The organism is Streptomyces sp. NPDC034111 (assembly GCF_055575375.1).
In genome coordinates, this window is the sequence record NZ_JBVIST010000010.1 from 1 (window position 1) to 56,999 (window position 56,999).

The window sequence follows — 56,999 nt, forward strand, 5'->3', positions numbered from 1 at the left end:
ACATCCACACCCAAACCAACCGCAGCCAACAACACCAACACCGACGAACCACCCACCCAAGCCTGGGGTCGGCAGGACGCCGGGTAAGGCGCGGGGCCCTCACCAGCCTCGGTGCCATGACCGGCGAAGAGTTCCGGCAAGCGGCCATCGAACGCGACCGAAGCAGCCAACAGCCCCTCCACCAAAGACACAGCGGTGAGCTGGTTCAGCCGTGGCTAGGCCATTGACGCACGGCATGGACTCGCCATACATCATCAAGCTCAAGTCGTGACCCCGAGGATGGCCGCGAGAGCCAAGAGGCTGATCCCGGCAAGCATGGAGTCAACTGCCGCCCGAATAAGCCGGAACTTCCGGGTGGCGAGTGCGGCCATGAACCTCAGGTGGTCCGGTTGGTAGCCGGACGCGAGCTGATCACGCAATTGCTCGGCGCTCAACTGGGGCCAGCTCGTCCAGCCGGTCCCTCCGAGTTGTGGACGGACCGCGAGTAACAGAAGAAAAGTCGCGGCCAGCAGTGCAGCGGCACCGAGCGCCCCGACCACAGCGGCCGGAAGGGGCGGATGGAGGTTCGTGGCAGTCGTGACAAGCGCCACAAGCACGGCTCCGGACAAGGCCAGTAGCAGGCTCGCTTTACCTTCGGAGCGGGCCAGGTCCCCTTGAAGGGCAGTCACCGTCGCGGCCAGTCGGTCCTGCGCCCTGTCTTGCCGCGGGTCAGGTGCAGTGGTTGACATCAGCGTTGCCTTCTCCCGCTTCATCGGTCGAATTCAAAAATCACCGTGCGCAGGGCCCACTCCAGCAGCCCCGACAGGGACTCCGCGGAGTCCGTTGAGGTCCAAGTGTCGACGTACTCCTGTGACTGCTCCACCGAGTACGGAGATATCTGCACAGCGTGAGGGCGGGACGGTCGGCGTCATCTCGTAGGCATGGCGAGGGTGGGGAGGTGAACCTCCAGCACGACTGCGGTGCCGGCCACGGTCCGGTCCTCGTGCATGTTGATCTGCTGGCCGGTTTTGACGTGCGTCCAGTGAGTGGGAGTGAGGGGAACGAGGCGGACGGTGGCCCGGCCGCCGGGCTCCAAAAAAGGCATGTCCTCGACCCAGAGCCCTGCGATGCTCACCGCAACACCCCCGGTCGGCGAGAGGTTCCCGATGTCCCACATGGGTCGCAGAACACCGTGACCGGAGATTGGTGTCCTGCGTCGGGCCTCCGTGGGTGGACGAAGCGTCAGATCCGCCCGGATCATTCCGTTTCGGATCTCGGAACACCGCCAGTGGCACCAAGCCACGCTCCGCTCAAGGCCGAGTTGCTCAGCCGCCTCGGCAAGCTGCTCCCAGAACGTCAAGGGCAGCGGTTGCCCGTCTCCGAGCTCCTCCAGCAGGCTCAGAGCGATCTGCCATTCGTCGTGGGCGAGGTAGTCCCAGACGTCTTGCACCGAGATGTCGTTCTCGGTAGCGACCTCTTCCGGGACGAGGAGGGAAGCCGATTCGAGCAGCTCAGTGACATCCATGCGGTCATTGTCGACCACGTTGTCAGGCTGCGTCGTCCCGCTCGTGCTCGATGGCGGCCGGGCGGTTCTTGAGCCGGTAACTGGGACCGTTGATGGAGATCACTCCGCAGTGGTGGAGGAGGCGGTCGAGGATGGCGGTGGCCAGCACCTCGTCGCCGAACACCTCTCCCCATTCGCTGAAGGTCTTGTTCGAGGTCAGGATGATCGAGCCCTTTTCGTAGCGCTTGGAGATGACCTGGAAGACCAGGTTGGCCTCCGCGCGGGCGAGTTGACGCAGAGTTTGCCCGCTATCAGCGCCCAGCGGGGGGGCTCGCCGGCGCGACCGTCGGCGCCGGGGCGGGCAAGCTGGCAACGGCCCTGGGTCGCGGCGACTTCGTCAGCGGTGCGGTCGGCGGGGTCGGCGGCGACGCCCTGGATGCGGCCTGGAAGGGTTAAGTCCATGGACATGCGACAGACCGCGATCACCGCCGTCACCGGTGGCGCGGCCGGCGGCGTCGGAGGCGCGTTCCGCGGCTTCGACAGGGAAATGGACCGGCTTGCGGTGGATATCAAGATGCAGGATCGCACGGCGGCGAACCATGAGGCCAACAAGGACACCGCATGGGGCACCGTCGTCCCCATCGCCGGAGGCGTAGCGGGAAACGAAGGCAAGGACGGCTGGGAAGACGTCGACAAGAGCAACAAAGAAGGCCAGGACGCCGCGAAGCAGGGCGCCAAGGGCCGGAACCACACCGCGACTGACGAGGTACAAGATGTCTTCGGCTGACCATGCCGCAACCGGTGCCGCGCCTGCCCTTCACCGGGTGGGCGCTGCACCCCGCCGGGCCGGGGCGTGTTTCGGCGCACTGGGATTGGCGGCCGCCACCTCCGTCCTGCCGCTGTGGCTCTTCTGGCCGGATCCGGAGCCGCGCCGGACGGCGATTCTTGTCGCACTGGGGTGCGCACTGGCGTGTGTCGGCGGCATCGCCGTGTGCCAGCGTGCGGCGGGGGGACGGCAGCCGTACGCCGAGATATCCGTCGCCGAGTTCTCGGGGGCAACGGAGGCGGGCGGACCTGGCGCCGCGGAACCGGACGGACCGCCCCGGGTGCTGCCCTCGCGCCGGGGCATGCAGGGGCGTTCCCTCGCCTGGTACCTCGGGGTCTGCACGGTGCTGGTGACCCTTTTCGCCCTGGTGATAGGGGCGCCCCAGCGGCCGGAACGCATGCAGCGGATCGTCGACGCCGGGGCGGAGTTCGCGGCCGTACCGATCGAGGAGGTCAGCGACGTCCAGGTGCACGATCCGAGCAAGGGCCATGACTACTACACCTCGACGGCGGTCGTCCGGCTTGCCCCAGGGGTGCCGGCGACGGCAACCGTCCACCCGGTCACGCCCGACCGTCCGCACACGGGGGGCAAGGTCTCGGTCCTTTACGCCCCGACGCGTCCCGGACTGGGCGCCCTCGCGGGGGACGAGCGCAGCCTCGGTGAGGCGGTGGAAGGCGCCACGATGGGGATCGGTCGCGTCTGGATCGTCGGCGTCGCCTGGGCCGCCGGAATCGTCCTCTCCGTGGTCGTCCTTTCCCTGCGCCGTGGATTCCGTTCTTTCTCCCGCCTGGGTCATGCCGATATGGCCGTACGCGGGAAATGCCTGGGGCCCGATCTCTGGCGGCGGGACTCCGTTGAGGAGCAGTGCCTGAAAATTTTCACCGCGTCATCCCGCACCGCGCACTTCCTGGCCGATGTCACAGAGGAGCACGTCCCCGATTCCCTGAAGGGGCAGCATCTGTGGCTGTGCTGGGACGCCCGGCGCGGCACCGATGGCGGGCGGTTCTCCGCGGGCGCCACACCGGCGGCGCTGGTGTCCGACGACGGGTGGGTGATGCACGGAATGCTCAAGGCCGACGATGCGCGGCTGATGGCCACCGAGGGCGTCTCCGTCGAAAAGGCCGGCGTGGGGAACGGCGACCCGCGCGCTCTGCGGCTCTGGGACCCGCACTCCGCGTGGCTGCTTTACGTGGCACCGTCCGTGCTGGTGCTCGCCGCGGTGCTCATCGGCTGCGCCGCTCTGCTGACCTTCGACGTCACGGGCGTCTGGCGCTGGGTGACCGGCATCGCCGGTGCCGTCGCCGGGCTGGCTCTCGGCCATGCCGCGATGAATGCCCCATACCCATCGAATCTCCGCGCGGCCATGTCCTCGAACGGGACGGATCCGGCCTGAGGTCTCGCCGAGGAACGCGTCCCGGAGGGAAACGAATTGAGGCAGACGAAAGGGCCCGTCCGTGGCATCGCGCCGCGGGCGGGCCCTTCGCCCATTCAGGTCCGCGGATTACTTCGGCATCGCTTCTGGACTACTTCTTGAACCCGTAATCCATCAGCTTCTTCGCGGACGCCGTGCGGGCGGCCACCGAGGAGTCGGCCCGGACTGTGCCGATGACCGTCTTGCCGTTCCGGGTGGCGGCGAAGACCAGGCAGTGCGTGGCCTCCGGGCCCGAGGCGGTCTTGACGCCGATGGTGCCGGCGTAGCTGCCGAGCAGGCGTTGGTGTTGTTCCACTCCGTGTAGCGGTAGCCGCCGTTCTTGGTCGTGACCTTCTGCTTCGTCGACTTCGTCTTCACGACCGTACGGAACGTGGAGTACTTCGTCACGCTGCTGGCGAGCTTCGTCAGACCACGCGACGTCGAGTGGTTCGCGCTTTTCCCGCGACGTCTCCGACCCCCAGACAGTAGATGTGGCTGCTGTCGGGGATATGAGTCTCATTCTCCCCCAGGTCCACGCGGCTGGTGACCATGCGACTTCCTCACACGGCAAGTTGTGCACAGAGCACCTCGAGGGCGCCCGCAAGTCACTCGCGTCGGCTCCGTAAAGTGTGGGCCATGACGGCGGAATCCCCCCTGATCAAGAGCATGCGCACCGCCGTTGCGGCGACGCCCGATGACGTACCCCTACGGTTGCACCTCGCCGAGTTGCTGCTGACCGCGGGGCACGGTGACGCCGCGGTGGGAGAGGTTGCTACGGCGTTGCAGTACGCGCCCGGCGATGTCCAGGCACGCGAGTTGATGGTCCGGGCCCTGGCAGGTACTCCGGCAAGCGCCCCCGGCGAAACAGCGCTTCCCCCGCCGCCACAAGCTCCGGTGCCCGCCCAACCTCCCGCCCCCGCCGCCGTGCCGCAGCAGGCCTCGGTGCTCGAGCCGCCTCCCGCCCCCGCCTCGAGCCCGGGCTTCGACTGGAAGGCGGCCCAGGATCAGGTCGGTGATGCCGTGCCGCCCCGGTTCGTTGAGGCGCCGCTCACCGTCGACGGCGGCGGCGACCCTGGAGACGCCGCTGCCTGGGACGTGGAACGCCCGGGGACCGTCCGCCTCGCCGATGTGGGCGGCATGCAGGAGGTCAAGGAGCGACTGGAGGCGGCCTTTCTGGCGCCGTTGCGCAATCCGGAGCTGCGCCGCCTGTACGGCAAGAGTCTGCGAGGGGGGCTACTGCTGTACGGGCCGCCCGGCTGCGGTAAGACCTTCATCGCGCGGGCGGTCGCCGGTGAGCTCGGGGCGAACTTCCTGTCCGTGTCGGTCAACGATGTGCTCGACATGTGGATCGGCAACTCCGAGCGCAACATGCACGAGCTCTTCCAAACTGCCCGCCGCCAGGCCCCGTGCGTGATCTTTCTGGACGAACTCGACGCGCTCGGCGGAAAGCGCAGCCGCACCCAGAGCAGCGGTATGCGCAACACCGTCAATCAGTTGCTGACCGAGCTGGACGGCGTCGAAGCGGAGGCGAACGAGGGCGTGTTCGTGCTGGCCGCCACCAATGTGCCCTGGGACGTGGACATCGCTCTGCGCCGCCCTGGCCGGCTGGACCGGACCTTGCTGGTGCTGCCGCCCGACGGGCCGGCCCGGGAGGCGATCCTCCGCTATCACCTGCGTGAGCGGCCCATCGAGAACGTCGACCTCGGCAAGCTCGTCAAGGCCACGGACGGCCTGTCCGGCGCCGATCTGGCCCATGTGTGCGAGGCCGCGGCCGAGCACGCGCTGCTGGACTCGGCCCGTACCGGGACCGTACGCCTGATCGGGATGAAGGACCTGCTGGCCGCGGCGGGACAGATCGCGCCCTCGACGGAGCCGTGGTTCGCGTCTGCCCGGAGCGTGGCGATGTACGCGAATGACGGCGGGATGTACGACGACCTGGTGGCCTATCTGAAGAAGAAGCGGAAACTGTGACCCCATTGCACTCAGCCGTCGAACAGGCCCAGGCCCTCATCGATTTCGAACGCTACGACCAGGCCCGTGCCCTGTTGTCGCAGCACCTCGCCGAAGACCCCGGCGACACCCGCGCCTGGATCGAGATCGGCTACTGCCACCTGAAAATGCAGGAGCCGGATCAAGCCCTGGAGGCGGCCGACGAGGCCCTCAAACTCGCCCCCGAGGACTTCTACGTACTCATCCTGCGCGCCAAGGCACTGACCAGCGGGCCCAACAGCTCATGGCGCGCGGCCGAGCCCGTACTGCGCGAAGCGGTGCGAGCCGACCCGCAGCACTGGTACGGCCATACGATGCTCGCCGACGCCGTATGCCGCATGTCGATGGTCCGTTACCTCCAGGCGAACGGCTCCAGGAAGCCGGAGCCCCACGAGGTCGACCTTGTCTACCGCGAGGCGGCCGACCTGGCCGCGGAGGCGCTGCGGCTGGGCCCCGAGGAGATCTACGCTCACGAAATCGCCCACCAGATCGCCACCTTCTCGGGCAACACCACCCGCGCCGACCAGCTCGAACGCGCCATCCTCCGGCTCGACCCCACCCACGCCGAGGCCCTGGCCGCGCAGACCCGGAAGGCTGCCCAGGCCCCGGGCGTCAAGGCCGCCCGGGCCGCCGACCTCTACGCCACCGGGCTTGCCGCCGCACCGGACTCGGCCGAGTTGCAACGCGGCCTCGACCAGGCCACGTACCGCATGCTGCGCGGCGTGCGGTGGCTCGCTCTGCTCTGCGTCGGCCTCGCCGGCGCGGGCATGGACCTGTTCGCCGTCGAGGGCGAGGTGCAGCGGGAGTTGCCGCTGCCACTCGGCCAGCGCCTGTGGGACCTCGTGCCGATGACCGCCATCTGGCTCGTCGGCGCCGTCCTGCGCTACCGACGGCGGCGCGCCGGCGTCCAGCTCAACGTGCAGTCACTGATACGGCGCCGCCGGTGGCCCCGCATCGTGGTGGCCCAGGCGGCCTGGGCCATGCTGTGCGCCCTGCTGATCACCCAAGTCCCGTGGGCGGACCGGCCGTTGCCGCAGGTGCTGTTCTGGGCAGGACTCGCGCCGACATTCGCCACGATCTGGTTCGACCGGAACAAGGCCCACTGAAGAACGGCCCCGAGCCGTATGGGCAGAGCCCTGCCGCTGGTCGCTCCTCACCACCCATCGGTAGCGGGCTTCACCTGCCGGCGGCTGCCACTACGGGACGCTCGCCGCCGGAGTGCCCGCATCCGGACGTCACCCGAGTGGCGATCGAGGCGGTCCGCGCGCAGGGCCTTGTCGACAGTGACAGGGCCGGTGGAATCGCTCACCGGGTTCGGGGCGGACGTGCCGATGCCCAGGTGCCGATGCCCACGATGAGGGCACCGCTGCTCCAACAGAGGCCCGCCCCGATCAGGCCGATCCATTCTGTTGAGACTTCTGCGTCCGCAAAGACCGCCCTCGCGGTCAGCTCGGTCATACGCCGACTCGTACTCGCCGGACCGGCGCGCTGAGCGGACGGGGACCGTCGCCGGCGGGGCTGAGCCAGGAGTGGGCGGCGGGCCAGGAGTGGGCGGCGGCCCGCACAGGCGGGCCGCCCATTGAACCGGTAGAGAAACTCCGAACAGCTCACCCGCTGCCGTCAATTGCCTGGCAGGCACAAGACGGTCAGCCCTTCTCCACTCGCTCAAGCACGAGATCGATCTGAGAATCGATCTCTTGATCCGCTGTGAGATGAATATGAGAACCTTCATGAACACCTTGCTGGGCAAGGGTCAACAGGTGACGTGCCAGTGAAGTCAATCCGGCGCGATTCGCCTTGATGACCACCTCCGTCGACCCGACCTCCAGTTCAATCTCAAAATCGTCATCCCAGGCGAATTGCAGCCCTTCCCCGACCCGATATTCCGGAACACTGATCACAAGATCCATTACTGCTGTCGCTTCCTTTTGGTGACGTAGCAGGGAGCCGCTGATGCACCATCAAACGGCTCCCCACCCGCAGGTTCTATTCGAGATAGATGTGACGATTTTCGACAATCATGAACTTGCCAGGCTTCTTGGGGTTCGGCGCCAATCGCTCAAAATTCATGTGCGGACCACCGCCGTGCTGGCCTGTGATATCCCGTTCACCCAGCCTGGCAACACGCGTGCCGCCCTTGGACACATATCGCCCACTACCCATCACGGATTCAGAATAGCCGGGGCCGATCCACCGCTGCGCCGCCTCGAGTGCTTCATTCGTTGGAATCTGAGTTCCATCCACCGGATGGCCATCGTTATCGAACTTCCGGTAAGAAGTCCAAGGGCAGTTGCTGTTGTGAACGAGGACCGGCGTCTCACCAGCGAGTACATAGTACGTGTGCAGGTTGTCGACCGTCAGGTTGTACGTCCTGGCGCTTTGGTGGAAGGGGCGATTGCCCTTGATCGTGACCGTGCTGCCGTCGACGGTTCGCAGTGTCGTGCCCGGACGCAAGTGTGCGGCTTCGGTCCAGGCGTTCTGTGAGGGTGACCAGAAGGGGTGCTCGTTCGTGGCGGTGAGGTGGCGATTTCCCTGGGGGGGTGGCGAGGGTGAGTTCGTTGAATTTTTTGTCGTGTTCCGTGACGATGATGCCGGTTACCGTGCGCTTCCCCGTGCGGCCGCTGACCGGGTCGGTGGCGAGTACCTGGTCCCCGACCCGCACCGACTCGATGTTCTTCGTCGAGTGGTCTGCCATGAGCACTTTGGTGCCGGCAAGGAAGCACTTGAAGCACTTCGCCTTCTTCGCAACCCTTGACCCTTCAGCAATGTCTTCGATGCCCTCGCCGAGCTTCTTGAGGAGCCTGACCTTGCCGACCGGGAGGACGGAAATGGCGAAGGCGGTGCATGCTCCGAAGGCGGGGTTCTTGATGCACTCCCTGAGGTCGTTGAGGCCGGTGATTTCCCATACCACGGCGGTAAGGGTGGGGTCGATGACGGGAGTGACGTCGCCACCGGAGAGGACGCAGGGCAGGAGCGCACGATCGACTCTCTGATGAACCCCCGCCGCAATGCCCGCGATTACGAGCGTCTGCCCCAATACTCGGAAGCCCCCGGCCTAGGCATTCGTCATCGTGACGGCGAAGCGCCTGCCTCGCGCAGGCCCCCGCCCCGACAACCGGACGAAAACCAAGCCCACCAGCCGACGCTGACCGCTGACGGGACCGGAGCACTACTGGAGTGTGAAGGACGCTCGGTCGTGCCACTTCCTACCGTCGTGAACCATGAGTTCGACCGACGATACGTGCGCTGTGATGGGGAGGCAGCCCAGGAGGTCGTCCTCAGCCTTCTCCAGGACGGCGTTTTCCTGGCCCTGGGCAATGGTCAAATGCGGGATGACGTCGGTGAATTGTCCGCCGAACGGCGGGGTTTCCGGCCATCGATCGGCGATCGCCTGAGTGAGCTGCCGGAACTGCGTGTCCGGCTCGGGGACGAGATACAGCACCCCCGGGAATCGCCCGCACCTCTCGAACCGAACCTCGAAGGGCGGGTGCCCTTCGAGCACCTCGCTGACAGCAGCGGACATGACAGTGTCGATGCGGCGCTCCGCGAGGAACGGGAAGAGCACGGTGACATGCGCTGGAACACCTGCTCGGGCTGATGGGTCAAGGCGTTCGCGCCACGCGCGAACAGCAGGCTCGACCTCAGGGATCTTCACGATGAGTCCCGTCTGACCCGCCTGAAACTGGTTGGAACCGTCGTCAGCCACTGCATCTGTCTACCCATGAGCCTCGGCGACTGCGACTGAATAATCGCCATGGGTGTTGCACCAGCCCAGGACGCGTCAAAAACGCACTCTCAGCGTCGACGATTCAACGTGAGAAAGCGGGCAGCTCTCGGGGCTCGATGCGCTCTTCCACCGTCGAGTCCCGTCGCCCTCACGCATGACCACGTAGGCGCCTTTGCCCGGAACCTCTGTGACCGCCTCGACCAGATCGGTTCCGTGGTAGACAGACCGACCCCATCATCCGTGCAATGAGCCGTCGGCAGGGTTCCGTCTGCGACCAACTGATGGATCAAAAAGGGCGGCGGCCCAGAGCCACTCAGCCAGCCTGGGTTCGCATACTGCTACTTCTGCCTGTGTCGCCAGTCGCTGCAGGCGGGCAAGCAGCGGACACCACCGACAACGCCCTGAGCCGGCCCGCTGGGCGATCTCGTCCGGACGCCGATCCGCGCAGCCGGCGATACATCGAGTTGTGGCAGTGCATTGCCCGGTGCTTGTCCAGTCAGCCAGAGACGAAGGCGAGTTGCTTGGCTACCGTGTCCGGGCTTCGGCGCCGTAGACCCCGGAGACTCCGCGGCCGGTCATCGGCGATCGTCGGGTGTCACTGTCCCTGGTAGGGCGGCTGCTGTGGCGGTTGGGCGCCGTACGGTCCGGGGTTCTGCGGTGGCTGCCCGGGAGGGACGACCGGCGGATACGCCTGCGCGCCCGGCTGCTGCGCCGGCGGGAACCCCTGGCCGGGCTGCTGGGCGGGCGGATACGGCGCCTGGTGCGGCATGCCCGGACCCGCGCCCCAACCCCCAGGAGGGACCTGCGGCTGCGCGCTCCTGCCGCGCTTGCTTATCACCACGGCGACGACGACCACGACCGCGGCCAGCACGCCCAAGCCCACCAACAGCAACAACAACAAGAGCATCTGTGCCCCTCCCATGCTTCAGGGCCCGTGCGGACACGCCACAGCGTTGACCCACCACGACCTTACAAGGGCACCACAGCGGCCTCGTGTTCACCACCCGCGGTGGTCGAGCCCATCGAGCCGCGGAACCTGTACCGGTCCTTGCAGCAGGTCTCGTCGTCAGCGGGTCCCGCCGCCGGCTCGACGGCTCTAGCGGGCGCGGTTAAGCCGGGGTATCAGCGGGCGAAGTCGGCGGCGAGGTCGCCGTTGAGCACGTACGTGCGTACCGGCAGCAGCAGGTGGGCGCCCCGGGGTGACCAGCGCATCTGCTGCTTCTTGACCATGCGGCGGCTGGTTACCTGGTTTACCGCAATGAGTGGCGCACCATGACCGGCTCCGAAGCCCACGAGGGGCTTGCTGACGCGTGCGCCGGCTGGCTGCTGCGCGGCAGACCTGGGCGACATCGGTGTGACGGCGCCTCCGGATCCTCCTGGCCACGGCCTCCGGGGAACGGAAAGGCCGGCTCGACGCTGTGGGCGCCGAGCCGGCCTTTCCGGTGGTGATGCATCCCCTCGGGGGTGCCGAGCCTGCCGCTCGACGGGGCTGGTCAGTCCGTGCCGAACTCCATCGCGGCGCGGTCCAGCAGCTCGTCGTCCTCCGAGACCTCGCCGCGGGAGGCGATGGCCTCGGCGCCGCCCTCCGGCATCTCCGGCATGGTGCCGATCAGGCCGGTCGCGGCTGCCTGGGCGGCACCGATGGCGGGGCTGCCGGTGCCGATCAGGCCGAGGCCGGCGTACTGCTCCAGCTTGGCGCGCGAGTCGGCGATGTCGAGGTTGCGCATGGTGAGCTGGCCGATCCGGTCCACCGGGCCGAAGGCGGAGTCCTCGGTGCGCTCCATGGACAGCTTGTCCGGGTGGTAGCTGAACGCCGGGCCTGCGGTGTCGAGGATCGAGTAGTCCTCACCGCGCCGCAGCCGCAGCGTCACCGTGCCGGTGACGGCCGCGCCGACCCAGCGCTGCAGCGACTCGCGCACCATCAGTGCCTGCGGGTCCAGCCAGCGGCCCTCGTACATCAGTCGGCCGAGGCGCCGTCCCTCGTTGTGGTACTGGGCGAGGGTGTCCTCGTTGTGGATCGCGTTGACCAGGCGTTCGTACGCGGCGTGCAGCAGGGCCATGCCGGGCGCCTCGTAGATGCCGCGGCTCTTGGCCTCGATGATCCGGTTCTCGATCTGGTCCGACATGCCCATGCCGTGGCGGCCGCCGATGGCGTTGGCCTCCATCACCAGGTCGACGGGGGAGGCGAACTCCTTGCCGTTGATCGTCACCGGGCGGCCCTGGTCGAAGCCGATCGTGACGTCCTCGGTGGCGATCTCGACTTCAGGGTCCCAGAACCGCACGCCCATGATCGGCTCCACGGTCTCCACGCCGGTGTCCAGCTGCTCCAGGGTCTTGGCCTCGTGGGTAGCGCCCCAGATGTTGGCGTCGGTGGAGTACGCCTTCTCCGTGCTGTCGCGGTAGGGCAGGTCGTGGGCGAGAAGCCACTCCGACATTTCCTTGCGGCCGCCGAGCTCGGTCACGAAGTCCGCGTCCAGCCATGGCTTGTAGATCCGCAGGTGCGGGTTGGCGAGCAGGCCGTACCGGTAGAACCGCTCGATGTCGTTGCCCTTGAAGGTCGAGCCGTCGCCCCAGATCTGTACGTCGTCCTCAAGCATCGCCCGGACCAGGAGGGTGCCCGTGACGGCGCGACCGAGCGGCGTGGTGTTGAAGTAGGCACGGCCGCCCGAGCGGATGTGGAACGCCCCGCAGGTGAGCGCGGCCAGGCCCTCTTCGACCAGCGCCGCACGGCAGTCGACCAGGCGCGAGATCTCGGCGCCGTAGGTCTTGGCGCGGCCGGGCACCGAGGCGATGTCGGGCTCGTCGTACTGGCCGATGTCGGCGGTGTAGGTGCACGGAATGGCGCCCTTGTCGCGCATCCACGCGACCGCGACGGAGGTGTCGAGGCCGCCCGAGAAGGCGATGCCGACGCGCTCGCCGGCGGGCAGGGAGGTGAGGACCTTGGACATAGGAAGATTATGCATGGATACGCATGAGCATGCAACGGGGCGGGGCCCTGTGTCGCTGGGGCGATGGAGCTCACCGTCGCGCGGCGCCCCGGGTGTGGCAGGTCGTCGTCGGTGAAACCATCCGCATCCGCGCCGCTCCGACGCGGGCACGGTGGTCGGGTAAGTGCAGCCGGTGCAGGCAGCAGGGCTGCGAGCCGATCCCTGCCACGTGTGGATCGAAGCCCGTCAGCGGCAGCCGGCCCCAGTCCCGCCACGCCTCGGAGCCGACGCGCTGTCCGGTCGTCGCCGTCCAGTACCAGCCCGGGAAGTGAAGCTCACCGCGCGACCAGCGGAACGTGCGCACCGGAGCGACATCCTCGAACCGGCACGTTGGGATGCGGGAGATTGCTTGGCAATGTTGGCCATGCTGGCTGCTTGAGCTCAGTGCGGGGCGGTGGGCTCAGGACGGGTCGTAGACGAAGGGCAGGGCGTTGCTGGTGCCGGCTGGGGTGTGCGCCACGACGCTCACTGTGCCGGGTGCTCCGCCCGGGGAGATTGCGACGACCTGGGTGTCGGAGATCGCCGCGAACGAGGCCGGGGCGCCGCCGAAGGTCACCGCGTCGGTGTAGGTGAGATTGCTGCCGCCCAGGACGATTGCGTCGCCCCCGAGATCAATGCCGTGGGAGGGGGTGAGGCCGGACAGGACGGGTGCCCCGAGGTATGTGTAGTGCGGGTTGCCGGTGGCGGCCGTGCTGGTCCCGCCGGGTGTGGTGGCGGTGACGACGACCGTGCCGGAGCCGGGTGGAGCAGTCGCGGTCAGCTGGTTGTCCGAGAGGATATTGATGGCGGTGGCCGGGCTCCCCCCGAAGCTGACGGCGTTGGTGAGCGTCAGATTGCTGCCGAAGACGGTGACGGTGTTGCCTCCGGTGGTCGGCCCGAGGTGCGGGGACAGATCGCTGATGGTGGGCGCGACCAGGTAGACGTACGGCATGGGGTTGCTGGTGCCGCCGGCCGTGGTGACGGTGACATTGACCGAGGAAGGCGGCCCGGCGGGCGCGCTGACGGTGATCTGGGTGGCGGTGTTGGTGAGGACGGTCGCTGGGGTGAGGCCGAACTTCACTGACGTGGCGCCGGAGAGATTGCTGCCGTTGAGGGTGACCGTGTTGCCGCCCGAGGTAGGACCCGAGGTGGGGCTGAGGCTGCTGATGGACGGGATGGAAGCGGCGGCATAGGTGTAGGCAAGGGCGTTGCTGGTGCCGCCGGAGGTGGAGACGGTGACGGCGACCGTGCCCGAGCCGGCGGGGGCTGTCACCGTCAGCTGAGTGGGGGTGTTGGTAAGGATGGTGGCCGGGGTGAGGCCGAACTTCACAGAGGTGGCACCGGAGAGATTGCTGCCGGTGATGGTGACCGTATTGCCGCCCGAGGTGGGACCCGAGGTGGGGCTGAGGCTGCTGATAGCCGGGGTGGGAACAGCGACATAGGTGTAGGCAAGTGTGTTGCTGGTGCCGCCGGGTGTGGTGACGGTGACGGCGACCAGGCCGGAGCCGACCGGAGCGGTCACGGTCAACTGGTTGGCAGTGTTGGTGAGGATCGTCGCCGGGTTGGTGCCGAAGAGCACCGAGGTGGCGCCGGAGAGGTTACTGCCGTTGAGAGTGACCGTATTGCCGCCCGAGGCGGGGCCCGAGGTGGGGCTGAGGGTGGTGAGTTGGGGGGCCGCGAGGGTGCTGTAGGTGAAGAACACGTTCTGGGTGCTGGTTCCTGTCGGCGCGGTGACCGTGACCTTGACCGTGCCTGTTCCTGCTGGCGTCATGGCCGTGATCTGCGTAGCGCTGACGATGACGAAGTTGGTGACATTGGGGCCGAACTTGAGGAGGGTGGCGCCGGTGAAGCCGGAGCCGGTGATCGTGACGCTGGTACCCCCCGCTGGAGCACCTTGGGTGGGGCTGACGCTGGTCACTACGGGGGCCATGGTGCTCTTCTCCTTCTCGTACCTCCTGGGGCGGTCGCGCCCTGGCCGGCAGTTGTCGGCCAGGGCGCGGGGGCGTCGGCACCGTGCGCGCCGCGTGCTGTGCGCGGCCACTGTGGGGTGGTGCCGTGGGCGCCCGGTCAGGTGATCGTGAAGGCCTGGGCGTTGGAGTTGCCGCCACAGGTGTGGACCGTGATGGATCCGACACCGGTGGCCAGCCCGCCGGGGACGGTGACGACGAGTTGGGTGTCGCTTATGGGGGTGGGCACGACGGTGGCGGTGGCGGCGGCACTGTCGGTGAAGGTGACGGTGTCTACACCGACGAAGGCGGTTCCGTTGACGGTGATCTGCTCCCCTGCCGTACCCGAGGTGGGAAGCACCGAGGTGATGGCCGGCGCGAGGTAGTAGTCGATCTGGGTGGTGCCCGAGGCGCTGGTCCCGCCGGCGGTGGTGATGGTCACCGGCTGGGTCGACACATTGGCGACCTGGCCCGGGTTGGCCGGCGCGGTGAAGGTGACCTGGCCCGACTGGGCGGGGGTGACCGCTACGTTGCCGACGGTGCCCACCCCGACCTGCGTTCCGGACAGGAAGTTGGTGCCGAAGAGTGTGACCGCGCCACCGGTGGCGGCCGAGATACAGCCGACGCTCAGGGCTGTGGTGGTCGGCGCGGCGATGACGAAGAACGGCTGGGAGTTGCTGGTGGCGCCGGCGCTGCTGGTGACGCTGACGGAGACCTGGCCGGAGCACGGCGCCGTGGTGGGCACGACGAAGGTGACCTGGGTGGAGGTGACGGATGTCGGGGTGACCGTTGCCGCACCGAAGTTGACCCTTGTGGTGGTGGACAGAGCGGTTCCGTTGATCTGGACGGTGTCTCCGGGCTTGCCCTGGTTGGTGGTGGTGGTCGTGTCCACTAACGAGGTGATGGTTGCCATGATCTTTCTCCTTCGAACGTGCCGCTCTGCCGGGGTTGCAAGAGCAGGCGGATGGCTGAAGCGGCCCGCCACCGCATGGGAGGTCCCGGTGGGGCGGGAATGGCGTGGGAAGACCCGTTGCCTCCTGGCCGGCGTACGGGGGGCGGGTCGTCCTAGTGACGGGACGCGACGCCACATAAGGGGGCGCCGTCAATCTCGCTTGATTTGATTAAAGCCAAGGGGTGAAGGAGGCGACAGGTGAGATTGGTGCAGTGAGGGATTCATATGACCGTAGGGTTTAAGTTCCTTGATTGACTTCCTCCGCCGTTGCACGCCCCGGTGGGTGCGCAGCTGGTGTGATCACAGCGTCGGAGCCGTCGTGGATGGTCCCGTTCACGGGGCTGAGCGTCGTGCGCGACACCGTGCTGATCGGCGGCGGCGCCCCTGGTTAGAGGTGAACACCGGTGTAACGGGTGCGGTGTTCGCCGTGCTCGGCAAGCCCGGACTGGAGCCCGGTGAGGCCCGGCGCCGAGTGGGCTCGACGGTGCCCTGCGCTCGGGCACCAACGCCGACCTCGCAATGGGAGCCCGTACGCTCGTGGTGGTCGAGCCACTGGCGCACCGGTTTCCCCGCGAAGAACTCGACCGGCAGCTGGCGGTCGTGGGGGGCGCAGACGGTGGTGACCATCGGTCCTGATACTGCATCGGCACATGCCCTCGATCCCGAACTTCAGGACCGGACGGCCTGGGAGAAGGCGTATCGGGAAGGCCTTCGGCAAGCCACCGGCGCCGCCGGACAGCTTCAGGCCGCTTGGGAGACGGCAGGTGCGTGACCGCTCCCCCTGGGAGAGATCGCACGGGGTCAATTGCGGGACAGCCCTTGGGGAGCTGTCGGTGAAGCGGTCAAGCGGTCAAGCCTCGCGTGGCCGCGCCATTCGTGCCGTTCGCGCCGTTCGTGCGAGTCGCGTAGGTGTCGTAGGTCGAGCGGGTCGTGTTGAGTTCTCCGGGGCTTTCCGCGGCGGGGACGGCTTGTTGCGGGTCGGCTGCTGTCGTGTCGGCCAGCCGCTGTCGCTTCTGGCCGCTTCAGAAGGACACGTCGACGTAGTCGATGTCGGTGAAAGCGACTTCGAGGTCTTGGGCGCGGGTTCCGTTGTCCTTGAAGTAGATCTCCTGGAGGCCTTCGGCGACGATGTCGCGCAACTGCCGGTCGTCGGCGCCCTGTTGCCGGGCCTGGAAGAGGCGGTCGGCGTAGGCCGGGGGGAGGTGGACGGTCAGCCGGCGGATGCGCCCGTCGTCGGTTGTGCCGACCGGCGCGGTGTAGCCGAACCTGGCGCGGGTCTCCACGGTGATGCCGGTGCTGGTGGCGGCCTGTGTGCGGCGGCGCTTGCGGACCTGCGGCTGCCAGCGGGCGCGGACCTCGGTGTTGAGCCGGTCCGCGATGTCCTTGGGCGGGTGCTTGCGCTCGCCGGTTCGGTAGCGCTCCACGGAGCGCTGGGTGACCCCCAGGAGTTCGGCTACTGCCTTGGTGGTCTTGACCTTGCCCAGCAGGAAGTTCACGCGGGCCCGGGTCGATTTGGGCGGCTCGCGGGTGAACGTCTCGTACTCCGCGCGCTCAAGGGCGTCGTCGATCTCCCCCATGCTCTACTCCCCTTCGTCCAGGACGGCATCGCCGCCCTTGATGTGCCGGGCGGGGTTGTAGCCCTGCTCCATCAGGTCCACGGCCCACGCCATCTCCTGGACGCCTTCCAGCTTCGCCAGGCCGGGCGAGGGGCCGAGGCGGAAGGTGCCGGGGACCGGCTTGCCGTCCTCGGTGCGCGGGAGGAAGTCCAGCGGCGAGGGGCCGGCCGAGGCGTAGACGACGCAGTCGGACAGCACCGCGAGCGGGTAACGGCCGCTGGCCTTTGCGGTGTTGAGCATCTTGCGGTGCATGTTGACGCGGGCCTTGGAGATGACCGCGGCCCGGATGTCCGGCCGCCAGGTCGGGCGCTCCAGGGCCGGCCAGCGTTCGCCGTCGCGGTAGTGACGGCCTTGGGGACGCTCACGCAGCTTGCCGATGCCGCCCTTGACCGTGGACTTGATCGCCGACAGTACGGCCGCCATGCCCGGATCGACGCTCTTGTGCCTCTCCATCGCGTCGAGGAACGCGGCCTCGTCCAGGTCCTTGCTCACGCCCAGGTCGGCCATCGTCTCGACGTAGGCGTCCCTCAGCCGGTCGTGCCAAGGGTCCAGGTACGCGCCGGTCTCCCGCCTCAGGTACGCCTCGGTCGGCTGGACGTCGTAGCCGAGTTCCACCGCGTAGGCGACGGTGGGTGTGGCGTACCAGGCCGGTCCCTCGGGGCGTCGGCCGGAGGGGGTGAAGGGGCTGGGCAGGCGCGGGTCCAGCTCGATGCCGGAGAGGTCGACCAGCCAGCTGCCGGGGATCTTCTTGTCGAACACCGGCCGCTGGACGTGCTCGGGGCCGCTCAGGCCGACCGGCAGGCGGGCCGCGGCCGCGAGGAAGGCGGTGTTGATGTCCAGGCCGACGGCGTAGGGCAGCAGGCACTCATGGTCGGTGAGGAGCTTGGGGTCGCGGATCCACTGGTAGGCCTCCTCGTCCAGGAAGCCACCGCTCCAGCCCTGCGCGACGGGGTGTTCGGTGGGTGCCTCGGGCGGCGCGGGGTCGACCGGCGTCGTGCCCAGGGAGCCGGGGTTGTGGCCCTGGACCCAGTCTCCGGTGGCGTGGTCCTTGACGGCGCGGGTCGGGGGGCGCAGCGCGGTCATCAGCTCCAGGCCGCAGACGGCGGTGGAGCCGCGGGGCGTGATGACCCGGCTTGCGTATACGCCGAGGGTACGGGCGAGTTCGGCCGGCGGCAGGGCGTCCGCGTCGGCCCAGGCGCGGGGCTCCAGTGCATCCCAGGGCAGGATCGCCAGCTGCACGCATTGGCGCTGCCCGGCCTTCGCCGGCCGGTAGATCCGGGCCCACGGGCCGAAACCGCGTTGGGTGAGCTTCCACTTGGCCTTCGTGACCTGCTTGAGGACCGGGTGGTCCTCGGACAGCCGCAGCGAACGGCGGGCCTCGAAGCCCTCCAGCCGCGCGGGCAGGCCCAGCTCCGCCGCCGCCGCTTCGGTGAGCACGATCAGCGGGTCGGATTCCTTGCCGTTGCGGTGCAGACGCGGCGCACCGGTCCCGGACTCCCGCAGCGCCCACTCGACCAGCTGCGGGACGGTCGCCGCCGGGCACTCCAGCACGACGCCGCCGTCGCAGTACGCGGTGTGGTCGCCGTCGAGCACGGCGAGCGGACCGTGGGGGAAGCGCGGATCGACAGCGGCCTTCACGGCGGCCGGTTGCGCGGCGCGCTGTTTCACGGCGGGCTGCGTCACGGCACGCTGGTTCACGGCGGCCTTCTTCGGCGGGCGGTGCGAAGCCGATGGGCGGGTGATGTCCGGCGTGTGAGTGGTGGGGGTGGTGCGGGTAGTGCCTGGCGCGTGGGTGGGGCGTGGCGCGTGGGTGGGCGCGGCGGCCGATTCGTCGGCCGGGGCGGAAGCGGGCTGCGACGCCGAGGCAGTTGTCTTACCGTCAGGCCGAGCGGCCTGATCTGCGGACGCTGCCCGCGCCTGGGGCGCGGCGGCCGGGACGGCGGCAGCCTGCGACACCGGCTCAGGCTCGGACTCGGGCTCGGACTCGGGCTCGGGCTCGGCCGGGTACTTCGCCGCCCAGCCCTCCAGCAGCCGCTGATACGCCTGTAGACGCGGCGGGCGCGGCTCGGACCGGCCGCCCTCCCAGTTCTTCACCGTCTGCGTCGTCGACTTCAGCGCCTTCGCCAGGCGGGCCTGCGTGACCCCGGCCGCCTCCCGCAGCCGAGCCCGCTCCGCCGGCGGCGGCAACTGCGGCTCGTCCTCCAGCAGCGCATCCACCGCCTCGAACAGCTCTTCCTGCGTCGGCATGCTCCACCTCCGCAGCCAACCTACCAGAATTTACCCACAGATTTGCCCTCAGATTTACCTATGGATTTAGCCTCTGGAGTGGCGTGCGCCCCGTTGACCGCGGGTCATGTCCCTCAGTTGGACGGACCGTGGTGACCCACGTGTTCCCTCACGCTCTTGCAGGACAACACCACGTAGGCAACACCACGGAGGCAACACCGTCCACCTGCCGTGCCGTTACGGGCAACTCCGGCTCTGCGTACCTCATATGGCCCTGCACAGGCCGTCCGGCGCCCCACCTCGTTGCGTCCCATTTGGGCGCACCGGGGCAGGTCAGGGCGGGGCCTGCGTCCCGGGACGGAAGTGGGACGAGTGTCGGGGCGGGCGTGCTCGCCGTCGGCGCGATGATGGGCGGGGCACCGTCGGCGCCCGCCGGCCCGGTGGCGGCGACAGTGGGCGGCTGCATCGGGCATGTGTGCGGGACGGCCTACAACGGCACGGACACGCACGTCGCCGTCTGCAGGGACTGGTACGGCAGCGGGGGCGACCAGCGCTACCAGGCCCGTGGCTGCCGCCGCAGCCAAGTGGCGTATGCCAAGCCCCACAGCGTGTACGGGGCGCCGCAGAAGGTGGACCTCGATGCGTTCTACATCGCTCGCGGCACGAGTTACTCGGGCTGGTATGCGTGCGCACACACCGGCCGGGTGTACAGGACGTGGCGTCACTACGGGTCGGGGTGGTGGGAGTTCTCCACAGACTGCGTGGTCAAGCTCAACTCCAAGCGGGGCTGGCTCAGAGCCACAGGTGGCATCGTCTGCTCGCTCAGGGGCCTGGACCTGCGCTCCTCGCGTGCGTACTGAACTATCCGTGATTGATTACATACGGCAACCCACAGTGACAGTGTGTGTCTGGTTGCGAGGTGCGGGAGTGGGTGTGCGAGTCCACCATGATTGCGGAAAGGGAAGCGCCTGTGACCAAGACGAACGCCGTGGGGAGCGGGAGCAGCCCGGGAGCCGGCCATCTGCGCAGGGCGGTCGGCTTCTGGGGGCTGATGTTCATCTCGCTGGGGTCGATCATCGGCTCCGGCTGGTTGCTGGGCGCGCTGACCACTGCGGTGATCGCCGGGCCGGCATCGATGGTCTCGTGGGTACTTGCCTCGGTGATGCTGGCCGTACTGGCACTGGCGCACGCCGAGCTCGGCGCGGCCTATCCGATCGCGGGCGGTACGGCGCGGTTCCCGTTCTTCGCCTTCGGCCCGCTCGTCGGCTTCACGGCAGGCTGGATGTCATGGCTTCGGTCGGTGCTGATCTCACCGATCGAGGTCGAGGCGACACTGTCGTATTCGGACCGTATCGGCTGGGTGCACGACCGGGTCCATATGCTGCATCCCAACGGGACGCTTACGACCGCCGGTCTGGTGATCGCCACCGTCTTCATGCTGGTCTTCACGCTCATCAACGTCCTGGGTGTGCAGCTGCTGTCAGCCACGAATTCCCTGACGGCCGTGGTGAAGACGGCAGTGCCGTTGCTGACGGTCGTGACGCTGATGTCACTGGCGTTTCACGGCTCGAACTTCACTGCGGGCGGCGGGTTCGCTCCGCATGGCACACACGGTGTGTTTGCGGCGCTGCCGGCCGGCGTGGTGTTCGCGTTGCTGGGCTTCGAGCAGGCGATTCAGCTGGCCGGAGAGGCCCGTAATCCACAGCGGGACGTTTCACGTGCGGTGATCGTGGCCATGGCCATCGGGTGCGTGCTGTACCTGCTGCTGCAAGCGGCCTTCATTGCGGCACTGGACCCGGGCGCGGTGGCCGGCGGATGGGACTCCCCTGTCGGGGAAGGCAATTTCGGACCGTACGCCACACTCGCGACGGCAGTAGGGGCAAGCTGGCTGGCCACCGTTCTGTACGCCGATGCGGTCATCTCCCCCGCCGGAACCGGGCTGGTGTACCTGGCAGGTGCGGCCCGCCTGTCCTACGCCATGGGCCGCGAACGCGTGCTGCCGCGCTCGCTGGCCCGTGTCGGCCGCCACCGCGTGCCGGTGACGTCGATCCTCCTGGCGTTCGTGGTCGGTGAGCTGGCGTTCTTGCCGTTCCCCAGCTGGCAGGCGCTGGTGGGAGTGGTGACGTCGGCAGCCGCCATCATGTATGCCTTCGCGCCGGTGGCGCTGCACGCGCTGCGGCTACGCGACGGGGAGCGTGCCCGCCCCTACCGCATGCCCGCCTGGCAGGTCCTGGCCCCGGCCGGATTCGTCTTCGCCAACTTGATCTTCTACTGGTCCGGCTATGAAGCGGGCTGGAAACTCGCTCTCGCCGCCGCGCTCGGCCTGCTTGTCCTGGCTCTGACACGCCGAAGCATTCCGGCAGCCGCGCGCAGCGTCCTGTGCTGGCGGAATGCGGCATGGATCTGGCCGTGGCTGGGAGGCCTCGTCATCATCGGCCGGTTCGGCCGTTACGGAGGCACTCAAGCACTGCCCGAGTGGTGGGACCTGGCGATCGTGGTGGTCTTCAGCCTGGCCGTGCACTACATGGCCGTACGTCTGACACTCCCGCAAGCAACGGTGAATGCGGCGGTGGAGAACGAGGAGAAGGCGGAGGCCATGCCCGGCCGGCCCGAAGAGTGAAGAACACGGCAGAGAGGGGCCGGGGCCGGCCCGCCTACGACAGGCTGTGGGTGGTCAGGCCCTGTGTGGCGGGAGCTGTGGCTTCCATGGGGCCCGACCAGGTGCGCCGGGGCGGGCGGCCGACCCACTTGCCGAAGAGCAGAGCCGCCGCGGTCGCGGCCAGCACCCCCGGCACCATCTCGTAGATTCCCGACTGGAGCGGACCGAGGAGCGGATCGATCTGCTTCCACAAGAGGACCGTTGCCGCACCGGTGAGAATGCCGGCCATCGCGCCGGCCCGCGTCATCCGGGGCCAGTACAGCGACAGCACAATCACCGGGCCGAAGGCAGCACCGAAGCCCGCCCAGGCATAAGCCACGATATCCAGTACGCCACCGCCACTCAGAGCAATGGCGTAAGCCACCAACGCGACAACCACTACCGTTGCGCGCGCGGCAAGGACCTTTGAGGTGTCCGAAGCCTGGCGCTTGAAGAAGGCACCGTAGAAGTCTTCGGTCAGCGCCATCGCGGAGACCAGCAACTGGCTGTCCGCAGTGGACTTGATCGCCGCCAGCACCCCGACCAGGAGAATGCCCGCCACCCAGGGATTGGCCAATTGGGCACACAACGCGATGAAGACGGTCTCGGGGTTGTCGAGGTGATGGTCGATCACGGCGATTCCCACAAGTCCGATCAGCGAGGCACCGGCCAGACAGCTCACGACCCAGGCCACACCGATGCGGCGGGCCGCCGGAATCTCCCGTGTACTGCGGATACTCATGAAACGGACCAGAATATGCGGCTGTCCGAAGTATCCCAGCCCCCAGGCCAGCAGCGAGATGACCGCCACTGCGCTCATCGGGCGGCCGGCCGACCAGACATCACCGTCGAAGCCGGCCTTGGCGCCCATGTCCAGCAGCGCGGGCGACTTACGGTTGAGCGCCTCACTCAACGCACCGAAACCGCCCAGTGTCAGCAGCCCAATGGCGGGGAGGGCGATGGCGGAGCAGAACATCACCGTGGCCTGGACGGAGTGCGTCACACTGACCGCGCGAAAGCCGCCCAGGACCGTGTAGACGACGATGACCACAGCAAAAACGGTGAGGGCAAATTCGAAACCGCCGCCGAAAATACCCTCGAAAAGAACGCCGCCCGCCAGCAGACCACTGGCGACATAGACGGTGAAAAAGACGACGATGACCGTGGCCGAGACCAAACGCAGCAGTCTGCTGGTGTCCTCGAAGCGTTCCTCCAGGTATGCCGACAAGGTCTTGGCGTCGCCGGCACGTTCGGTGTAGGTCCGCAGTCGTGGCGCCACCAGCCGCCAGTTGAGGTATGTCCCGACGGCAAGACCCACCGCGATCCAGGACGCACCCAGACCCGCGACGTACACCGCCCCGGGCAGTCCCAGAAACAACCAGCCCGACATATCACTGGCCCCTGCGGACAGCGCGGCAACCAGGGGGCTCAGCCGACGTCCGCCCAAAGCAAAATCAGAGAAAGTCAGGTTCTCCTGATACGTCCAGATACCCACCGCAACCATCGCCAGCAGAAAAACCCCAAAAGTGATCATTACGGGGACGATCAGGAGTGTCATCGCTGCTCCTCGACGCAGGCACTGCTAGGTCACACGGGCCCCCGGCACCTGGGCAACGGGCCCGAACCCGAAGCTCCGGCACGAAGCTTCAGCGCGAGCCGACAATACGGACCCAGCAAGAACCGCGGCACCCATCCAACCGGATCCGGCCCACAAACACACCCCTGTGTCCGACACGCGGAACATCACATACGGAAAACGAACATCCGCCGCTGGCAATGGAGTTGGAGGACGGCGCGTGCACCGTCGGGGTGCACGCGCCGCCGGGATCGGGTGCTGATCAGACCAGCACCCAGAGTTGCCACTTGCCGCTGGCTCCCCGCTTGCAGTCCCACTCCTCGTAGGCGGAGTTACGTCCGTCGGCCTGGCACGCCCTCAAGGTGCGGTAGGTGCCGACGTAGATCCAGTCCTCGGTCGTGGTGGTGGATGCCGTGCCGGCTCTGGGAGGTGCCGGTGCTGCCTGTGCGGTGGCAGCACCCATCAGCGTGGCGGCTCCCAGCGCGACAGTGGTGATCCAGACTCGTGTCCGCATGATTCCCCTCAGCGTCGAAGCGTCTCTGTTGTCTCACCGTCGCGCCGTTCGGTGGCGTCGGCACCGCGATCGGGCGGCCGGCGGGGTTGCGTGCCGCCGGCGTTCGTCCACGGCACCCCGTGCCGGTGGGTGCGTCGGGCCGATGAGACGCACTCAGCATGGTGTCCGGCGCTCAACGTGTCGTTGACTGTCCTCGCACAGTGCTTGACGGTCCCTGCACGCTGTGGGCGTGCTGTGCTGCGTGCCGGTAGTCCTTGGGAGGCATGTCGTAGGCGGCGCGGAAGGCGCGGCTGAAGTGCGCGGTGCTGGTGAAGCCCCACCGGGCGGCGACCGCGTGGATGGGACGCGTCCGGAGGCGGGGGTCGGCCAGATCGCGACGGCAGCGGTCGAGGCGGCGCTCGCGTATCCAGGCCGCGGGGGTGGTGCCGTCGGCTGCGAACAGCTGGTACAGGTAGCGCACCGACACATGATGGGCCGCGGCGATGCTCGCGGTGGTCAGGCGTGGGTCGGCGAGGTGCTGCTGGATGTAGTCGCGGATGCGCACCTGCAAGGCCCGTCGGCGAGCCTCGGGTGTCAGGGTGTCCTCGGTGTCGAGGCTGCTGCCGAGCAGGGAAGTGATGAGGTCGGCGGTGACGGTGGCCAGGGTGGGGATATCGGCCGGGGTGAACTCGTGGGCGCGTGCGTCCAGGTCGGTCAGCCAGCGCGACAGCACGCCTCCTATGCCGCGTCGACCGGGCAGCGGGACGGCGAGCAGACGCTGGACGGCCTTTTCGGGCAGCGGCAAGAGGGTGCGGGGAAACTGGACGACGAGGTGGGGCCAGGTGCCCGGGGAGGCGGTGAAGTGTCCTCGAAAGGGGCGGCTGCTGTCCAGCAGCGCGATATCGCCGGCGCGGAAGGCCGTGTCCCGCCCGTCCAGGCCGATACCTACCGCACCGCCGAGGATGCAGTTGACCTGGTACACCTCCGGGTCGGACTGCCGGATCAACCGGGGTGTCCGTACGACCTCCAGATGCGGAAAGGAGAGGGCGGACAGCTGCATCTCGCCCAGCCCCATGATGCGCATGGCGGCGCGGAAGTCCTCCTGCTGATCGCTGCGGAGCTGGTTCGCCATGTGCGACTGCTCGGCGAACTCCTCGAACAGCGCGAACCGCTCCGGCGGCTCCACGACCTCGGTGCTGAACGTGGTCACCAGCATGGTCCGCCCCCGTGTCCAGTTGGTACGTCTACGACACAAACGTGACACGGGGGGCATGGGCAGTCGAGCGGCGCTTCGGCCGTTGTACGACCGGTACCCGGCCACCGGTCGTCGGCGGCGCGGCGTGGTGGTCCGCGGATCCTGGTCGCCGTCCGGGGAAGGCTGCCCCCGTCAGCCGATGGGCTCCACCAGCTGCGCGTACTCCTTGCCCAGCTGCGACATGGCGTGCCCGAACTCCTTCTGGGAGATGGCCTCTTGCAGAGTGCTGAGGACCGCCCGGACACCGCGGGCGGCTTCGGGATCGGTCAGGCCGGTGTGCTCGCGCACCCTGCGGACCGACTCGGCGGCACCGAACGTCCGCATCTCCCCCCGTCCCCCTTGGAGCGAATCACGCAGCGGCTCGGGAAGTTCCAGGGCCAGATCGCGGGCTTCGCCGTCGCTCAGGCGGAGTGCGAGCGTTTCGAGGGTGGCGCGGGTGAGATCGGCCGCTTCCTGCCGCGAGAGTCCCGCGCGGTCCGCCACTGCGCGGAAGAACTCCTTGTCGTCCATGTGGGCCTCCTCCGGATTCGAGGGGTGAGCGAGGGAGGCAACCTCACCCCTCACCTTGCCACGCCCCCCTCCCGCGTGCGAGGCGCCGCCGGACACTCGCTGTACGCACTCGGTCACGGCAGCGGCGGAGCACGGTCGGGGCGGCGGAGGGCGAGGCCAGGGGCCTGCTTCGGCAGGGTCGGCTTCGGTATTGGTCCAGTCCAAAGCGGCGACGCGTGCGGCGTGAGATCACCCTGTGCAGCGGTATGGACTGGACCAGTGGGCCTGAGGCGGTACTGCGTCCCGACACCGGCGGCGGTGTCGGGACGCAGTGGCGGCGGTGCGAAGAGGGCGTCTACTTCACGTTGAGGCCCGTCCAGGCGGCGCCAACTGCCTTGTACTCGGCGCCGGTTGTGCCGTACAGGTCCCCCGCCGCCTTCAGGGTCGCGGTGCGTGCGCCCTTGTAGTTGGTGGTGGAGGTCATGTACGTGGTGAGGGCCTTGTACCAGATCTTCTCGGCCTTGGCGCGGCCGATTCCGGTGACCTTGGAGCCGTCGTAGGTGGGGCTGTTGTAGCTGACGCCGTTGATGGTCTTGGCGCCGCTGCCCTCGGACAGCAGGTAGAAGAAGTGGTTGGCGACACCGGACGAGTAGTGCACGTCCTTGTCGCCGACGTTGCTCGACCAGTAGTCCGCCGAGGCGCCGTCCTTGCTGGGCTTGTCCATGTAGCGCAGCGGGGAGCCGTCACCGTTGATGTCGATCTTCTCGCCGATGAGGTAGTCGCCCGGGTCCGAGGTGTTCTTGGCGTAGAACTCGGCCGAGGTGCCGAAGATGTCGGATGTGGCCTCGTTGAGGCCGCCGGACTCACCGCTGTAGTTGAGTCCCGCGGTGGCCGCGGTGACGCCGTGGCTCATCTCGTGGGCGGCCACGTCGAGGGAGGTCAGCGGGTGGGCGTTGCCCTCGCCGTCACCGTAGGTCATGCAGAAGCAGTCGTCGTCCCAGAAGGCGTTGACGTAGTTCTTGCCGTAGTGGACGCGGGAGTAGGCGCCCTTGCCGTCATTGCGGATGCCGTTGCGGCCGAAGGTGTTCTTGTAGAAGTCCCAGGTGACGGCCGCCCCGTAGTGCGCGTCGACGCCGGCGGTCTGGCGGCCGCCGCCCCATACGTCGTCCGCGTCGGTGAAGAGCGTGCCGGTGCCCGACGTCTTCTGGTTGAGGTCATACGTCTTGTGGCCGCCGCGGGCACCATCGGTGAGCTGGTAGGTCGATCCGCTCTTGGTGGTGGTGAGCGCGACCTTGCCGCTGTAGGTGCTGGTACCGGTGCCGGTCTCGATGTCGTCGTGCTCGAACAGCTTCTTGCCGGTGGCGGCGTCGGTAATGATGTGCAGTTCGCTGGGCGTGCCGTCCTTCTGGACGCCGGTGACAACCGTCTCGTAGGCGAGGACCGGCTTGCCCGTGGCGGCCCAGATCACCTTGCGCGGTGTGCCGGTGGCCTCGGTCCGGCTGTCCTTCTTCGCGGCGGCAGCGCTGAGTGCGCTCTTCTTCGCCGCGGAGGGGGCGAGCGCGGCGGAGGTACTGGCCACGGATATCCGGGCGTTGGTCGCCTTGGTGAGGCTGCGGGCGCCGTTCTTGGACTGGTGTACCACCAGGTCGCCGCCGAGGACGGGCAGCCCGGCGTAGGTGCGCTCGTACCGGGTGTGCACCGTTCCGTCCGCGTCCTTGACGACGTCCCGGACGACGAGCTTCTCCTGCGCGCCGAGGCCGATCTTCGCGGCGGTTGCGGAGGCGCCGCTCTGAGCGGCCTTGATCGCGGATGCCCGCTGTGCGGCGGAGAGTTGGACCGCCGACGCGCCGGTCGCGCGGTCCGGCTGCGCGCTGGCCGATCCGGCCTGGACGCCGACCGCGACCATCGCGGCGGAGGCGACCAGGGCGGCAGCACGCAGGGTGTTCTTGCGGGGGGTGGACGAGATACGTCTCAACTCGGTCTCCCTTGTGAGGGCCGCGGGGTCGCGGTCCCAAGTACAGGCCGGGCAGCCGAGGGGTGGGGTGCCCGGTGGTGCAGGAGTGAATCGAGGGGAGACTGCCATGAGTTGACGCCTTTTGGCAGATGTTCAACGTGCAAGAAACAATATTTTCACCAACCTGATCGTTTTGTGATCGCTGTCCGGGGTGGTTTCCCTGGGGGCTGAAGCCCTCCTCATGGGCAGGACTTGGGCAAGAGGCTTGCCCAAGTGAGGCACCGCCGCCGGGGGCTTTGGGGATTGCGGCCCGGAGTGGCTCGTCGTCCGGGCAGACTGACTGTCAGCGGCCAGGGGGGCTGTTGTGAGACGTCAGGGGGACACGTGGGAAGTGTGGGGCTGGCGCAGGCGATTGAGCAGTTGCGGCGGGAGTTGGGGGAGGCTCAGGACGCAGGGGCCCATCAGCAATTGCGGTTCGAGGTCGCGGAGGTGGAGCTCGAACTGCTGGTGGAATTGAAGGAGGAGTCGCATCCGGAGGCGAAGCTGTCCTTCGGGGTGGTGTCGGTCGGCGCCGGTGCGACGTTGGCCGATACGCAGACGCACCGGTTGAAGCTCACCCTGCATGTGCGTGATGAGGCGCTGGGCGGGCGTACCGCGCAGTTGGGGCGGCGGCAGCCGCGGGCCTGGGGCGAGTGAGATGGATCCGCTGCGGCTCGCTGATGTCCGGGCGGGCACAGAGGCGCAGGCAATCCGTTGCGGGTCGGGCTATCTGGTCGCTCCCCGCCTGGTGCTGACGGCTGGTCATGTGGTGGCCGGCAGGGGCGGAGGGTGGCCGCGTATCGAGGTCAGGGTCGGGCATCCCGGTCACCGGGTGGTGCGGGCGCGGGCGCGGGTGTGCTGGAGGGCGGACGAGGCCCTGGACGTCGCGCTGCTGGAGCTGGACCGGGCGGTCGAGGTCGCCGGCCCGGTGCGCTGGGGGCGGCCGGTCGGCGCTGCTCCGCTGACGTACGCGGGGATCGGGTATCCGCTACTGGCCGAATACGACGATGGTGTACGGGGAGTGGAGCAGCTGGGCGGGGTGCTGCCGCCGCTGGCCACCGGCTCGGGCGGCACCTTCGTACTCGACCAGCAGGCGGCACCGCGGCTGCGGAGCACCGGCGACCGTGCCTGGGGCGGCGTTTCGGGTGCGGCGGTGTTCTGCGAAGGACTCCTCGTCGGAGTGGTGATCAAGGACGATGAGGAATTCGAGAACCGCAGACTCCATGCGACGGCGGTAGGGCACTTCGCCGACGACCGGCGGTTCGTCGGTCACCTCCGGGAGCACAGCGGGACCGCTCCCGTCATCGAGCCCGTCGAACTCGCCACCTCGCTCGATTGCCGGGTGGCACCGGTACGCGCGCACACGCCCGGCTCGCTGTTGTCGGCGGCGGTCGAATCCGTCGCCTTCCATGGACGCCAGGACGAGCTGAAGGAGCTGGCCACCTGGCGTGACACGGGACCGCAGCTGGCGGTGAAACTGCTGTCGGGCGAGGGCGGGCAGGGCAAGAGCCGTCTGGCACGCGAATTCCTCCGCGCCAGCAGGGCGACGGGCTGGGTGGCCGGGCTGACCGAGCCGGCCCGGTCCGACGAGCGTCCGGCCCGTAAGCTGCGCGACGAGCAGGAGCAGCAGGCGCGGGCAGAGCGGCTGGTGCAGGAGCTCGCGGCATGTACCGAGCGGGTCCTGGTCGTATGCGACTACGCCGAGGTTCACCCCGTCTTCGTCGAGACCCTGATGACCGGCGTCACCGAAAAACCGTCGCTGCGTCCGGTACGGGTGCTGCTGCTGTCCCGGTCCCGCGGGGCATGGTGGCGGGACGTGCAGGCCTTGCTCGGGGAGGCGGCCGACAGCGTGGAGCTGACCGCGCTCAGCGACGGCGACGCCGGGCGACGCAAGGCCTATGCGGCGGCAGTGTCCGGGCTGGCCGAAGGACTGGCGGGTCTGCCGGAGCTTCCGGGAGGTCAGGAACCCGTCGCGCCATGGCCCGTACTGGCCGACCGGCTGACAGCCGATCCACCCGCGCTGGAGGGCGTCGACAACGCCCTGACGCTCCAGATGATCGCCCTGCTGGACCTGCTCCAGTCCGCGGCGGGTGCCACTGCGACAGGCGAGGTGAACCCCGAGCGCCAACTGGTCGAGCACGAGCGTGACTACTTGCGCCGCACCGCAGCGGGCAAGGGTCTGCTCGCCCCGGGAATCCTTTCCACCGCGACCGACCGGGCCCGGCGCGAGCGGCAGGCGCTGAAGGCCCTGGACCGAGCGCTCGCCGGGATGATCCTGTTCGGCCCCTGCGACGCGGACACCGCCCGGCAGGTCGGTGGCCTGGCCGAAGCCGAACGCGCGGACGATGTCGTCGACTGGCTCGCCGCGCTCTATCCGCCGCTGTACGGAAGTCCTTTCCTGACCGGCCAGGTACAGCCCGACCGGCTGGCCGAGCACCTCCTGGGCGGCGTTCTCAGCGATGCCTAGCAGGACACCGACCTGCTCCTGCGACTGGGGGCGCTGGCTCAGGACCTGTTTGCCGCCCAGGAAGCCCTTTTCGCGCTGGTGCGTACCTCGGCACATCCGGCCTTCCGCACCACGGCCCGCCAGGCCATCGCCCAGCTCATCGCCGAGTTCCCGGAGCCCATGGCCGGGGCCGCCACCCTCCTCGCCACGGTGCCCGCCCACCGCGGTCCCCTGACCGACGCGCTCCACCGACTGGCCGACGACGACCCCGATGCCCTGCGCACACAAGCCTGGCGCGTAGGCCTCCTGCTGCCCGCAGCTTCGGTCAAGTTGGCGTTCATCAGTGTTGCCGTCTCCGAAATCCTCGCCGAGCTGTTCGAACACCTCGCGGCCGGCGACGGCGACACCTACCTGCCCGATCTCGCGGCAGCACTGGACAATCATGCCTCCCGGTTGGCGCAGGTCGGCAGGCACGCCGAGGCGAGCCCCGTCTCCGAAGTAGCCCTTCAGCACCTTCGACGCCTCGCCGCGAGTGACCGAGCCACCCATCTGCCCGACCTGGCGGCGTTGCTGAACAACCATGCACTCCGCTTGACGGACGTCGGCAGGCGCGAGGAGGCGCTCTCGTGCTCGGAAGAAGCGCTGCGTCTCCACCGCGAGCTCGCCGAGGGCAACCGCGATCACTACCTCGGCGGCCTCGCGATGTCGCTGAACAACCACGTTGTCCGGTTGGCGGAGGTCGGCAGGCGCAAGGAGGCGGTCCCGGCCTCCGAAGAAGCGCTGCGCCTGCGCCGCGAGCTGGCCGCGGACAACAGTGACGCCCACCTCAACCAGCTCGCGATGTCACTGAACAACCATGCGCGCCTGCTGGTGGACCTGGGCAGGGGCGAAGAGGCGGCCCCGGCCTCCGAAGAAGTTCTGCGTCTACGCCGCGAACTGGTCGCAGGCAACCCTGACGCCTACCTCCCCGCCCTCGCGATCGCGCTGAACAACCACGCGGCCGTACTGGCCGACGTCGGTCGGGGCGAGGAGGCGCTTCCGGTTTCCGAAGAGGCCGTCCGGCACTACCGGGAACTTGCCGAGGACAACCGTGACGCCTATCTGCCCGACCTCGCGATGGCGCTGAACAACTACGCGCTTCGGCTGACGGAGGCCGGCAGACGCGAGGAGGCGGTCCCGGTCTCCGAAGAAGCGCTGCGCCTGCGTCGCAAGCTGGCCGCGGACAACAGTGACCTCTACCTGGATGACCTTGTGGGATCGCTCGACCGTCACCTCACCCTCTTGACAGCACTGGGCCGGAGTGACGAGGCGGTTCCGGTCTCCGAAGAGGCCGTCCGGCACCACCGGCAACTGGTTGCGGGCGACCGCCCCGCCCATCTGCCCGACCTCGCGATGTCGCTGAACAACCACGTGGTCCGGCTGGTGATGGCCGGCCGGCACAGCGAGGCGGTGACGGTTTCTGAAGAGGCGGTGCGGCTCTGCCGGGAACTGGTCACGGGCGACCGCCCCGACCACCTCTTCACCCTCGCGGGAGCGTTGAGCAACTACGCGGCTCTGCTGGTGGAGGCCGACCGGCACAGCGAGGCAATCCTGACTGCCGAAGAGGCCGTCGGGCACTACCGGACACGCACAGTGGACTATCGCAGCGCCCCGGTCGTGGTCCAGTCCCTGGTGACCTGCGCCCGCGCTCAGCAGGCGCTGGCCCGGTTCCGCGAGAGTGTCCCGCCGCTGGTCGAGGCGTTTGCCCTCGTTCAGCGCCTGCCTGCACTCGCACGGGAGCTCTCCGCGATGATCGGTGTCTTACTGCGCAGCGCGTACGCGGGGAATCCCTCAGGTGTGACGGAGGATTTCCGGGCTCTCACGGGCTTCGACCTACCGGCGTGGGTGGCGGAGGAGTGAGGGGCGGGCGCACCTTCCGGTAGGCGGTTGCGAGCCGCGGGCGTGCGGTGACCGTGGCCGATGTCGTCACCGGTGTCACCCCGTCGCATGGGCGGCCTCCGCGGCGGCGATGAAGGCGGCGACGTGCCCGGCGAGGACGATGTCGGAGCGCCAGGCCAGACGGACCGGGGCGGGTGGCAGGTCGTGGATCGGGATGACCCGGAGCGGCGGTGGCGTGATGTCGGCCAGGGAGGCCACGGAGACGTGCACCGCGTTCTGCTCGATGACCAGCCTCACCATCTCCTCGATGCCGTCCGCCCGGTGGCGCCGGTGGATCGCCTTTCCCCGCGGTGTACGGGGCGGCACGATGTCGTCCCAGAGATACGCGGGGAAGGCACCGGGGCGTTCGAAGGCGTCGTGGTCGGCGAGCTCCTCGATGGAGACGGAGGCGCGGTCGGCGAGCGGGTGGGCCGCGCCGAGCACGGCGGCCCGGCCCTCCAGACCGAGGACGCGGCTGAGGGCGATGCCGGGCTCGCGTGGTGCGAACTTGACGACCAGGACGTCCATTTCGCCGGTCCGCAGCGGGGCGAAGGGGTCGCTGAGGTCGTAGGGGGCGAGGATCGCGTCCTGCTCGCTCAGGCCCGTGGCACGGAGGATGTCCCGGGCGGTCCGCGGGGAACTCGGATAGCCGAGGCGGAGCGGTACGCCGGCCGGTGTCGCGGTCGGTTCAGACACGGTGGGGTTCCTCATCGGTCAGAGCGGCGTAGGCCTGGAGTCGGTCGGGGTGCTGTGCCGATACGTCGACGCGCAAGGCGGTGAAGGGCCCCTCCAGCCCGACCAGTCGCGGCGCCTGACGGACCGTCATAGCGTCCCCGGGCTGGAGGAGACCGTCCAGGACCGCTTCGGACAGCAGGTGGTTGAGCTGCACCAGGCCGTCGGCGACGGTCACGCCGGCCGTGGCCACATGGAGCGCGTGATGCCTGGGGGCATCTGCTTCGAGTCCTGTGCCGGGCAGCAGTTCCACCGTCGTGGGCGGGACGGCGGGCAGACCGGCCGGGGCGGTGAAGATCTTGAGCAGCCGCCGCAGGGCCGTGCTGTCACCGGCCGGGGCCGGGCCGCACCACGCGGCCGACCCGTCGTCGGCGACATGGCTGAAGGTGAAGCGCTCCCCGAGGTTGTCCGGGTTGCCGGCCAGGAAGACGGTGCGGGTGAAGTCGCGACGCCAGTCCGCGGCCACCCGCGGGGCGACACCGTGCGCGAACGCGCAGGTGGCCCGGATCCAGGCGGGCAGGTCGAGGTGGCGCAGCACGCAGACCGCCAGTACCTGGGACCGCTCGGCGGTCCGGGCGATCTCCTGCCGCGCCGCTGCCAGTCCGGCGGTGGTCAGCAGGTCGGTACGGGAGGCCAGTTCGGGTCGTGCGTCGCGGATGCGGCGGGCCGCTTCGGCGTGCAGCAGGTCCTGGGAGATGATCACAGGTAGACCGCCGTCAGCAGCTCCGGTGCGGGTGGGGGGCGGTGTCTGGCGAGCAGGCCGGCGGTCAGCCGGTAGGGGTTGACGTGGAGGTGTTCGCCTCGGTGGCGGGCGAGTACCTCGGGAATCGGCGCGGGGTCGGGGGCCCGGTCCGCGGACAGCAGCCGGGCGGCGCGTGCCAGGCTCTGCCGGAGCACGTCGTGGCGGAAGGACTGCTGCCGGCCGGTACCGAGCACCGCGATGAAGTACAGGCGGATGCCCAGCCGCAGGACCGGGTCCTGGTACTCGGAGCCCGCCTGCTTCAGCAGGGCCCCCACGGTGTGGCCCTGCCAGCCGCCGTGGCGTGCGGAACGGATGCGCCCCTCGATGGGGACACGGCCGAGGACGACCCGGCGCACGGTGGCCCCGTACGCGGACAGAACGCGGTCGAGCAGCAGGTAGTCGGCCTCCAGTTCCCGGTCGCAGAGCAGCACGGTCTCGTCGAACCCGGGGGCCAGAGGGAGGAGTTCGCGCAGGACACAGGCCAGGTAGTTGGGGCGGCCGTGTGCGTCGACGATCTGGCGCAGGGGGAGCCCGCAGCGGGTGGCGTCGAGGAAGACCGGGCCGCCGTGGTCCCGCAGATCGAGGCAGAGGCCCCGCGCTGCCAGCCGGTCGATGGCCTCCTCCAGCGCCAGGCCGGGCGGCTGGTGCGCCCGCAGTCCGGGATCGTGCATGCCCAGACGCCGGTAGTGCCCGGTCCACAGGTCGAGCACCCTGGCACCGGCGGGGTGTACCCAGCCGTGCTGCTCCACCGCGTCGGCGTACGGCCGCAGGGCGGTGCTGTCCGCCCGGTGCCCCTCCGCGCGGTGGGCGACGTACAGTTCGCCGATCTGCTCCTCGGACAGGGCGGAGTAGTCGATGTCTCCGGCGGTGCGGTCGAGGTACTCCCAGAAGCCAAGGGTCTGTTCGGTGAGGTGGTAGGTGGTGGGGCTGTAGCGGTAGGTGACCTCGGCCAGCCCGGCGGTGGCCCGGTACATCACGTCGGTCCACAGCAGGCCTTTGAGGTGGCTGGGGGTCAGCGGCTTGGAGGGGGTGACGGTGATGGGGGCCAGGAGTACGCGGGGGCGGCCCGTCCGGGGCCTCTCGGGGGCGCGGTGGAGCAGGAGGCCGCCGTCGGCCGGTGCGCTGTGCTGCAAGGCGGACATTTACGCGGCTCCCTCCGCGGTCGTCAGGGCGTGCAGCAGTTCCTCCCGGCTGAGCGCCCGGGGCAGGAGCGCCGGGTCGGCCGGGGCTGCCCGCCGGACCCGGGCGAGGAATGTCTCCTCCGCGAAGGCGTCGGCGGGGTGCCGCAGTCCCATGACGGTGCGGGTGACCGTCCGCCACACCAGCGCGTCGGTCTGCATGGCCGCCTGTATCTGCTCCGGGGGCGGGAGGGCGGACGGGCGGGCGCCCTGGGGCCCGGCCGGCGTGGGCGTGGGACTCGTTCCGGTCGCGGCGCTCCAGCGGGCGGTGCGTCGCTGGTCCTCCTGCGCGGCGAGGGCGTGCCACGGCGCGTACACCTCTTCCGCGAGCCGGGCGGCGGCTCGGCTCAGCTCGTGGTCCGCCTCGGCGCCGCCGATCAGGCCGGCCAGTGCGAAGGCGTGCTTGAGCGCGAGGGACATACCGCGCCCGTAGAGCGCGTTGGTGACGCAGACCGCGTCCCCCACCGCGAACAGTCCGGCCACGGCCGGCCGGTGGGTGGTCGCCGTGCCGCGCAGCACGTTCGGCGGGCAGGTGATGGCGTTGACCGGTGTCAGCGGTTCGCTCACTCCGGGGGCCAGCCACGGGCCGAGGCCGGGCGTGCCGCGGGCGACGGTGGTGAAGGCCGTCGGCTCGCGCAGTCCAGCGGTCGCCCGGTCGCCGGTGCGCACCATGAGGGCAACGGCGAAGGTGCCGTTGTCAGCCGGGTGCAGTACGGCCGCGTAGTGGTCCCAGATGCCACCGACCGCGTTGCCGCGGTTGAGCGGTCCGGGCCGGGCCGTGCCGCGCAGCCGGTACTGACGGCTGAGTCCGGTGAGGGAGCAGGGGGCCGTGCGGTCGTCGGGGACGGGGAGGCCGGCCGAAGCGATCCAGGCCCGGGACTGCGCGCGGCGGCCGGTGCCGTCGATGACGTGGTCGGCGGGGATGCTCTCTCCGCCGCCGGTGAGCACGGCACGCACCTGGTGGGTCGAAGGGTCGACGACGAGGTCGCGGACGAGCACTCCGTGGTCGAGCCGCACATGGGGCAGTTCGCGCACCGCCCGGTACAGCAGCAGTTCGAAGACGTTGCGGCGACAGGCCAGTGACACCAGTTCGTCGTCGTCCGCCTCGCGGGACCGGTCCAGTACGAGGGCGGGCAGTGCGTCGGTGAGATCGAGCAGCTCCGCGCCGGCGTCCACCATGCGCTCCAGCAGCCACGGTGCCTGTTCGCGCAGGACGCCCACGCCGACGGAGGTCAGGGCGTGCGAGTGGATAGCCTGCGGCACCGTCGGGCGTGCCCAGGCGCGTACGGCCTGCTCGAGTGGTCCCTCGGGCGGAGGGGCCGCGCGTTCCAGGACCCGTATCCGGTGTCCGCGGCCGCTCAGCGCGAGCGCGGTGGCCAGACCGGCCACGCTGCCTCCGACGATCACGATGTCCGCCACGTCAGTGCCTCACTCCGTAGACGAGGAACACCCGTCGTACGCCGGTCTCGGTGCGCGGCGGCACCGGGTCCGGCCAGCGGCCGAAGTCCGCACCCGGTCCTCCCGGCTGGACCGCCTCGACGCGGAATCCGTGGTCGTCGAAGAGGGCTTCGGGCTCGTCGGTGCCGAAGAGCCACGGGCAGCCCCACCCTGCGAACACATCGAGCAGCGGACGCATGTCGGGCCGGGCCAGCGCGGCCGCGTTGACGATGTCCGCGGCGATCCTGCTGCCGGGCGCCATGACGGCCGCCACCCGGTCCAGGATGCGGCGGACGTCGTCGTGGCGGATGTAGTAGAGGAGCCCTTCCAGCAGCCAGACCGAGGGCCACGCGGGGTCGTAGCCGGCGGCGACGAGGGTGTCCTCCCATCCGGGTGCGGTGAGGTCGACGGCCACCGTCCGGTGGTCGGCGCGTGGCCGCACCCCGCGCAGCCGCTCCTCCTTGTACGCGAGGACGGCCGGCCGGTCCACCTCGAAAAAACGGATGTGGGCGGGCCAGTCGAGCCGGTAGGCACGGGAGTCCATGCCGGCCGGCGCGAGCACGACCTGCGACAACTCCGGGGCGTGTGCTTCCCGTTGGAGGAAGTCGTCGAAGAAGCGGGTGCGGATGGCGTTGTAGTCCGGCGTGCTCGGTACGGTCCGGCTCGCGTGGCGCGGGAAGGTGGCCTCGCGTACCTCGTCCAGCAGCTCCGGGCCGATGTCACCGGCCAGGCGGGCCGCGTACGGATCGCTGTAGAGCCGGTCCTCGCGGGCGGTCTCCGCGGCCCGCAGTGCGGCCGTCAGCAGGGCCGTCCGCTCGACGGCGTCCAGTGTCCCGGTCATGTCTGTCCTCCCCGGCCGGTCCGTGCCGGGCCGGTCAGCCGTTCCCAGAGTGCGGGGTCTCCCCGGAAGAGCCGGTCCTTGACCTGCGTGGGCCGGATTCCGGCGGCGACGGCGGTGTGCCAGTCGCGCAGGAAGGCGTCCTCGGCCAGCAGGTGCACGGTCGCGGGCCCCAGGCGTCCGCCGGAGCGTGCCGCGCGGTACGCGGGCGCCTCGTGGCCGATCGCGTCGTCGAGCAGCGCTGCGAAGCGGGTGGTCTCGGATGCCGCCCATGCGCCGCGGGGCGCGAGGGCGAACTCGTAGTGCGGCGGCGGTCCGTGGGTCTCCGCCACCCGGCAGGCGGCATTGCGCAGGTCGAGGCCGGTACCCTGTGCCGCCGCGGCGAGCGCCCGGAGGACCTGTGCCTCACGGAGCCGTTCGCCCGCCGCGTCGGAGCGGGTGGCACGGCCCGCGTACGCGACGCGTGGTACCCCGCCGGCACGGTCGACGACCCGGACCACATCGCCCACGGCGTAGCGGTACAGCCCACCGATGTGGCTGAAGACGACGTGGTAGTCGCGCCCCTGCTCCAGCTCGTCGAGCGTGAGCGTCGCGGCGTCCGGCCGCACGTCCTCATCGGCGTCCAGGAACTCGTAGACCGAGGCGGAGACCGTGAGCGAACCGGCGGACTCATGGCGGTCGAGCGGTACGGCGACCGGGCCCTCCGAGGCGGCGACGGGCGCCGGCAGCGAGGCCACGCCGATGCCGAACTCCTCGCGCAGGCGCGGCAGGTACAGCGACGCCATGCCGGTGGTCCAGCAGAACAGCGCCCGTATGCGGGGCCACACATGGGCGGGCCGGACGGTGCCGAAGTGGGCGGCGATGCGCTCCAGTTCGCGCGCCCGCTCCGGGTCGGGAGAGGTGTGCGGAATGCCGCCCAGGGTGCCGTCGCGGATCTCCTTCACCAGCCGCGGCCACCACAGAGTGAGCTGGTGGGGCAGCGCGGCGACCATCGCCGGGTTGATGCCGATCACACAGCGGACATCGCTCTGCGCTGCCAGACGCAGCCGGAGGTACGCCTTCTCCAGGTGGTCGTCCGGCTCGACCGGCACAGGCAGGCTGGCCCAGGGCGCCCCCGTGCCGGGCTCCGCCGACATCGGCTCGTCGAACTTCGCACCGAAGTCCACCTGGCTGGCGCCCACATGAGGGCGCCCCGATGCCGTGGTCGGCGGGGCGACCAGCGGGTCGTGCTTGAGGTTCAGCACCGCGTCCGGGCGGCTGAGCACCTCGGGGTAGTGCTCGGCCAGCGGTGCCCAGGCCGCGTAATAGAACGGGAAGAAGGTCCGTCGCATGAAACCGGGAGTGACCGGAATCTTCTTGTGATCGCCGGTGGTGCCGCTGCTGGTGAAATACACCGCCGGATCGTCGGCGCTGAGCACATTGCTCTCCCCCGCCGCCATCCGCTCGATCCGGGACGACAGGGCCGCATAGTCGTTGACCGGTACGGCCTTGCGGAAGTCGTCCAGCGTACGGACCGAGGAAAAACCATGGACACGGCCGTACTCGGTACCGGCATTGAATTCCAGGAGTTCGGCCAGCACATGATGCTGCTGCGCCGAGGCGTCGCCGAGCGCGGCGCCGATCCGTTCCCGTTCGGCGAAGACCCTTTGGCGATAGCGGCGGACATGGCTCGGATCGGCCCAGGAATCAGTGGAGTTGATGGGAGACCACCTCCTGGATGTCCTGGGCGACCCGCGACACCTGGCTGTTCTCCTGCACGACGGAGACGGGAAGTGACCGGATCTCCTCCCACATGGTTTTGTGCAGGTCGGACTGGAAGCGTTCGAAGGACATCCGGTCCGGTGTTTCCCCGTAGTACTCGAAGGGGTGGAGGTCGCGCCCCCTTCCGGAGCGACGCCAGGCCCTCTCGGGCGGCGCATCGAGATAGATGACCGTGCGCGGCCGGGGAAAGGAACGCCACCAGTCGTAAAGGGGGTGTTCGTCCGCGCCGAAAAGGCGGCACTTGGCGAGGATCTTGTAGAAGTACGAGTCCACGACGACCGGCGCACGCCCGGTGCTCCGCAGAACGCTGTCCCGCAGATGGAGCACCGCGGTCTGCAAGAGCGTCACCATGAAGTCGGTGGAGTAGCCGCGGTGCAGGGCCGGCATCACCTCTCCGACCAGCCCGCGCCGGAGCTGTGAGATCAGGGAGTGGTCAGCGGTGAGGAATTCATCGTCGACGGAGACGATCCGCCAGTCGGGCTCACGGCGGGAAAGCTCCCTCAGGGCCGAGGACTTGCCCGCGTAATCGGGGCCGAGCACGACGAAGAATGCCGGCGGCGTGCCCGCTCCGTTCGCCCCGGACACGCCCGGCACCCAGCTGCCGGCCTCAAGCTCGGCAGCCTTCTCTCCTCCCGTCGGGAGGGAACGGTCTCCGTACCCGTCATCGTCTTCCCTGCGCAGCGAAACCACCGCGCCATCCGCACCGTCATCCGCATCAGTTACAGCCATAGAAACGTCGACCGCCCCTCCCTGGGAGCCGGATCATCTGGACGTGGGCCGTGCCCAGGCACACCGACCGGCATCAACGCGGGCCGGTCGGCAGCCCCGAGCCACTATTCGTTTCAGCCCGCGAGGCGGCACCTCAAGAGGTCGGCAGACGGTCTAGGTGTTTCTTCAAGGGAATGCCCCACGCAAGTTACCGCTTGGTTCGCGGAACCTTTGTGGCGAAGGCAGCATCTCGTCAACTGACGAGGAGCGAGCGGTCATTCGCAGGGACGTGGTGGAGCGGCCGATGAATACCGGCCGTTGACCCTCCAACGAGAATCGGGGCCCCGGGCGGCCAGGTTCCTGAAGCCATTGAACGGCGACAGGTACTGAGCCGAGCCCGGAGCCCCTTCGTCCCACCGGTCAGTTACTCAGCCCGGCGTGACCGTGTAGGTGAAGGACTGAGTGCTGTCGCTGCCCCCGGCGCTGAGGACGGTGATGGGTACCGTGCCGGTGCCGCCCGGGGAGTAGGAGATCAGCGTGGAGTCGTCGACGAGCTGGAAGGCCGCCGAGTCGGTGCCGTAGAGCACGTCGGTGACATTGCTGAAGTTGGTCCCGATGATGGTGGACGGGGTGCCGCCGTAATCGGGCCCCTCGGTCGGGTCCATGCTCGTCACCGTGGGGGCGGCGACGAAGGTGAACGTCAGTCCGTTGGTGGTGCCGCCCCTGGTGGTGATGCTGATGGGCACGGTGGCCGGGGTGGTGACGGTCGGCGCGACGATGTTCACCGTGCTGTCGTTCACCACGGTGAAGGACGCGGCCGGGGTGCCGCCGAAGCTCACCGAGGTGGTGGTGAACAGGTTCGAGCCGGAGAGTGTCGTGGTGGCACCTGCCAAGGGTCCGGCGCTGCTGCTGATAGACGATTTGCTCGGAGGCAGGATGTAGAAGTACCAGACCGGTACGGAGCTTCCGTACGGCGTGGTGACAACGACCTGCACGGCGCTGCTGTTGGAGGGGGCGATCGCCGTGATCTGGGTGTCGCTGTTGACGGTGAAAGACGCGTTCTTGGTGCCGAATTTCACGCTTGTCGCGCCGGTGAAACCGGAACCGGTGATGATGACCGTGTTTCCGCCCGATGTCGGGCCCTGGTTCGGGTTGAGTGTGACCATGTTGCCTGCTCCTTCGTTTCGAGCAGTTGGGGAGCGTCGTCGCTCCGGGGCTTGAGAACGTGGGCGTAAGAGGAGCGAAGCAGGCGGAAGAGGCGTCCGGCAGAGCGTGTTGGGGCCGCATGGGAGCCGCCGAGAAGCGTTGTCCGGATATATGAAGTAATGCAATCAAGCCTTTTCGCACCGCTGTACCCCTGTACCGATCTGGTGAGGGCGCGAGCGGTCCTGAATACTTGCTTCGGCGAGTGATTTTCTGCCGCCTGGCTCGCCCTAGAGGAGCGATCACAAGGCAGCGAGAGGAGTACTCCGGTGGCGTCAACCATGTCGATTGCCCGCCCTCTGGTGGCCGCCGGGAGCGACCTTTCCCTCCCGCACACGATCCCCGTCGGGCCGGCGCCCGTGGGCATCGCCGTCACACCCGACGGGTCGACCGCCTATATCGCCAATTCCGGCGGCAGCACGGTCACGGTCGTCAGCACCGCGACCGACACCGTCGCCACCACCATCACCGTGGGCAGCGGCCCGTGGGAGGCGGCGGTCTCGCCCGACGGCGCACACGTCTATGTGTCCCGGCCCGCGGCCGGAGCCGTCGCGGTGATCGATACCGCCGGCAAGACCATGACGACCACGATCGGCGGCTTCAGCAGCCCGCACGGACTGGCGGTCTCCCCCGACGGCTCAAAGCTGTATGTGGCCAACTCCGGCGGTACGTCCGTCAGCATCGTCAGCACGGCCACCAACACCGTCACCGGGACCGTTGCGGTGGGGAGCACGCCGGACACCGTCGTGGCCCGTCCGGACGGGGCTGTGCTGTACGTGTCCAACGTGGGCAGCGGCACCGTGAGCGTGATCAGCACCGTCGGCAACACCGTGACGGCCACGATCAGCGGCTTCAGCAGCCCGCGTGGACTGGCGCTCTCCCCCGACGGCACACAGCTCTACGTCGCCAACTCCGGCGGTACGACGGTCAGCATCGTCAGCACGGCCACCAACTCCGTCACCGGCACCATCCGCGTCCCTGTGAGCCCGGCGTATCTCACGATGTCCCCGGACGGGACGCTTCTCTACGTGCTGGCGCCCGCCCGGGGCTCGGTGACCGTCATCAACCGTGACTCGAGAAGCGTCACGTCCACGCTCGTCGGATTCGCCTCCCCTCAGCGGCTCGCCACCTCGGGCGACGGCTTGCGGCTCTACACCACCAACAGTGGTGCCAACACCGTGAAGGTTCTGCGGCGCCCCGCGAGCATCACACCGAACCAGGGCTCGCGGGGTGGCGGAGCTCATGTGACCATCACGGGCCAGGGCTTCACCGGCACGACGGCGGTGTACTTCGGGACCCATGCGGCCAGGACTTTCACCGTCGTGAACGACAACGTGCTCACCGTGGTGACCCCCTCGGGGACGCTCAGCAGCGTGCCGGTCCGCGTCGTTTCCGCCGGAGGCACGGCGGTCGTCGGTCACTACTACTACCGTCGCACGCCGGTCATCGACCAGATGTCGGTGACGACGGGGCCCGCGAGCGGGGGCACTCTCATCACCCTCACCGGCCACAGGTTCTACGGCGTGACCGGGGTGTGGTTCGGCAAGCAGCTGCGCATTCCCACCGTCTTGTCGGACACGCAGATGACGCTCGCCGCCCCGCCGTCGAGCATCGTCGGCAAGGTGCCCGTGTACACCGTCAACCCCGGCGGCGTCTCGAACTCCCTCTCGTTCACCTACATCAGCAACCTCACGATCAGCAGCATGAGTCCGACCTCCGGGCCCAGGACGGGCAGCCGTGCCGTGAACCTCAACGGCCTCGGACTGAGCGCCGTCACCGGCGTGACGTTCGGCGGTGTCTCCGCGATCTTCAAGGTCATGTCCGACATCAAGGTCCAGGCCATTACTCCCGCGCACGCCCCCGGCCCGGTCACCGTGGTGGTACACACCGCCGACAACAGGACCGCCACCGCCCCCGTGCCGTACACGTACACCTGACCCTCGTGGCGGCGGCACGGCCTATAGAATCTGCGCCCATGTCGAAGCCTGATGAGCTGCTCGTTGACATCGCCGCCACGGTCGAGTCGGAGCAAACCAATCAGATGTCCCTCACCGTCGTGGTCCACGGAGCTGTCATCACGGGCCGGCTGGTGCCCGAGACGGTGTGGAAGCAGCGCGTGGGCGAGGTCCTGAGGGACTCGGACCGGCTCCGCCCGTTCGCCGGCGGCTTTATGGCCCCGCCTGAAGGCGCGGCGCCCCGACGGACCGAGGCGCCCGCCTACCTGCACTTCCATGTCGCCAGGATCCTTCAGGGCCCGATGGGCATCCCCGAGACGGGTGGGATGTACCGGATCGCCATCAAGGACGTGAGCGCTTGGACGGTGGGCGACTTCAGCTACTCCGACCAGTGAGGCCGGCCCGCTCCCGCCGGCCGGCCCCAAGGACGACGGTGGATGGCTCGCTCAGTCCTGCCGGCGGGCGTCGTCGGCGCAGAGGACATCCTGGTGCGGGCGCTGCCCGGTCGTGAGGAACCGGGTGACCGTGCGGTCGCCGCATGCGTTGGTGTGGGCCAGGTAGGCGCCGTGGCCTCCGTGGTCGACGGTGACGAGGCGGGCACGGCCGGACAGCGCCTGACGCATCTTCAGGGCCCCTGCGTACGGTGTGGAGGGGTCGCGGACGTTCTGGATCATCAGGATGTTGGACGGCCCGTCCGCGGTGATCCGGGTGGGCCGGTCGGCCGCTGCGTCCTTCCAGAAGGTGCAGGCCGCGACGTTCGCCGGCATACCGGCCGTGAGCGGATGGCGGGCCCGGTCGGCCTGCACCGCCCGTCGGTACGCCGGGACCGGGGCCGGCCAGCGCACGTCGTTGCAGACCGTCGCTATCGTGACCGCCGCGTCGGCCTGCGGCAGCGGCCGGGCCAGGAGCGGCGGCAGGGCGGGCCGGCCGGCCGGTTTCCGGGCCGCCTGGATGAGCTGCGCGAGCTGGGCGAAGGACCGGTCGTCGTAGAGGGCCGACTGGAGGGCCTGGCGCAGCCGGTTGCCCGTCAACGGGACACCGGGTGTGGTGGAGTCCTTCGGTGCCCGGTCCAGCTTGGCGGCAAGGCGAAGGAACAAGGGTCGTACGTCCTTGGGGCGTTTGGCGAGCCGTAGGCCCTGTTGCTCCCGGGCCGGGTCCGCGGCCCAGGCCGCGAAGTCGGGGAACCGGTCGTCCGCGCCCTCCGCCATGTTCACCAGCCAGCCCCGCTCGACCCGCTCCGGGTCGGGGTCACCGCTGCTGTCCAGCACCCAGCGATCCGTGTGCTGCGGGTACTTCTGGGCGTAGACCGCTCCCACATAGGTCCCGTACGAGGCACCCCAGGCGGCCATTTTCTCCTCGCCCAGCGCCTGCCGGAGACGGTCGATGTCCCGTACCTCGTTGGCCGTCGAGATGCTCTTGAGCACCGGGCCACCGTGCCGATGGCATGCCTCGGCGATCCGCCGGGACCGGATGACGTTGTCCCTGATGCCGCCGTTCGCGTCCGGCCAGGAACGCATTCCCACCAGATCCCGGTCCTCCGCCCGTAGCCGGCAACTCGCGGTCGTGCTGCCGCCCACTCCCCGCGGGTCGAAGGTGACGATGTCGTACGCGCCCGCCATCTCCTTGCGCAGCGCCGCCCCCTTCCGCGCCAGCTCATCGAGCCCGGAACCGCCCGGTCCGCCGGGGATCAGCAGCAGCGTCCCCCGCCGCGCTGCGGGGCGCTCGCTGCGCAGCCGGGAAACGGCGAGGTTCAGCTTGGGCCCCTGCGGGGCGCGGTAGTCGAGCGGGACGGACAACACGGCGCACTCCTGCCCGGCGGGGCCACCCGGCTCCGCACAGGAGCGCCAGGTGAGACCGGGTGGCGGGGCAGCGGCCGGGGCGGCGCTGGCCGTCGGTACGGCTGCGGTCAGGGCGCTGCCGGCTATGGCGGTTGCGGAGAGGATGAGCGCCACGGCGCGTCGGGGACAAGTCGTCATGGCAGAAGGATGGTTGGACGGCCGGTCCGTACCCATGGTGCAGGCGGGAGATTCGGGGTGGGGCTTTCCCCCGGACTTCTGAGGGGTGAACAGAGTGCCGTCTCGCGGCAAGAAACCAGCGCCACACCGTACTTACACCCTGAAAGAGTGAAATGTTCGCAAATTCCCTCACGGTCAGGCCGCTCGCGCCGAAAGGAAGTAACAGGAAGCGGCAGCGAGCCGCTTGGATCGATCGGGAGATTGTTATGTCACGAATCACGCGGGTGACTGCTGTGGCCGCTCTTGCGGCAAGCACCGCCCTGGGTGGCGCTTCGGCCGCGTTCGCAGACGCTGGCGCGGCCGGAGGCGCGGCCAATTCGCCGGGAGTTGTGTCGGGCAATGTGATTCAGGTCCCGATCAACATTCCGATCAACCTGTGCGGCAACACCATCAATGCCCCGGGGCTGCTGAACCCGGCCTTCGGCAACACCTGCCTCAACGGCCACATCGAGCGCCGGGTGATCGTCCATCACCACCACCACGTCAAGCACCACCACGTCAAGCACATCAGGAAGCACCACCCCAAGAAGCACCACGCGAAGAAGCACCACCACCACCGTCCGGTCGGCGGTGTGCACACCGGCGGCGGAGGCCTGGCCCGCGCCATGCGCTAGCACGGGATCGTCCCGGGCGGTGCCGGCGTGACCATGGCGCTTCCCGGGACGGCCACTGACGGCTCGACTTCGGGCCGATAACAACGAATGGGTGCGGCAACACGACTGTTGCCGCACCCATTCTGTGTGTCCCGGCCTCGCGTCGTGGACCGCTGAACCCCGTAACCGAGGTCAGTCGAAGGTGAGGACGGGTTTGATGACCTGGCCGGTGGAGGCGGCCTGGGCGGCCGCCTCGATGTCGGCGAACGGGAAGGGGGTGATGAGTTCGTCCAGCGGAAGGCTGCCCTGGCGGTGGAGTTCGACGAGGCGCGGGATGAACTCGGCCGGTACGGCATCGCCCTCGATCACCCCGCGAAGGCGAATCCCCTTGGTCATCACCTCCATGATGCTGAACTCGGCCTGTCTGCCGATGCCGAGCAGCGCGAGCGTGCCTCGCCGGCGAAGCGCCGCGATGGCCTGGGAGATCACAGCGGCCTGGCCGGTGGTGTCGATGGCGGCGTGCACTCCCCCACCGGTGACGTCGCGGACGCAGGCGATCACGTCGTCCGAGTCCGGGTCGACCACCGCCGCGGCGCCGAGAGTCTGCGCCCTCGCACGGCGGGAAGCGACCGGATCGACGGCGATCACGGAGCAGCCCTCGGCGACCGCGGCCATCACCGAACTCAGCCCCACACTCCCGGCCCCGAAGACCGCCAGGGTCGTCCCCTCCTTGGGCCGCAGGACGTGGAAGACGGTGCCGGCACCCGTCTGGACGCTGCAACCGAGGGGTGCGGCGGTCACGGACGGCAGGTCGGCGGGCACCTTGACGGTGTTGCTCTCATGGGCGAGGGCGTGGGTGGCAAAGCTGGACTGGCCGAAGAAGTTGCCGTACACCGGCGCACCGGCGAGCGACAGCGGGGTGCTGCCGTCCGGCCGGGCGCCGGAGGCGTTGAGGGTGTCGATGCCCATGGCGCAGTAGGCGGAGTGGCCTGAGGTGCACTGCTCGCAGGTGCGGCAGCTGCGGTAGCTGAGGCACACGGTGTCGCCGGGGGCGACCGTGGTGACCGCTTCGCCGACGGCCTCCACGATGCCCGCTCCTTCGTGGCCGAAGACCATGGGGGCGCGTTCCCTGGGCCAGATCTGCCGGGTGCTGAGGTCGGTGTGGCAGATGCCCGCCGCGGTGATCCTCACCAGGATCTCGTCCTGCCGGGGCGCTTCGATGTCGAGGTCACGGATGGTGAAGGGGCCACCGGGGAACTCCACCAGAGCTGCCTGTATGCGCATGATTCCCTTGGTTGGTCGGGAGGGCGGTCAGTCCCGCTCGAGGAGGAAGTAGAAGTAGTGGCCCTGGTCCAGGACGTCCTTGCCGTTCATGACGCCCAGGAGCGTGGAGCCGTCGATCGCCTTGAAGTGGTCGAGGACGGGCTGACCGTCGTAGACCATGGTGGCGGTCGGCTCGCCTCGGAACTCGACCGTCCAGAGGCTTGCCTCGCCCTTCCCCAACTCGACGTTCGAGAAGAGCTCGCCCTCGTCGTCGCGGCAGATCAGTGGCTTGACGTCAGCCAGGGAGTCAAAGCGCTTTCCGTACCAGTTGACTTGGGTCAGCAGGGCCTCCAACCGGTGGCCCGTGACAAAGGCGCTGCCCTTCCAGGAGCCCAGGATCTCCTCGGGGCGGACGGGCTCCAGCGCCGCCCACAGCCGGTCCAGCTCCTCAGGGGACACCTTGCCGCCGGCTGCGCGCAGGGCGGTGATGCGGGTGCGAGCCTGCTCAGCGTCCATGGGGCTCCTCCCTCGTGGATCTCTCGTGGATCTCTCGGTGATGAGTGGATCTCTCGGTGATGATCCGACATTAGACCGGCCCGCCGGTCCGTCTCACTGACGATCTGGCCGAATCGCGCACCTCGGCGGGGCATTGCGGCAGCAGGAGCGGGCACACGCGAGGACGAAGAAAAGCCCAGGAAGAGAAGGCCGGCAAGACCTGGAACGGGAATTGGCGAGTGGTCAGGCCCTCTGCCGTACCGGCTTCTACGCCAGGAGGAGACATCGACCGCGTACCGGCGCGGGGAACGGAGGCATCATGGACTGGCGCAATGACGCAGCATGCCGCGAAGAGGACCCCGAACTGTTCTTCCCCGTCGGCACCAACGGTCCCGCGCTTCTGCAGATCGAAAAGGCCAAGGCCGTCTGCGACGGCTGTCCGGTGAGGGAACGGTGCTTGCAGTGGGCGCTCGAACACGGCCAGGACGCCGGTGTCTGGGGCGGCGCGAGCGAGGACGAACGACGTGCCCTGCGGCGTCGGGCGGCGCGGCGGCAGGCACGCAGTAGGTCCTCATAGGCCCGCGAGACGGCAGGGGCAGGGGCCGGCAGGTGCGTCGGCCGTTGCGATGGCAGGAGGGTTACGGCAGGGGGTTACGTCAGATCGGCTTCCTCCCCGACCGACCGCTCCCGGGCGGCCGCGACGACCAGGGCGGCAGCCGCGGTGTCCTGCACCGCTACGCCCACCGACTTGTAGAGCGTGATCTCGTCGTCCGAGGTGCGGCCCGGTTTGCTGCCGGTGAGAAGTTCGCCGAGTTCGGTGTGCACATGGTTGTGCGTGATGACGCCGTCGCGGATCGGAAGCAGCAGGTCGTTACTGCCTGCGGGGAACGGGGCCAGCGCCGCCTGCCGGGATTCGACGCAGACGAGGGACGCGGCGATGGTGGCGTCGTCGATCTCGCGGCCTGCGGGGTTGAAGCCCACCGAGGTCACATGTACGCCCGGTGTGAGCCAGGGACGGCGGATCACGGGGTCTACGGCGTGGGTCGCCGCGGCGGCGATGTCGGCGCCTTCGAGCGCCTCGGCGTAGGTCGGCATCGCCTGGGCGGGGAGGTGGAGTGCGGCCGACAGCTCGGCGGCGAAGGCGGCGGCCTTGGCCTGGTCGCGGCCCGCCACCCGGATCTGGCGGATCGGGCGGACCTTGCACATCGCCTCGGCGTGCGAGCGTGCCTGGACGCCGGTGCCCAGCACGGCCAGCACCGACGCGTCCTCACGGGCCAGCAGCCGGGCCGAGAGCGCCGAGCATGCCGCGGTCCGCGCCGCGGTGATCGCCGTACCGTCCAGCAGTGCGGTGGGCTCACCGGTCTCCGGGTCGAAGACCACGATCAGCGCCTGATGGGTCGGCAACGGCGTACCGGCATTGTGCGGAAAGACGGAGACCAGCTTGCTCGTCAGTGCTCCGGCCGACGGCACAAAGCCCGGCATGGCGGCCAGAAAGCCCTCCCGGGCCGGCACCGTCACCGCGACGCGGTCCGGGGCGGAGGCCCGCCCCGCGCTCAGGTCTGCCATCGCCGACGCCAGGGCGTCGATCAGCGCCTCCATGTCGAGCAGTGCCTCCACCTGCGAGCGCCCCACGATCAGCATCCGTCTCAACCTCTCCATCACGGCCCCGCGTCCGGCGTGACGCCGGACGGCGAGCCGACCGTAGCCCCGGCCGCACGGGCCGCAGGCCGTCCGCCGGGCGCGGCACCCCTCGCGATTGCGGTGGCGCCGCCACACTGGTCCCTGAGCCGCCCCTGCGGGGCGCGCGTCCATGTGATCACGAAAGGACGTGACCGGACCACCATGGCCACCGATGCCCACCCCGGACCGCTGCGCCTGCTCGTCCTCGGCGCCTCACTGCGCGCCGAATCCACCAACGCCCGCCTGGCGTCCCTCATCGCAGGCATGATGACCGACGCCGGCGCGACCGTGGACCACGCCACCATGCGGGAATTCGACATGCCCCTCTACGACGGCGATCTGGAGACCGCGCAGGGCCTGCCCGACGGCGCACTCGCGCTCCGCGACCGGCTCGAGCGATGCGACGCCTTTGTGCTCTCCTCCCCCGAGTACAACGCCTCCGTGCCCGGCATCGTCAAGAACGCCATCGACTGGGTCTCACGGGTCCGCCCCCAGCCGTTCAAGACCAAGCACGCCCTGCTCGTCTCCGCGTCCCCCTCGATGGTCGGCGGCAACCGCGGACTGTGGGCCCTGCGCGTCCCCCTCGAACACCTCGGCACCCGCGTCTACCCCGACATGTTCAGTCTCGCCGCGGCGCACAAGGGCTTCACGGAGGACGGGCAGCTGACCGACCCGGGGTTGCAGGAACGTCTGAAGGAGACCGTCACGGCCTTTCTCAGCCTCGTCGAGGCGGACTCCCGTTACGTCTGCCTGCAACGCCGGTGGTACGAATTCCTGGGCGACCGCACCGAAGCCCCGCTCACGCAGCGAGCGGAGAACTGACGCTCGGCGTCGTCCGGTATCCGGGCCGTCCGGAACAAGCCGGAAAGGCAGCCGGAAGCGCGGGGAAATAGCTGTCGTGGTGAACGTGAGGGGAAGGAAATGCCGCTCTCCGGGGTGGTGTTCACGAGGGCGTCGGGTTGCACAACGACGTGTCAGGGGGCAGTGCCCGGCGTACGCCCGGGGTGCACACCGCCGCGCTCCCACGGGCGGCGAACGGCGGAGAAATGCCCTGGGAGGGAGCTTGCGGGCGGCCCATACTGGTGGCGTTTCAGGCCCGTTGCCCGGCGGCGTCAGCATTCCTGGCTTTGGTTTTCCTGCTTACGCGGCTTTTTGCGCAGCCGGCCTGTAGTGATGCGAATTCTCTGGTCGTCCACGAAGAAGAAGACGAAGAAACGGAGTTCTGACATGCGCAGAATCCCCTCGTTCGCCCTTGCCGCCGCGCTGGTCACCGCGCTCGGGATGACGCCCACCGCGAGTGCGGCTCCCGAGGCGCCGGCCCACCGGGCCGCCTACAACTGCTCGCCCGGATACTTCTGCATCTACAGCGACTGGAACGGTGGCGGGACCCGCTGCCAGTGGTCGCAGTCCAGCAAGGCCAACACGGCCGACGACTGTTCCTTCATCCAGCGGGGAGCCAACGTGCGGTCCGTGTGGAACAACACCAGGCACCGCGTGCAGTACTACACCCAGACCAACTACCACGCGCGGGTGGGGTCCACGCCCTCCGGCGCCGGCGGCAACCTCCAAGGCAGCTACCAGATCCGGTCCTTCAAGCCGCAGTAGCAGGACGCGGCGGTCAGCCGCTGTACCGTCCACCCGCCGGCTGCCGTCGGGCCACCGGTCCGCCGAAGGGCGTGAAGGGTGCGGAGGCGTGGGGTGGCCCCGCGCCCTGACCGGCGGGGACGGCTGTCGAAGGCCGTGGATGTCTGCGCGTACTGATCGACTGGAGGGGGTCGTTACAGCGTGTTAGCGTGAACATATCTACGCCAAACGGGCGCGCTCACCCGCTTTCCTCGAACGTTCCAGAGGAGATGGTGACCATGGCGCGGACGCCGTTGTTCCATGCGTCCCGGGAAGCGCCGCAGGCTGTCGGCCCCTTCAAGGCCAAGGTGGACTGGGACGGCCTGCGGCAGCGGATGCAAGGAGCGCTGCTGCGGCCGGGAGATCCAGGGTTCGAGGACGCCCGGAAGCTGTTCAACCCGCTCAATGACGACCACATACCCGCGGCCGTCGCCCAGTGCGAGTCGGCGGAGGACGTCCGCCAGGGGGTGCTGGCGGCCGCGAACCGGGTGCCGCTGGCCGCCAGAAGCGGTGGACACTCCTACGTCGGCTATTCGGCGCCGCGCGGCGGTCTCGTGCTTGACCTGCGGCGTATGTCGACGGTGACCGCCCAGGCGGACGGCACCGCGGTCGTCGGCGCCGGTGCGTCGCTGCGGGACGTCTACAGCGGGCTCAGCCAGGCGAACCGATGTCTGCCCGGGGGCTCCTGCTTCACCGTTGGCATCGCGGGCGTGGCGCTGGGCGGCGGGATCGGCGTACTGCAACGGAAGTTCGGGCTCACCTGCGACCATCTGGTGGCCGCCGAGCTCGTCACCGCCGACGGGCGGACGCTCACGGCCTCCGCCACCCGCACCCCCGATCTGTTCTGGGCCCTGCGCGGTGGCGGCGGAGGCAATTTCGGGGTCGTCACCCGGTTCACCTTTGCGACCGATCCGGCGCCGGCGCTGACCGTGTTCGTGATCGTCTTCCCGGCGGGAAAGGTGCCCGAGGTGCTGACGGCGTGGCAGCCGTGGATCACGGCCGCGCCCCGGGAGTTGTGGGCCAATCTGAATGTGTCGGGTGGAAACCCACCGAGCTGCCGGGTCGCCGGCTGCTTCGTCGGTCCGAGCAGCGCCTGCAACCCGTTGCTGGACGACCTCGTCTCGCGCTCCGGTGTCCTGCCCAGCCGGCGAACGGTGCAGGACCGGGACTACTTCAACGCCATGCGCTTCTTCTCCGGCAGACCTGACCGGGAGTCGTTCGTCGCCTCGTCGCGGGTGCTCAGCGCGCCCGCCCCCGACCCTGGGGCCGTGGTCACCCTGCTCACCGGCCGCCCCGGCATGGCGCTCATCCTCGACGCGCTGGGTGGTGCGGTGGCCGATGTCGGCGTCCAGCAGACCGCTTTCCCGCACCGCACCGCCTTCGCCACGGCACAGATCTACGCGACCGCCACGGCTGCCTCCGAAGCCGAGGTGACGCGCAGCGTCGGCGAGGTGGTGGAGGGGCTGGCGGATCTGGGTATCGGCGGCGGCTACGTCAATTACATCGACCCGGACCTGCCCGACTGGGCGAGGTCCTACTACGGCCCGAACCTGGAGCGTCTGCGCTCCGTCGCCCACGACTACGACCCGGACAGGGTCTTCGACTTCGCGCAGAGTCTCTCCCGCGCGTAAGGGAACTCCTCGCGGCGGTCCTCCACTTGTCCCGTTCCGGGGCCGGCGCGCTCACTGCCCCGACATGCCGTCCGCATGCACGGAGCGCGCACGGGCACACGGCCTGCCATGGGAATGCTGAGGCGGATGGAACGCGTGATGGAGGAGTGCGAGAGCGCGCTGCTGGCCAAGATCATCCCCACCGAACCGGTCGAGTTGATCGATGACCTACGGCGCGAATGCGATGACCACGCGGTGGTGTGCAGCCAGCGCCGCGTCCTCGTACCCAATGACTACACGGTCGAACTCGCACCGGAGGTACACGACGAACTGGCCGCGCAGGGTGGGCAGGTGGGGCGTCGGCTGACCGATGTGCTGGCGCGCCACGCCGTGGAGCGTGGCTACGAATGCGTGGGACCGCTCACCGTTCATGTCACCGTCGCCGAGGTGCCCAACGGCCGGTATCGCCTTTCCAGTGCGGCGCTGGAACATGTCCCGGCCGACGCCTCCGGTCCGCGGGGCGCTTGAGGAGGGAGCCGCGCGGACGACCCGTGCGGACGCGCCTTGCCGATGAGCCGAAGGTGTTCCACACCCAAACCTTGTGGCCTGCGTCACGACGTGGCTAAGCTCCGGCACACTTCGGACACATTTCCTCCGCAAGTTGACCTAATGGTGTGCGGATCTTCACGGTCTGCCCACGGACGCGAGGTGGCTTCGCATGGGACGGCGATCAGCGGCAACCCCGGCAGACGAGGCGCCTTCCGGCTTACCGTCCGGATTACCGGCTGCCTCGTTACCGGCTGCCGGGTTACGGGGGCGCCCGTCTCTTGGCAGTGCTGACGACCGGACCGCGCGCCCTGTCCCGGGCCGGGCTCGATGAAGCCGTCCGACGCAGCGGCGGCGGCCGCATCCGCCGCGCCCTCGCCCGCGCCCGTTTCCCCGCCGCATGCCCGGTCCGACATCCGGCTGTTCTGGTGGGCGGGTACCTGCGATGCGCTGGGCAGCCAGACGTCGGGGTTCGTACTGCCGCTGCTGCTCCTGAGCCTCGGGCGGTCCCCCGCCGAGGTGGGTGTCATCGCCGGGCTCTCCGCGGGTGCCACGCTGCTGCTCGGTCCGCTCGCCGCCGTGCCCGCCGACCGTGGGGCCCGTAAGCGCGTGATGGTGGGGGCCGCGCTGGTGTCCGCCGGCGCGATGGCCTGTGTCGGCGTGAGCGTGTGGGCGGGCTCGGTTCCGCTGGCCGTGCTGCTCGTCGCCGTACTCGTCGAACGGTGTGCCAGTTCCTGTTACGAGACGGCGTCGCTCGGCACCGTCGCTCTGGTGAGCCCTCCCGACCACCACCGGCGTGTGCTGGCCCGCTTACAGGCGGGAGAGCGCGGCGCCCTCGTCCTCGGACCCGCCCTGGGCGGACTGCTCTTCCACGCCGCACGCTGGCTGCCGTTCCTCGCGGACGCGCTGTCGTACGCCGTCGCGGCGGGCTGTGTCCGCGCCATGCGCTCCAGCCTCTCCCCGCTTCCGGAAACGCGGCCGTCGGACGGGGGACAGCCGGGCGTGGGGCGCCCGGGAGGCACGCCCCTGGCAGGTGGCCCGCTTCGGGCCGTGCGGGGGCTGGTCGCCGAGGCCGGGGCGGGGGTGGCCCTGGTCCGTCGTGAGCCGTTGCTGCGGCTGGCGCTGGTGTGGATCCCGGTCGTCAACGCCCTGCTCGTCGCGCTGTACTACGCGATGGTGTTCGCCCTTCAGGAGAGTGGCCGAGGTGCGGCTCCGCTGGGGGTGGTCCTCGCGGTCACCGGGGCGGCCGGTCTGGCCGGTTCGCTCGTCGCGCCGCGGCTGGCCGGCCGGCGCTCCGCGGTGCGGATGCTGGTGCCGGTGTCATGGCTGATGGTGCTGCCCGCCGCGGCGCTGGCGACGGCCCACGACGCCTGGCAGTTCGCCCTGCTGTTCGCTCTCCTGTGTGCGCTGACGCCGTTGGCCACCGTGGCGCTCCAGGCCGGCATCATCCAGGCCACCCCGCCCGCGCTCCAGGCCCGCACCGGCACCGTGCTGGCCACGGCGTCGGGGGCGCTCGCGGCCCTGGCCCCGGTCCTCGCCGGGCTGTCCGCCGGACGGGCCGGGGCCCCGGCCACCTTCGCGGGCTGCACCGTGCTGCTGGCCGCGCTCGCGCTCTATGCGACCTGTGTGTCACCGGCCCTGATCCGCGGCGCCTCGAAGGAGCACCACGTATGAGCACGACGACCGGGCTCTCCTCAACGGCGCCCCCCAGGACCGGCTTCCGGGTCTACCGGCCGACGCTGCCCGAGGTCTGCCCGCGTGACCCCTCGCGGATGGCCCTGGCCGCTGATGCCGACGGCCGCTGCGAGATCTTCACCTGGAACGCCGCCACCGGCACCGCCCGTCAGGTCACCGACAGCGAGCACGGGACACTGCACTGCGCCCTCGACGCGGACGCCCGGGTGTGGTGGTTCGCGGAGGACCGGAGCGGCTTCGGGCAGTGGTACTTCCAGGACTTCGACGGCGGACCGCGGTTCCCCGGCCTGACCGGTCTGCGTCCGGGCCTGCCGCACGGGCTCGCCGTCAGCGACGCAGGGACGGTGGCCACCGGCCTCGGCGACGGTGCCGCCATGACCGTGTACCTCGGCACGCCCGGCGGCCCGGCACGGCCGGTGACGACCGTGGACGGCCCTGCGCTGCTGGCCGGCATGTCGCCTTCGGGCGGGCTGCTGGCACTGTCCGGAGCGCCCGGCTCCGAGCGGGCGGTCACCCTCCTGACCTGCTCCGGAGCGGTGCTCGACCGGCTGTCGGGACACCGCGGCCGACTGTGGCCGCTCGGCTTCGCGCCGTCCCCGGCCGGCACCGAGCTGTTGCTCGTCCAGGAGTACAACGACCGCTACCGGCTGGCCACTTGGCGGCCCGGCGCCGGGTTCCGGCCCCAGGAATGGTGCAGCTTCGACACCGAGGTCACCGCTCGCTGGTACCCCGAAGGGCGCCGGGTCCTCCTCCGCCAGGACCGGCACGGCCGGTCCACCCTCGTCACCGCCGACCTCGACCGGCGCACCCTGACGCCGGTGCCGTCGCCCCCCGGCACCCTGCTGGACGCCGCTGCGCATCCGGGCGGCGACCTGCACTGGCTCTGGACCGACACGGCCACCCCGCCGCGGATGCACTCCACCGCCGGCACCCGGTTGCCGGCGCTCGCCACACTGCCCGGGCGGGCACCCGGCCGGCACCGCGACCTGTGGACCGACGGTCCGGACGGGCCCGTGCACACCCTGCTCAGCGAACCGGACCCCGGGCCGGGCTCCCCGTACGGCTCCGGCCAGGGTTCCGGTGTGCGCCCTCCGCTGGTGTTCCTCGTCCACGGTGGCCCGGCCGACCACGACCGGGACGCCTACGACCCGGAGGTGCACTCCCTGGTCGCCTCCGGGTTCGCGGTCGCCCGGGTCAACTACCGCGGCTCCACGGGCTACGGCCCCCGCTGGCGGGCGGCGTTCGGCGAGGGCGTCGGGCTCACCCAGGTCGCCGACCTCGTCGCCGTCCGGGCCGATCTGCTGCGCCGGGGGCTGGCCCGGGAGGACGCCATCGGGCTGTGGGGCACCTCCTGGGGCGGCTACCTGGCCCTGCTGGCGCTCGGCACCCGGCCCGGCCTGTGGCAGGCGGGCGTCGCCGTCAAACCGGTCGCCGACAGTGCGGCGGCGCACCGCACCGGCACGCCCGCGCTGCGGGCCCTGGACGAGCGGCTGTTCGGCGGGACCCCCGACACGGTGCCCGGCCGCTACGAGCGGAGCTCACCCCTCCGTTACGCCTCCGACGTCCGTGCCCCGCTGCTGGTGATCGCCGCGACGCTCGACGCCAAATGTCCGCCCGGCCAGGTACGGAGCTACCTCACCGCCCTGCGGGAAGCCGGTGTCGCGCATGAGTCGATGTGGCTGGAGACCGGCCACGACGGCTATACCGGCGCCCACCACGTAGCCGTCCTGACCCGCGCCATGGGCTTTCTGGACCGCCATCTGCGCCGCGTCCCCGCGGCCCACCGAACCCCCCGCCCCTCTGCGGACGGGGTATCCGAAGGCACCGGCTCCGGTGCCGCCGGAATGCGAGACCCGATTTCCGGACACCGGCAGAACAGGAGAGACAGCCATGCAGAAGGACATCATCCACAACGACCCGCTCGCGGATGACGAGGAGAACCGCAAGCCGAGCATCGGCATCACCGTGACCGTTCCGTTCCGTGCCGCTGAGGACACCGAGGAGGAGTGAGCCTCCCCGGCCGGCCCGGCACGCCACCGGGCCGGCCGGGCCTCCCGCCTACCGCCTGCCGCCCGCCGGACAACTCCCCCTCCATCCGCCGCCGCACGAGGAGCCGATAAATGCGCGTTCTGCTCGTCAATATGCCCTGGTCCCCGATCGACCTCCCGTCCCTCGCGCTCGGAATCCTCAGACGCAGCGTCGACGAGCGCACCTCCGGGCACGCCGATGTGCTGCACGCCAACCTGGAGTTCACCGACTGGATCACCCGGCGCACCGAATTCACCGGGGACGACTACCAGTTCTATGCGCTCTCCTCGTACTTCATGGGCTGCGGCGACTGGGTCTTCTCCTCCGCCCTCTACGACGATCCCGAGTGGCGGGTGGCGGAGTTCAACGCGTCGATGCGCGGCAAGCTGAAGGAGGGGCGGCTTCGGATGTCCCATGAACTGCACCGTGTCGTCCCGGAGTTCGTCCAGGAGATCGCCGAGCGGATCGTTGCGGCCGGCCCCGACGTCGTCGGCTTCACCTCCACCTTCCAGCAGAACACCGCGGCACTCGCCGCCGCCAAGTACGTCAAACGCCTCGCCCCGCACATCAGGACCGTGATGGGCGGTGCCAACTGCGACGCCGAGCAGGGCGCCGCCACCCACCGCAACTTCCCCTTCGTGGACTTCGTGGTCCGCGGCGAGGGAGAGGCCGCCTTCCCCCAGCTGCTGACCGCCCTGGACGAGGGCACCGACCTGTCCGCGATCCCCGGCTTGTGCCACCGGAGCGCCGAGGGCACCAGCACCGCCAACCCGATGAGCACCGCTCCCCTTCCGCCGGCCACCATCCTGCCGCCCGACTACGGCGGCTACTTCGAGCGGCTGGCGTCGTCCGTCGCCCGTAACTGGGTGGAACCCAAGCTCGTCGTCGAGGGGGCCCGCGGCTGCTGGTGGGGGGAGAAGCACCACTGCACCTTCTGCGGCCTCAATG

50 protein-coding genes and 4 pseudogenes (1 of these 54 running past the window's edge) are annotated in these 56,999 nt (G+C 69.4%); 20 read left to right on the forward strand and 34 right to left on the reverse strand.

Going from position 1 to position 56,999, the window contains the following annotated elements; translation table 11 throughout:
- Positions 1-260: 260 nt before the first annotated feature.
- The 4 genes and pseudogenes from ACZ55A_RS22355 to ACZ55A_RS22370 form a co-directional block, all read right to left on the reverse strand.
- On the reverse strand, positions 261-752 hold the full coding sequence (locus ACZ55A_RS22355; protein ID WP_468842683.1) for a Pycsar system effector family protein: 492 nt from the start codon (positions 750-752) through the stop codon (positions 261-263).
- Complete coding sequence (locus ACZ55A_RS22360; protein ID WP_468842685.1) at positions 749-883, reverse strand: hypothetical protein; 135 nt, start codon at positions 881-883, stop codon at positions 749-751. Before ACZ55A_RS22360 ends, ACZ55A_RS22355 begins: the two co-directional genes overlap by 4 nt.
- 24 nt (positions 884-907) lie before the next feature.
- Positions 908-1,504 carry a hypothetical protein gene (locus ACZ55A_RS22365; protein WP_468842688.1) on the reverse strand — a complete coding sequence of 199 codons (597 nt, stop codon included), beginning with the start codon at positions 1,502-1,504 and terminating at the stop codon, positions 908-910.
- Positions 1,505-1,526: 22 nt separating this feature from the next.
- Positions 1,527-1,772, reverse strand: a pseudogene (locus tag ACZ55A_RS22370) (ATP-binding protein); the annotation flags it as partial.
- A gap of 171 nt (positions 1,773-1,943) precedes the next feature.
- Between ACZ55A_RS22370 and ACZ55A_RS22375 the strand changes: the two are divergent.
- Both ACZ55A_RS22375 and ACZ55A_RS22380 read left to right on the forward strand, forming a co-directional pair.
- A complete protein-coding gene (locus ACZ55A_RS22375) occupies positions 1,944-2,270 on the forward strand; it encodes a hypothetical protein (RefSeq protein WP_468842690.1) in 327 nt (108 codons plus the stop codon).
- Between the two features lie 37 nt (positions 2,271-2,307).
- A complete protein-coding gene (locus tag ACZ55A_RS22380; RefSeq protein ID WP_468842693.1) occupies positions 2,308-3,702 on the forward strand; it encodes a hypothetical protein in 1,395 nt (464 codons plus the stop codon).
- 130 nt (positions 3,703-3,832) lie between these two features.
- On the opposite strand, the pseudogene ACZ55A_RS22385 reads toward ACZ55A_RS22380, so the two are convergent.
- A pseudogene (locus ACZ55A_RS22385) lies at positions 3,833-4,182 on the reverse strand (D-alanyl-D-alanine carboxypeptidase); the annotation flags it as partial.
- A 174-nt stretch (positions 4,183-4,356) separates the two neighbouring features.
- Here ACZ55A_RS22385 and ACZ55A_RS22390 point away from each other — a divergent pair.
- Together ACZ55A_RS22390 and ACZ55A_RS22395 are read left to right on the forward strand one after the other, a co-directional pair.
- Positions 4,357-5,691 carry an ATP-binding protein gene (locus ACZ55A_RS22390; protein WP_468842696.1) on the forward strand — a complete coding sequence of 445 codons (1,335 nt, stop codon included), beginning with the start codon at positions 4,357-4,359 and terminating at the stop codon, positions 5,689-5,691.
- Positions 5,688-6,815, forward strand: coding sequence for a tetratricopeptide repeat protein (locus ACZ55A_RS22395; RefSeq protein ID WP_468842698.1), 1,128 nt, complete (start codon positions 5,688-5,690; stop codon positions 6,813-6,815). The genes ACZ55A_RS22390 and ACZ55A_RS22395 overlap by 4 nt, the downstream gene beginning before the upstream one ends.
- Positions 6,816-7,355: 540 nt before the next feature.
- On the opposite strand, the gene ACZ55A_RS22400 is transcribed toward ACZ55A_RS22395, so the two are convergent.
- The 12 genes and pseudogenes from ACZ55A_RS22400 to tap form a co-directional block, all read right to left on the reverse strand.
- Entirely contained in the window at positions 7,356-7,619 is a 264-nt protein-coding gene (locus ACZ55A_RS22400; RefSeq protein ID WP_468842701.1) for an Imm32 family immunity protein, read from the reverse strand.
- A 76-nt stretch (positions 7,620-7,695) separates the two neighbouring features.
- The gene (locus ACZ55A_RS22405; RefSeq protein ID WP_468842704.1) at positions 7,696-7,953 is read right to left on the reverse strand and encodes a hypothetical protein; all 258 of its coding nucleotides are present in this window, start codon (positions 7,951-7,953) and stop codon (positions 7,696-7,698) included.
- A 78-nt stretch (positions 7,954-8,031) separates the two neighbouring features.
- Positions 8,032-8,178 (reverse strand): annotated as a pseudogene (locus ACZ55A_RS22410) (hypothetical protein); the annotation flags it as partial.
- 700 nt (positions 8,179-8,878) lie between these two features.
- Complete coding sequence (locus ACZ55A_RS22415; RefSeq protein WP_468842706.1) at positions 8,879-9,415, reverse strand: 2'-5' RNA ligase family protein; 537 nt, start codon at positions 9,413-9,415, stop codon at positions 8,879-8,881.
- A 103-nt stretch (positions 9,416-9,518) separates the two neighbouring features.
- A pseudogene (locus tag ACZ55A_RS22420) lies at positions 9,519-9,726 on the reverse strand (peptidase E); the annotation flags it as partial.
- Between the two features lie 305 nt (positions 9,727-10,031).
- A complete protein-coding gene (locus ACZ55A_RS22425) occupies positions 10,032-10,343 on the reverse strand; it encodes a hypothetical protein (RefSeq protein ID WP_468842709.1) in 312 nt (103 codons plus the stop codon).
- 586 nt (positions 10,344-10,929) lie between these two features.
- Complete coding sequence (gene argG, locus ACZ55A_RS22430; protein ID WP_468842712.1) at positions 10,930-12,384, reverse strand: argininosuccinate synthase; 1,455 nt, start codon at positions 12,382-12,384, stop codon at positions 10,930-10,932.
- A 70-nt stretch (positions 12,385-12,454) separates the two neighbouring features.
- Positions 12,455-12,727 carry a hypothetical protein gene (locus tag ACZ55A_RS22435; RefSeq protein ID WP_468842715.1) on the reverse strand — a complete coding sequence of 91 codons (273 nt, stop codon included), beginning with the start codon at positions 12,725-12,727 and terminating at the stop codon, positions 12,455-12,457.
- Positions 12,728-12,823: 96 nt separating this feature from the next.
- A complete protein-coding gene (locus ACZ55A_RS22440; RefSeq protein ID WP_468842717.1) occupies positions 12,824-14,332 on the reverse strand; it encodes a beta strand repeat-containing protein in 1,509 nt (502 codons plus the stop codon).
- Positions 14,333-14,469: 137 nt separating this feature from the next.
- Positions 14,470-15,261: an IPT/TIG domain-containing protein gene (locus tag ACZ55A_RS22445; RefSeq protein WP_468842720.1), complete on the reverse strand. Its 792-nt coding sequence runs from the start codon at positions 15,259-15,261 to the stop codon at positions 14,470-14,472.
- A gap of 1,061 nt (positions 15,262-16,322) precedes the next feature.
- The gene (gene tpg / locus ACZ55A_RS22450; RefSeq protein ID WP_468842721.1) at positions 16,323-16,877 is read right to left on the reverse strand and encodes a telomere-protecting terminal protein Tpg; all 555 of its coding nucleotides are present in this window, start codon (positions 16,875-16,877) and stop codon (positions 16,323-16,325) included.
- Between the two features lie 3 nt (positions 16,878-16,880).
- Positions 16,881-19,163, reverse strand: a complete 2,283-nt coding sequence (tap, locus tag ACZ55A_RS22455; protein WP_468842724.1) for a telomere-associated protein Tap — start codon at positions 19,161-19,163, stop codon at positions 16,881-16,883.
- A gap of 365 nt (positions 19,164-19,528) precedes the next feature.
- Between tap and ACZ55A_RS22460 the strand changes: the two genes are divergently transcribed.
- A complete protein-coding gene (locus tag ACZ55A_RS22460) occupies positions 19,529-20,002 on the forward strand; it encodes a hypothetical protein (protein WP_468842726.1) in 474 nt (157 codons plus the stop codon).
- 71 nt (positions 20,003-20,073) lie between these two features.
- Positions 20,074-21,762 (forward strand): APC family permease, encoded by a 1,689-nt coding sequence (locus ACZ55A_RS22465; protein ID WP_468842729.1) that lies wholly within the window; start codon positions 20,074-20,076, stop codon positions 21,760-21,762.
- Positions 21,763-21,796: 34 nt separating this feature from the next.
- Here ACZ55A_RS22465 and putP read toward each other — a convergent pair whose 3' ends face one another.
- The 5 genes from putP to ACZ55A_RS22490 all read right to left on the reverse strand — a co-directional run bounded on the left by putP (position 21,797) and on the right by ACZ55A_RS22490 (position 27,499).
- Positions 21,797-23,338: a sodium/proline symporter PutP gene (gene putP / locus ACZ55A_RS22470; RefSeq protein WP_468842731.1), complete on the reverse strand. Its 1,542-nt coding sequence runs from the start codon at positions 23,336-23,338 to the stop codon at positions 21,797-21,799.
- 280 nt (positions 23,339-23,618) lie between these two features.
- Positions 23,619-23,870: a hypothetical protein gene (locus tag ACZ55A_RS22475; protein WP_468842734.1), complete on the reverse strand. Its 252-nt coding sequence runs from the start codon at positions 23,868-23,870 to the stop codon at positions 23,619-23,621.
- Between the two features lie 172 nt (positions 23,871-24,042).
- Complete coding sequence (locus ACZ55A_RS22480; RefSeq protein ID WP_468842737.1) at positions 24,043-25,065, reverse strand: AraC-like ligand-binding domain-containing protein; 1,023 nt, start codon at positions 25,063-25,065, stop codon at positions 24,043-24,045.
- 171 nt (positions 25,066-25,236) lie between these two features.
- Complete coding sequence (locus ACZ55A_RS22485; RefSeq protein WP_468842740.1) at positions 25,237-25,614, reverse strand: DUF2267 domain-containing protein; 378 nt, start codon at positions 25,612-25,614, stop codon at positions 25,237-25,239.
- Positions 25,615-25,948: 334 nt separating this feature from the next.
- Positions 25,949-27,499 (reverse strand): M4 family metallopeptidase, encoded by a 1,551-nt coding sequence (locus ACZ55A_RS22490; protein WP_468843208.1) that lies wholly within the window; start codon positions 27,497-27,499, stop codon positions 25,949-25,951.
- Between the two features lie 432 nt (positions 27,500-27,931).
- On the opposite strand from ACZ55A_RS22490, the gene ACZ55A_RS22495 reads away from it, so the two are divergent.
- The 3 genes from ACZ55A_RS22495 to ACZ55A_RS22505 all read left to right on the forward strand — a co-directional run bounded on the left by ACZ55A_RS22495 (position 27,932) and on the right by ACZ55A_RS22505 (position 31,931).
- A complete protein-coding gene (locus tag ACZ55A_RS22495; protein WP_468842743.1) occupies positions 27,932-28,243 on the forward strand; it encodes a trypco2 family protein in 312 nt (103 codons plus the stop codon).
- Between the two features lies 1 nt (position 28,244).
- Positions 28,245-30,053 carry a trypsin-like peptidase domain-containing protein gene (locus ACZ55A_RS22500; protein WP_468842745.1) on the forward strand — a complete coding sequence of 603 codons (1,809 nt, stop codon included), beginning with the start codon at positions 28,245-28,247 and terminating at the stop codon, positions 30,051-30,053.
- A 78-nt stretch (positions 30,054-30,131) separates the two neighbouring features.
- Complete coding sequence (locus ACZ55A_RS22505; RefSeq protein WP_468842748.1) at positions 30,132-31,931, forward strand: tetratricopeptide repeat protein; 1,800 nt, start codon at positions 30,132-30,134, stop codon at positions 31,929-31,931.
- Positions 31,932-32,006: 75 nt separating this feature from the next.
- Here ACZ55A_RS22505 and ACZ55A_RS22510 read toward each other — a convergent pair whose 3' ends face one another.
- The 8 genes from ACZ55A_RS22510 to ACZ55A_RS22545 all read right to left on the reverse strand — a co-directional run bounded on the left by ACZ55A_RS22510 (position 32,007) and on the right by ACZ55A_RS22545 (position 40,511).
- Complete coding sequence (locus ACZ55A_RS22510; RefSeq protein ID WP_468842750.1) at positions 32,007-32,645, reverse strand: LysR substrate-binding domain-containing protein; 639 nt, start codon at positions 32,643-32,645, stop codon at positions 32,007-32,009.
- The gene (locus ACZ55A_RS22515) at positions 32,638-33,384 is read right to left on the reverse strand and encodes a DUF6182 family protein (RefSeq protein WP_468842752.1); all 747 of its coding nucleotides are present in this window, start codon (positions 33,382-33,384) and stop codon (positions 32,638-32,640) included. The genes ACZ55A_RS22510 and ACZ55A_RS22515 overlap by 8 nt, the downstream gene beginning before the upstream one ends.
- Positions 33,381-34,565, reverse strand: a complete 1,185-nt coding sequence (locus tag ACZ55A_RS22520) for a hypothetical protein (RefSeq protein WP_468842755.1) — start codon at positions 34,563-34,565, stop codon at positions 33,381-33,383. Before ACZ55A_RS22520 ends, ACZ55A_RS22515 begins: the two co-directional genes overlap by 4 nt.
- Positions 34,566-36,020 (reverse strand): FAD-dependent oxidoreductase, encoded by a 1,455-nt coding sequence (locus ACZ55A_RS22525; RefSeq protein WP_468842756.1) that lies wholly within the window; start codon positions 36,018-36,020, stop codon positions 34,566-34,568.
- 1 nt (position 36,021) lies between these two features.
- On the reverse strand, positions 36,022-36,879 hold the full coding sequence (locus tag ACZ55A_RS22530; RefSeq protein WP_468842759.1) for a class I SAM-dependent methyltransferase: 858 nt from the start codon (positions 36,877-36,879) through the stop codon (positions 36,022-36,024).
- A complete protein-coding gene (locus ACZ55A_RS22535; RefSeq protein WP_468843210.1) occupies positions 36,876-38,576 on the reverse strand; it encodes a GH3 family acyl-acid amido synthetase in 1,701 nt (566 codons plus the stop codon). The genes ACZ55A_RS22530 and ACZ55A_RS22535 overlap by 4 nt, the downstream gene beginning before the upstream one ends.
- Positions 38,563-39,222, reverse strand: coding sequence for a hypothetical protein (locus tag ACZ55A_RS22540; RefSeq protein WP_468843213.1), 660 nt, complete (start codon positions 39,220-39,222; stop codon positions 38,563-38,565). The genes ACZ55A_RS22535 and ACZ55A_RS22540 overlap by 14 nt, the downstream gene beginning before the upstream one ends.
- Positions 39,223-39,773: 551 nt before the next feature.
- Positions 39,774-40,511: an IPT/TIG domain-containing protein gene (locus ACZ55A_RS22545; protein ID WP_468842762.1), complete on the reverse strand. Its 738-nt coding sequence runs from the start codon at positions 40,509-40,511 to the stop codon at positions 39,774-39,776.
- Positions 40,512-40,817: 306 nt separating this feature from the next.
- Between ACZ55A_RS22545 and ACZ55A_RS22550 the strand changes: the two genes are divergently transcribed.
- Positions 40,818-42,485, forward strand: coding sequence for an IPT/TIG domain-containing protein (locus ACZ55A_RS22550; RefSeq protein ID WP_468842765.1), 1,668 nt, complete (start codon positions 40,818-40,820; stop codon positions 42,483-42,485).
- A 38-nt stretch (positions 42,486-42,523) separates the two neighbouring features.
- Positions 42,524-42,898: a hypothetical protein gene (locus ACZ55A_RS22555; RefSeq protein WP_468842767.1), complete on the forward strand. Its 375-nt coding sequence runs from the start codon at positions 42,524-42,526 to the stop codon at positions 42,896-42,898.
- Positions 42,899-42,949: 51 nt separating this feature from the next.
- Here the strand turns inward: ACZ55A_RS22555 and ACZ55A_RS22560 are convergent, their stop codons facing one another.
- Positions 42,950-44,479, reverse strand: a complete 1,530-nt coding sequence (locus ACZ55A_RS22560) for an alpha/beta hydrolase (RefSeq protein WP_468842770.1) — start codon at positions 44,477-44,479, stop codon at positions 42,950-42,952.
- 245 nt (positions 44,480-44,724) lie between these two features.
- Between ACZ55A_RS22560 and ACZ55A_RS22565 the strand changes: the two genes are divergently transcribed.
- Complete coding sequence (locus ACZ55A_RS22565; RefSeq protein ID WP_468842772.1) at positions 44,725-45,132, forward strand: chaplin; 408 nt, start codon at positions 44,725-44,727, stop codon at positions 45,130-45,132.
- A gap of 171 nt (positions 45,133-45,303) precedes the next feature.
- Here the strand turns inward: ACZ55A_RS22565 and ACZ55A_RS22570 are convergent, their stop codons facing one another.
- Positions 45,304-46,398 (reverse strand): NAD(P)-dependent alcohol dehydrogenase, encoded by a 1,095-nt coding sequence (locus tag ACZ55A_RS22570; RefSeq protein WP_468843216.1) that lies wholly within the window; start codon positions 46,396-46,398, stop codon positions 45,304-45,306.
- Between the two features lie 24 nt (positions 46,399-46,422).
- Entirely contained in the window at positions 46,423-46,890 is a 468-nt protein-coding gene (locus tag ACZ55A_RS22575) for a DUF4334 domain-containing protein (protein ID WP_468842775.1), read from the reverse strand.
- A gap of 298 nt (positions 46,891-47,188) precedes the next feature.
- Between ACZ55A_RS22575 and ACZ55A_RS22580 the strand changes: the two genes are divergently transcribed.
- The gene (locus ACZ55A_RS22580; RefSeq protein ID WP_468842778.1) at positions 47,189-47,446 is read left to right on the forward strand and encodes a WhiB family transcriptional regulator; all 258 of its coding nucleotides are present in this window, start codon (positions 47,189-47,191) and stop codon (positions 47,444-47,446) included.
- A gap of 74 nt (positions 47,447-47,520) precedes the next feature.
- Here the strand turns inward: ACZ55A_RS22580 and ACZ55A_RS22585 are convergent, their stop codons facing one another.
- A complete protein-coding gene (locus ACZ55A_RS22585; RefSeq protein WP_468842780.1) occupies positions 47,521-48,510 on the reverse strand; it encodes an ornithine cyclodeaminase family protein in 990 nt (329 codons plus the stop codon).
- Between the two features lie 201 nt (positions 48,511-48,711).
- On the opposite strand from ACZ55A_RS22585, the gene ACZ55A_RS22590 reads away from it, so the two are divergent.
- The 7 genes from ACZ55A_RS22590 to ACZ55A_RS22620 all read left to right on the forward strand — a co-directional run.
- Positions 48,712-49,371 (forward strand): NADPH-dependent FMN reductase, encoded by a 660-nt coding sequence (locus tag ACZ55A_RS22590; RefSeq protein ID WP_468842783.1) that lies wholly within the window; start codon positions 48,712-48,714, stop codon positions 49,369-49,371.
- A 405-nt stretch (positions 49,372-49,776) separates the two neighbouring features.
- Complete coding sequence (locus ACZ55A_RS22595; RefSeq protein ID WP_468842784.1) at positions 49,777-50,154, forward strand: peptidase inhibitor family I36 protein; 378 nt, start codon at positions 49,777-49,779, stop codon at positions 50,152-50,154.
- A gap of 257 nt (positions 50,155-50,411) precedes the next feature.
- Positions 50,412-51,803: an FAD-binding oxidoreductase gene (locus tag ACZ55A_RS22600; RefSeq protein WP_468842786.1), complete on the forward strand. Its 1,392-nt coding sequence runs from the start codon at positions 50,412-50,414 to the stop codon at positions 51,801-51,803.
- A 126-nt stretch (positions 51,804-51,929) separates the two neighbouring features.
- Positions 51,930-52,310, forward strand: coding sequence for a DUF3662 domain-containing protein (locus ACZ55A_RS22605; RefSeq protein ID WP_468842789.1), 381 nt, complete (start codon positions 51,930-51,932; stop codon positions 52,308-52,310).
- A 348-nt stretch (positions 52,311-52,658) separates the two neighbouring features.
- Positions 52,659-54,002: an MFS transporter gene (locus ACZ55A_RS22610; protein WP_468842791.1), complete on the forward strand. Its 1,344-nt coding sequence runs from the start codon at positions 52,659-52,661 to the stop codon at positions 54,000-54,002.
- Complete coding sequence (locus ACZ55A_RS22615) at positions 53,999-55,954, forward strand: S9 family peptidase (protein WP_468842793.1); 1,956 nt, start codon at positions 53,999-54,001, stop codon at positions 55,952-55,954. The genes ACZ55A_RS22610 and ACZ55A_RS22615 overlap by 4 nt, the downstream gene beginning before the upstream one ends.
- 189 nt (positions 55,955-56,143) lie before the next feature.
- On the forward strand, positions 56,144-56,999 hold the 5' portion of the coding sequence (locus ACZ55A_RS22620) for a RiPP maturation radical SAM C-methyltransferase (RefSeq protein ID WP_468842796.1). It continues 1,079 nt past the right edge of the window; the window shows 856 of its 1,935 coding nt (coding positions 1-856); its start codon is at positions 56,144-56,146; its stop codon lies beyond the right edge, outside the window.

Excerpts from the sequence above, each read along its gene's own strand:
- ACZ55A_RS22355 (WP_468842683.1), bottom strand. The coding sequence starts at position 752 with ATGAAGCGGGAGAAGGCAACGCTGATGTCAACCACTGCACCTGACCCG.
- ACZ55A_RS22365 (WP_468842688.1), bottom strand. The coding sequence starts at position 1,504 with ATGGATGTCACTGAGCTGCTCGAATCGGCTTCCCTCCTCGTCCCGGAA.
- ACZ55A_RS22375 (WP_468842690.1), top strand. The coding sequence starts at position 1,944 with ATGGACATGCGACAGACCGCGATCACCGCCGTCACCGGTGGCGCGGCC.
- ACZ55A_RS22390 (WP_468842696.1), top strand. The coding sequence starts at position 4,357 with ATGACGGCGGAATCCCCCCTGATCAAGAGCATGCGCACCGCCGTTGCG.
- ACZ55A_RS22400 (WP_468842701.1), bottom strand. The coding sequence starts at position 7,619 with ATGGATCTTGTGATCAGTGTTCCGGAATATCGGGTCGGGGAAGGGCTG.
- ACZ55A_RS22425 (WP_468842709.1), bottom strand. The coding sequence starts at position 10,343 with ATGCTCTTGTTGTTGTTGCTGTTGGTGGGCTTGGGCGTGCTGGCCGCG.
- argG (WP_468842712.1), bottom strand. The coding sequence starts at position 12,384 with ATGTCCAAGGTCCTCACCTCCCTGCCCGCCGGCGAGCGCGTCGGCATC.
- ACZ55A_RS22440 (WP_468842717.1), bottom strand. The coding sequence starts at position 14,332 with ATGGCCCCCGTAGTGACCAGCGTCAGCCCCACCCAAGGTGCTCCAGCG.
- ACZ55A_RS22445 (WP_468842720.1), bottom strand. The coding sequence starts at position 15,261 with ATGGCAACCATCACCTCGTTAGTGGACACGACCACCACCACCAACCAG.
- tpg (WP_468842721.1), bottom strand. The coding sequence starts at position 16,877 with ATGGGGGAGATCGACGACGCCCTTGAGCGCGCGGAGTACGAGACGTTC.
- tap (WP_468842724.1), bottom strand. The coding sequence starts at position 19,163 with ATGCCGACGCAGGAAGAGCTGTTCGAGGCGGTGGATGCGCTGCTGGAG.
- putP (WP_468842731.1), bottom strand. The coding sequence starts at position 23,338 with ATGACACTCCTGATCGTCCCCGTAATGATCACTTTTGGGGTTTTTCTG.
- ACZ55A_RS22475 (WP_468842734.1), bottom strand. The coding sequence starts at position 23,870 with ATGCGGACACGAGTCTGGATCACCACTGTCGCGCTGGGAGCCGCCACG.
- ACZ55A_RS22480 (WP_468842737.1), bottom strand. The coding sequence starts at position 25,065 with ATGCTGGTGACCACGTTCAGCACCGAGGTCGTGGAGCCGCCGGAGCGG.
- ACZ55A_RS22485 (WP_468842740.1), bottom strand. The coding sequence starts at position 25,614 with ATGGACGACAAGGAGTTCTTCCGCGCAGTGGCGGACCGCGCGGGACTC.
- ACZ55A_RS22490 (WP_468843208.1), bottom strand. The coding sequence starts at position 27,499 with ATGGTCGCGGTCGGCGTCCAGGCCGGATCGGCCAGCGCGCAGCCGGAC.
- ACZ55A_RS22500 (WP_468842745.1), top strand. The coding sequence starts at position 28,245 with ATGGATCCGCTGCGGCTCGCTGATGTCCGGGCGGGCACAGAGGCGCAG.
- ACZ55A_RS22520 (WP_468842755.1), bottom strand. The coding sequence starts at position 34,565 with ATGTCCGCCTTGCAGCACAGCGCACCGGCCGACGGCGGCCTCCTGCTC.
- ACZ55A_RS22530 (WP_468842759.1), bottom strand. The coding sequence starts at position 36,879 with ATGACCGGGACACTGGACGCCGTCGAGCGGACGGCCCTGCTGACGGCC.
- ACZ55A_RS22545 (WP_468842762.1), bottom strand. The coding sequence starts at position 40,511 with ATGGTCACACTCAACCCGAACCAGGGCCCGACATCGGGCGGAAACACG.
- ACZ55A_RS22555 (WP_468842767.1), top strand. The coding sequence starts at position 42,524 with ATGTCGAAGCCTGATGAGCTGCTCGTTGACATCGCCGCCACGGTCGAG.
- ACZ55A_RS22560 (WP_468842770.1), bottom strand. The coding sequence starts at position 44,479 with ATGACGACTTGTCCCCGACGCGCCGTGGCGCTCATCCTCTCCGCAACC.
- ACZ55A_RS22565 (WP_468842772.1), top strand. The coding sequence starts at position 44,725 with ATGTCACGAATCACGCGGGTGACTGCTGTGGCCGCTCTTGCGGCAAGC.
- ACZ55A_RS22575 (WP_468842775.1), bottom strand. The coding sequence starts at position 46,890 with ATGGACGCTGAGCAGGCTCGCACCCGCATCACCGCCCTGCGCGCAGCC.
- ACZ55A_RS22580 (WP_468842778.1), top strand. The coding sequence starts at position 47,189 with ATGGACTGGCGCAATGACGCAGCATGCCGCGAAGAGGACCCCGAACTG.
- ACZ55A_RS22585 (WP_468842780.1), bottom strand. The coding sequence starts at position 48,510 with ATGCTGATCGTGGGGCGCTCGCAGGTGGAGGCACTGCTCGACATGGAG.
- ACZ55A_RS22590 (WP_468842783.1), top strand. The coding sequence starts at position 48,712 with ATGGCCACCGATGCCCACCCCGGACCGCTGCGCCTGCTCGTCCTCGGC.
- ACZ55A_RS22595 (WP_468842784.1), top strand. The coding sequence starts at position 49,777 with ATGCGCAGAATCCCCTCGTTCGCCCTTGCCGCCGCGCTGGTCACCGCG.
- ACZ55A_RS22600 (WP_468842786.1), top strand. The coding sequence starts at position 50,412 with ATGGCGCGGACGCCGTTGTTCCATGCGTCCCGGGAAGCGCCGCAGGCT.
- ACZ55A_RS22605 (WP_468842789.1), top strand. The coding sequence starts at position 51,930 with ATGGAACGCGTGATGGAGGAGTGCGAGAGCGCGCTGCTGGCCAAGATC.
- ACZ55A_RS22610 (WP_468842791.1), top strand. The coding sequence starts at position 52,659 with ATGAAGCCGTCCGACGCAGCGGCGGCGGCCGCATCCGCCGCGCCCTCG.
- ACZ55A_RS22615 (WP_468842793.1), top strand. The coding sequence starts at position 53,999 with ATGAGCACGACGACCGGGCTCTCCTCAACGGCGCCCCCCAGGACCGGC.